Origin of the sequence: Empedobacter sp. UBA3239, from assembly GCF_002362875.1 — a bacterium.
Lineage (GTDB): Bacteria > Bacteroidota > Bacteroidia > Flavobacteriales > Weeksellaceae > Empedobacter > Empedobacter falsenii_B.
Map to the genome: position 1 here is coordinate 1 of NZ_DEVJ01000067.1, position 57,646 is coordinate 57,646.

57 protein-coding genes, 2 tRNA genes and 3 pseudogenes are annotated in these 57,646 nt (G+C 32.0%); 33 read left to right on the forward strand and 29 right to left on the reverse strand.

Going from position 1 to position 57,646, the window contains the following annotated elements; translation table 11 throughout:
* Positions 1-706: 706 nt before the first annotated feature.
* From B4G36_RS09940 to B4G36_RS09950, 3 genes are read left to right on the forward strand one after another with little or no spacing between them, the layout of a single operon-like run.
* Entirely contained in the window at positions 707-913 is a 207-nt protein-coding gene (locus B4G36_RS09940; RefSeq protein ID WP_114999434.1) for a helix-turn-helix transcriptional regulator, read from the forward strand.
* Positions 910-1,236: a HipA N-terminal domain-containing protein gene (locus tag B4G36_RS09945; RefSeq protein ID WP_291063738.1), complete on the forward strand. Its 327-nt coding sequence runs from the start codon at positions 910-912 to the stop codon at positions 1,234-1,236. Before B4G36_RS09940 ends, B4G36_RS09945 begins: the two co-directional genes overlap by 4 nt.
* Positions 1,233-2,180, forward strand: a complete 948-nt coding sequence (locus tag B4G36_RS09950) for a HipA domain-containing protein (protein ID WP_291063740.1) — start codon at positions 1,233-1,235, stop codon at positions 2,178-2,180. Before B4G36_RS09945 ends, B4G36_RS09950 begins: the two co-directional genes overlap by 4 nt.
* Positions 2,181-2,791: 611 nt before the next feature.
* Here B4G36_RS09950 and B4G36_RS09955 read toward each other — a convergent pair.
* Positions 2,792-2,865: transfer RNA gene (locus tag B4G36_RS09955), tRNA-Ile, on the reverse strand.
* 179 nt (positions 2,866-3,044) lie between these two features.
* Positions 3,045-3,155, reverse strand: a pseudogene (locus B4G36_RS14025) (hypothetical protein); the annotation flags it as partial.
* A 244-nt stretch (positions 3,156-3,399) separates the two neighbouring features.
* On the opposite strand from B4G36_RS14025, the gene B4G36_RS09960 reads away from it, so the two are divergent.
* Positions 3,400-4,500, forward strand: coding sequence for a Fic family protein (locus B4G36_RS09960; RefSeq protein WP_291063741.1), 1,101 nt, complete (start codon positions 3,400-3,402; stop codon positions 4,498-4,500).
* Between the two features lie 143 nt (positions 4,501-4,643).
* Here B4G36_RS09960 and B4G36_RS09965 read toward each other — a convergent pair.
* A tRNA-Ile gene (locus B4G36_RS09965) sits at positions 4,644-4,717 on the reverse strand.
* A 76-nt stretch (positions 4,718-4,793) separates the two neighbouring features.
* Positions 4,794-5,192, reverse strand: a complete 399-nt coding sequence (gene mce, locus B4G36_RS09970; protein ID WP_219034454.1) for a methylmalonyl-CoA epimerase — start codon at positions 5,190-5,192, stop codon at positions 4,794-4,796.
* A 78-nt stretch (positions 5,193-5,270) separates the two neighbouring features.
* Here mce and B4G36_RS09975 point away from each other — a divergent pair, with 78 nt between their 5' ends.
* Together B4G36_RS09975 and B4G36_RS09980 are read left to right on the forward strand one after the other, a co-directional pair.
* On the forward strand, positions 5,271-6,023 hold the full coding sequence (locus B4G36_RS09975) for a tetratricopeptide repeat protein (protein WP_038337013.1): 753 nt from the start codon (positions 5,271-5,273) through the stop codon (positions 6,021-6,023).
* 115 nt (positions 6,024-6,138) lie between these two features.
* Entirely contained in the window at positions 6,139-6,477 is a 339-nt protein-coding gene (locus B4G36_RS09980; RefSeq protein WP_291063743.1) for a hypothetical protein, read from the forward strand.
* Positions 6,478-6,525: 48 nt separating this feature from the next.
* Here B4G36_RS09980 and B4G36_RS09985 read toward each other — a convergent pair whose 3' ends face one another.
* The 5 genes from B4G36_RS09985 to B4G36_RS10005 all read right to left on the reverse strand — a co-directional run bounded on the left by B4G36_RS09985 (position 6,526) and on the right by B4G36_RS10005 (position 10,781).
* Positions 6,526-6,906, reverse strand: a complete 381-nt coding sequence (locus tag B4G36_RS09985) for a hypothetical protein (RefSeq protein ID WP_280038239.1) — start codon at positions 6,904-6,906, stop codon at positions 6,526-6,528.
* Between the two features lie 253 nt (positions 6,907-7,159).
* On the reverse strand, positions 7,160-8,032 hold the full coding sequence (locus B4G36_RS09990) for a tetratricopeptide repeat protein (protein WP_291063745.1): 873 nt from the start codon (positions 8,030-8,032) through the stop codon (positions 7,160-7,162).
* Positions 8,033-8,108: 76 nt separating this feature from the next.
* Positions 8,109-9,131 (reverse strand): AMP-binding protein, encoded by a 1,023-nt coding sequence (locus tag B4G36_RS09995; protein WP_291063747.1) that lies wholly within the window; start codon positions 9,129-9,131, stop codon positions 8,109-8,111.
* 1 nt (position 9,132) lies between these two features.
* Complete coding sequence (locus B4G36_RS10000) at positions 9,133-9,744, reverse strand: DUF1684 domain-containing protein (protein WP_291063749.1); 612 nt, start codon at positions 9,742-9,744, stop codon at positions 9,133-9,135.
* A complete protein-coding gene (locus B4G36_RS10005; protein ID WP_291063751.1) occupies positions 9,741-10,781 on the reverse strand; it encodes an o-succinylbenzoate synthase in 1,041 nt (346 codons plus the stop codon). The genes B4G36_RS10000 and B4G36_RS10005 overlap by 4 nt, the downstream gene beginning before the upstream one ends.
* Positions 10,782-11,022: 241 nt before the next feature.
* Between B4G36_RS10005 and B4G36_RS10010 the strand changes: the two genes are divergently transcribed.
* The 12 genes and pseudogenes from B4G36_RS10010 (at position 11,023) to B4G36_RS10065 (ending at position 22,224) form a co-directional block, all read left to right on the forward strand.
* Positions 11,023-11,238, forward strand: a complete 216-nt coding sequence (locus B4G36_RS10010; RefSeq protein ID WP_260509589.1) for a hypothetical protein — start codon at positions 11,023-11,025, stop codon at positions 11,236-11,238.
* Positions 11,239-11,376: 138 nt separating this feature from the next.
* Complete coding sequence (locus B4G36_RS10015; protein ID WP_038337008.1) at positions 11,377-11,829, forward strand: hemerythrin domain-containing protein; 453 nt, start codon at positions 11,377-11,379, stop codon at positions 11,827-11,829.
* A gap of 73 nt (positions 11,830-11,902) precedes the next feature.
* A complete protein-coding gene (locus B4G36_RS10020) occupies positions 11,903-12,301 on the forward strand; it encodes an RrF2 family transcriptional regulator (protein ID WP_291063753.1) in 399 nt (132 codons plus the stop codon).
* A 98-nt stretch (positions 12,302-12,399) separates the two neighbouring features.
* Positions 12,400-12,852, forward strand: coding sequence for a hypothetical protein (locus tag B4G36_RS10025; RefSeq protein WP_280049700.1), 453 nt, complete (start codon positions 12,400-12,402; stop codon positions 12,850-12,852).
* On the forward strand, positions 12,833-13,612 hold the full coding sequence (locus tag B4G36_RS10030) for a methyltransferase domain-containing protein (protein ID WP_280051305.1): 780 nt from the start codon (positions 12,833-12,835) through the stop codon (positions 13,610-13,612). The genes B4G36_RS10025 and B4G36_RS10030 overlap by 20 nt, the downstream gene beginning before the upstream one ends.
* 12 nt (positions 13,613-13,624) lie before the next feature.
* Positions 13,625-14,644: pseudogene (gene nirK / locus B4G36_RS10035) on the forward strand (copper-containing nitrite reductase); the annotation flags it as partial.
* 35 nt (positions 14,645-14,679) lie between these two features.
* Positions 14,680-15,495: a formylglycine-generating enzyme family protein gene (locus B4G36_RS10040; protein WP_280049703.1), complete on the forward strand. Its 816-nt coding sequence runs from the start codon at positions 14,680-14,682 to the stop codon at positions 15,493-15,495.
* A gap of 18 nt (positions 15,496-15,513) precedes the next feature.
* Positions 15,514-16,080 (forward strand): SCO family protein, encoded by a 567-nt coding sequence (locus B4G36_RS10045; protein WP_280049704.1) that lies wholly within the window; start codon positions 15,514-15,516, stop codon positions 16,078-16,080.
* Between the two features lie 20 nt (positions 16,081-16,100).
* Positions 16,101-16,511 carry a c-type cytochrome gene (locus tag B4G36_RS10050; RefSeq protein WP_280049705.1) on the forward strand — a complete coding sequence of 137 codons (411 nt, stop codon included), beginning with the start codon at positions 16,101-16,103 and terminating at the stop codon, positions 16,509-16,511.
* A gap of 78 nt (positions 16,512-16,589) precedes the next feature.
* Entirely contained in the window at positions 16,590-17,309 is a 720-nt protein-coding gene (gene ric, locus B4G36_RS10055) for an iron-sulfur cluster repair di-iron protein (RefSeq protein WP_291063756.1), read from the forward strand.
* A gap of 21 nt (positions 17,310-17,330) precedes the next feature.
* Positions 17,331-19,574 (forward strand): nitric-oxide reductase large subunit, encoded by a 2,244-nt coding sequence (locus B4G36_RS10060; RefSeq protein ID WP_291063757.1) that lies wholly within the window; start codon positions 17,331-17,333, stop codon positions 19,572-19,574.
* 268 nt (positions 19,575-19,842) lie between these two features.
* Positions 19,843-22,224 carry an outer membrane beta-barrel family protein gene (locus B4G36_RS10065; protein ID WP_291063759.1) on the forward strand — a complete coding sequence of 794 codons (2,382 nt, stop codon included), beginning with the start codon at positions 19,843-19,845 and terminating at the stop codon, positions 22,222-22,224.
* 71 nt (positions 22,225-22,295) lie between these two features.
* On the opposite strand, the gene B4G36_RS10070 is transcribed toward B4G36_RS10065, so the two are convergent.
* The 7 genes from B4G36_RS10070 to B4G36_RS10100 form a co-directional block, all read right to left on the reverse strand.
* Entirely contained in the window at positions 22,296-22,955 is a 660-nt protein-coding gene (locus B4G36_RS10070; protein ID WP_291063761.1) for a YggS family pyridoxal phosphate-dependent enzyme, read from the reverse strand.
* A 3-nt stretch (positions 22,956-22,958) separates the two neighbouring features.
* Positions 22,959-24,206 carry a DUF1015 domain-containing protein gene (locus tag B4G36_RS10075; protein ID WP_114999388.1) on the reverse strand — a complete coding sequence of 416 codons (1,248 nt, stop codon included), beginning with the start codon at positions 24,204-24,206 and terminating at the stop codon, positions 22,959-22,961.
* Positions 24,207-24,239: 33 nt separating this feature from the next.
* Positions 24,240-25,190 (reverse strand): D-2-hydroxyacid dehydrogenase, encoded by a 951-nt coding sequence (locus B4G36_RS10080; RefSeq protein WP_114999386.1) that lies wholly within the window; start codon positions 25,188-25,190, stop codon positions 24,240-24,242.
* Positions 25,191-25,277: 87 nt separating this feature from the next.
* On the reverse strand, positions 25,278-26,348 hold the full coding sequence (serC, locus tag B4G36_RS10085) for a 3-phosphoserine/phosphohydroxythreonine transaminase (RefSeq protein WP_038337000.1): 1,071 nt from the start codon (positions 26,346-26,348) through the stop codon (positions 25,278-25,280).
* A gap of 162 nt (positions 26,349-26,510) precedes the next feature.
* Complete coding sequence (locus B4G36_RS10090; RefSeq protein ID WP_291063762.1) at positions 26,511-27,770, reverse strand: aminotransferase class I/II-fold pyridoxal phosphate-dependent enzyme; 1,260 nt, start codon at positions 27,768-27,770, stop codon at positions 26,511-26,513.
* 93 nt (positions 27,771-27,863) lie between these two features.
* Positions 27,864-28,901: a PLP-dependent cysteine synthase family protein gene (locus B4G36_RS10095; protein ID WP_291063764.1), complete on the reverse strand. Its 1,038-nt coding sequence runs from the start codon at positions 28,899-28,901 to the stop codon at positions 27,864-27,866.
* 129 nt (positions 28,902-29,030) lie between these two features.
* Entirely contained in the window at positions 29,031-30,185 is a 1,155-nt protein-coding gene (locus B4G36_RS10100; RefSeq protein ID WP_291063766.1) for a GlmU family protein, read from the reverse strand.
* Positions 30,186-30,346: 161 nt separating this feature from the next.
* Between B4G36_RS10100 and aroB the strand changes: the two genes are divergently transcribed.
* From aroB to B4G36_RS10120, 4 genes are all read left to right on the forward strand, one after another.
* Positions 30,347-31,399 (forward strand): 3-dehydroquinate synthase, encoded by a 1,053-nt coding sequence (gene aroB / locus B4G36_RS10105; RefSeq protein WP_114999381.1) that lies wholly within the window; start codon positions 30,347-30,349, stop codon positions 31,397-31,399.
* Positions 31,387-31,923, forward strand: coding sequence for a peptide-methionine (R)-S-oxide reductase MsrB (gene msrB, locus B4G36_RS10110; protein ID WP_409410639.1), 537 nt, complete (start codon positions 31,387-31,389; stop codon positions 31,921-31,923). The genes aroB and msrB overlap by 13 nt, the downstream gene beginning before the upstream one ends.
* 121 nt (positions 31,924-32,044) lie before the next feature.
* Positions 32,045-32,356 carry a hypothetical protein gene (locus B4G36_RS10115; protein ID WP_291063768.1) on the forward strand — a complete coding sequence of 104 codons (312 nt, stop codon included), beginning with the start codon at positions 32,045-32,047 and terminating at the stop codon, positions 32,354-32,356.
* A gap of 9 nt (positions 32,357-32,365) precedes the next feature.
* Positions 32,366-33,697, forward strand: a complete 1,332-nt coding sequence (locus tag B4G36_RS10120) for an MATE family efflux transporter (RefSeq protein ID WP_286496071.1) — start codon at positions 32,366-32,368, stop codon at positions 33,695-33,697.
* 128 nt (positions 33,698-33,825) lie between these two features.
* On the opposite strand, the gene B4G36_RS10125 is transcribed toward B4G36_RS10120, so the two are convergent.
* The 4 genes from B4G36_RS10125 to B4G36_RS10140 form a co-directional block, all read right to left on the reverse strand.
* The gene (locus B4G36_RS10125; protein WP_291063770.1) at positions 33,826-34,650 is read right to left on the reverse strand and encodes a GLPGLI family protein; all 825 of its coding nucleotides are present in this window, start codon (positions 34,648-34,650) and stop codon (positions 33,826-33,828) included.
* 77 nt (positions 34,651-34,727) lie between these two features.
* A complete protein-coding gene (locus B4G36_RS10130; RefSeq protein ID WP_291063772.1) occupies positions 34,728-35,417 on the reverse strand; it encodes an SDR family NAD(P)-dependent oxidoreductase in 690 nt (229 codons plus the stop codon).
* On the reverse strand, positions 35,386-36,375 hold the full coding sequence (locus B4G36_RS10135; protein ID WP_291063774.1) for an ABC transporter ATP-binding protein: 990 nt from the start codon (positions 36,373-36,375) through the stop codon (positions 35,386-35,388). The genes B4G36_RS10130 and B4G36_RS10135 overlap by 32 nt, the downstream gene beginning before the upstream one ends.
* The gene (locus B4G36_RS10140) at positions 36,372-37,376 is read right to left on the reverse strand and encodes a FecCD family ABC transporter permease (RefSeq protein WP_291063775.1); all 1,005 of its coding nucleotides are present in this window, start codon (positions 37,374-37,376) and stop codon (positions 36,372-36,374) included. The genes B4G36_RS10135 and B4G36_RS10140 overlap by 4 nt, the downstream gene beginning before the upstream one ends.
* Positions 37,377-37,461: 85 nt before the next feature.
* Here B4G36_RS10140 and B4G36_RS10145 point away from each other — a divergent pair, with 85 nt between their 5' ends.
* From B4G36_RS10145 to B4G36_RS10155, 3 genes are read left to right on the forward strand one after another with little or no spacing between them, the layout of a single operon-like run.
* Entirely contained in the window at positions 37,462-37,824 is a 363-nt protein-coding gene (locus B4G36_RS10145) for a hypothetical protein (RefSeq protein ID WP_291063776.1), read from the forward strand.
* Between the two features lie 51 nt (positions 37,825-37,875).
* Positions 37,876-38,850 carry a TQO small subunit DoxD gene (locus tag B4G36_RS10150; RefSeq protein WP_291063778.1) on the forward strand — a complete coding sequence of 325 codons (975 nt, stop codon included), beginning with the start codon at positions 37,876-37,878 and terminating at the stop codon, positions 38,848-38,850.
* Between the two features lie 2 nt (positions 38,851-38,852).
* On the forward strand, positions 38,853-39,431 hold the full coding sequence (locus tag B4G36_RS10155; protein WP_291063780.1) for a TlpA family protein disulfide reductase: 579 nt from the start codon (positions 38,853-38,855) through the stop codon (positions 39,429-39,431).
* Between the two features lie 77 nt (positions 39,432-39,508).
* Here the strand turns inward: B4G36_RS10155 and B4G36_RS10160 are convergent, their stop codons facing one another.
* Genes B4G36_RS10160 through B4G36_RS10180 form a run of 5 tightly spaced genes read right to left on the reverse strand, consistent with a single transcriptional unit; the run spans position 39,509 to position 46,342 of the window.
* Complete coding sequence (locus B4G36_RS10160; protein WP_291063782.1) at positions 39,509-41,758, reverse strand: multicopper oxidase domain-containing protein; 2,250 nt, start codon at positions 41,756-41,758, stop codon at positions 39,509-39,511.
* Between the two features lie 12 nt (positions 41,759-41,770).
* Positions 41,771-42,217, reverse strand: coding sequence for a hypothetical protein (locus B4G36_RS10165; protein ID WP_291063784.1), 447 nt, complete (start codon positions 42,215-42,217; stop codon positions 41,771-41,773).
* Between the two features lie 45 nt (positions 42,218-42,262).
* A complete protein-coding gene (locus B4G36_RS10170) occupies positions 42,263-44,914 on the reverse strand; it encodes a copper-transporting P-type ATPase (RefSeq protein WP_291063786.1) in 2,652 nt (883 codons plus the stop codon).
* 23 nt (positions 44,915-44,937) lie between these two features.
* Positions 44,938-45,759 carry a DUF3347 domain-containing protein gene (locus tag B4G36_RS10175; protein WP_291063788.1) on the reverse strand — a complete coding sequence of 274 codons (822 nt, stop codon included), beginning with the start codon at positions 45,757-45,759 and terminating at the stop codon, positions 44,938-44,940.
* A 10-nt stretch (positions 45,760-45,769) separates the two neighbouring features.
* On the reverse strand, positions 45,770-46,342 hold the full coding sequence (locus B4G36_RS10180) for a helix-turn-helix domain-containing protein (RefSeq protein WP_291063790.1): 573 nt from the start codon (positions 46,340-46,342) through the stop codon (positions 45,770-45,772).
* 227 nt (positions 46,343-46,569) lie between these two features.
* On the opposite strand from B4G36_RS10180, the gene B4G36_RS10185 reads away from it, so the two are divergent.
* On the forward strand, positions 46,570-47,166 hold the full coding sequence (locus B4G36_RS10185) for a DUF4256 domain-containing protein (RefSeq protein WP_291063792.1): 597 nt from the start codon (positions 46,570-46,572) through the stop codon (positions 47,164-47,166).
* Here the strand turns inward: B4G36_RS10185 and B4G36_RS10190 are convergent.
* The 4 genes from B4G36_RS10190 to B4G36_RS10205 form a co-directional block, all read right to left on the reverse strand.
* Positions 47,119-48,495, reverse strand: a complete 1,377-nt coding sequence (locus tag B4G36_RS10190) for an HmuY family protein (RefSeq protein WP_291063794.1) — start codon at positions 48,493-48,495, stop codon at positions 47,119-47,121. The two genes, B4G36_RS10185 and B4G36_RS10190, sit on opposite strands and share 48 nt — an antisense overlap.
* A gap of 10 nt (positions 48,496-48,505) precedes the next feature.
* Positions 48,506-50,500 (reverse strand): TonB-dependent receptor plug domain-containing protein, encoded by a 1,995-nt coding sequence (locus B4G36_RS10195; protein WP_291063832.1) that lies wholly within the window; start codon positions 50,498-50,500, stop codon positions 48,506-48,508.
* 377 nt (positions 50,501-50,877) lie between these two features.
* Positions 50,878-51,195, reverse strand: a complete 318-nt coding sequence (locus B4G36_RS10200) for a helix-turn-helix domain-containing protein (protein ID WP_291063796.1) — start codon at positions 51,193-51,195, stop codon at positions 50,878-50,880.
* 78 nt (positions 51,196-51,273) lie between these two features.
* Positions 51,274-51,645, reverse strand: a complete 372-nt coding sequence (locus B4G36_RS10205; RefSeq protein WP_291063798.1) for an AraC family ligand binding domain-containing protein — start codon at positions 51,643-51,645, stop codon at positions 51,274-51,276.
* A 90-nt stretch (positions 51,646-51,735) separates the two neighbouring features.
* Between B4G36_RS10205 and B4G36_RS10210 the strand changes: the two genes are divergently transcribed.
* The 7 genes and pseudogenes from B4G36_RS10210 to B4G36_RS10240 all read left to right on the forward strand — a co-directional run bounded on the left by B4G36_RS10210 (position 51,736) and on the right by B4G36_RS10240 (position 57,615).
* Positions 51,736-52,920, forward strand: a complete 1,185-nt coding sequence (locus tag B4G36_RS10210; protein WP_291063800.1) for a CynX/NimT family MFS transporter — start codon at positions 51,736-51,738, stop codon at positions 52,918-52,920.
* Positions 52,921-53,344: 424 nt separating this feature from the next.
* A complete protein-coding gene (locus tag B4G36_RS10215) occupies positions 53,345-53,818 on the forward strand; it encodes a helix-turn-helix domain-containing protein (RefSeq protein ID WP_291063802.1) in 474 nt (157 codons plus the stop codon).
* Between the two features lie 66 nt (positions 53,819-53,884).
* On the forward strand, positions 53,885-54,532 hold the full coding sequence (locus B4G36_RS10220; protein ID WP_291063804.1) for a carboxypeptidase-like regulatory domain-containing protein: 648 nt from the start codon (positions 53,885-53,887) through the stop codon (positions 54,530-54,532).
* Between the two features lie 336 nt (positions 54,533-54,868).
* Entirely contained in the window at positions 54,869-54,997 is a 129-nt protein-coding gene (locus B4G36_RS10225) for a hypothetical protein (protein WP_291063806.1), read from the forward strand.
* A pseudogene (locus B4G36_RS10230) lies at positions 54,981-56,251 on the forward strand (outer membrane beta-barrel family protein). Before B4G36_RS10225 ends, B4G36_RS10230 begins: the two are co-directional and overlap by 17 nt.
* 220 nt (positions 56,252-56,471) lie before the next feature.
* A complete protein-coding gene (locus tag B4G36_RS10235; protein ID WP_291063808.1) occupies positions 56,472-56,834 on the forward strand; it encodes a hypothetical protein in 363 nt (120 codons plus the stop codon).
* A gap of 229 nt (positions 56,835-57,063) precedes the next feature.
* Entirely contained in the window at positions 57,064-57,615 is a 552-nt protein-coding gene (locus B4G36_RS10240) for a ferritin (protein WP_291063810.1), read from the forward strand.
* The last annotated feature ends 31 nt before the right edge of the window (positions 57,616-57,646 follow it).

Sequence of the window (57,646 nt, forward strand, 5' to 3'; positions counted from 1 at the left end):
CTCTTATTCACGTAATTATGTTCAGAACCTCAACTCGTTGTTAATTTGAAGTATCGAGAAATCTATTACTTTCATTTTTTATTCATTACTTTTCTATTTTAATTATCGGTATTTATATGCCCTTCGGGGAATAGTCAAAAAAACTAACGAAAAAAGACTTGGCTGTAAAACTCTCTACTAAATATGTTCTCATTTCTCTAAAGATTTTAAAAACCCTACGGGCTAATACCTTTTTAAGTTTCATTCAAACATTTTCTTAACGTGTGTGTTTTAATACCGTTTTCGTCATTCTTTTCCAATATTCAAATTCGCTTTTAGTACGGTCACTGAGGTTTTAGAAGGAAAAAATCAAACATGCGAAGGGAATAGATCATAAAAATGTGGCTTCGTGAACCTCAGCCACCAAGAAAAACCTGTTCCTAGGCTCTCGAAGGGAAAAGATCAAACTCTCGAAAGAAAAAAATCTTAAAAATGTGACTTCGAGGACCTCAGCCACCAAGAAAAACTGATCGTTCCCTGAGGCACTCGAAGGGAAAAGATCAAACTCTCGAAAGGAAAATATCGTAAAAGTGTGACTTCGAGAACCTCAGCCACCAAGAAATAATCGTACCCTAAAAGGTATAATTATTACGTTTATATAAATTTTATACCTTTTTGGGTATAAAACAAAAATTATGATTATATTTATACCTCAAAGGGTATAAGTATGAATCAATCAATTGCAGAATTTATAAAACAAAAAAGAAAAAGATTAAAACTTACACAACCTGAATTAGCTGAAAGAGCTGGAGTTGGTTTGAGGTTTATTCGTGAACTTGAACAAGGAAAGCCGTCAGTAAGATTAGATAAAGTTAATCAAGTTTTAGCTTTATTTGGTTCTGAAGTTGGTGTAATTGATAAAATTGAGCAATGAGAAAAGGTTTAGTCTATTATAAAAATAAATTTGCAGGAACAATTTCTGAAAATGAAAATGGATATATTTTTCAATACGATCAAGAGTATTTGAATAATTTAGAGTCGAAGCCAATTAGTTTGACACTTCCTATGCAACAAGATTCTTATGAAAGTAAAATTTTGTTTCCTTTTTTTGATGGATTAATTCCTGAAGGTTGGCTTTTGAATATTGCTGTTAAAAATTGGAAATTAAATTCTAAAGATCGTTTTGGCTTACTATTAACCCTTTGTAGAGATTGTATTGGAGCTGTTTCTATCGTTTCAAATAATGAAGAATTATGAAAAAGTGCCTAAGTTGTTACAAAGAATTAGCAGAAAATGAAACTGATTTTCATTCTAAATGTTCTAAAAAAATATTTGGTTCAACTACTCCTCCACTAATTGAATTTGATAGTAAACAATTAGAAGAATTAGCTAAAAAACTAATTGTAAAAAGTGTTGCAGTTACAGGTGTACAGCCAAAATTATCTTTAAATCTTATAAGTGATATAAATAAGCAATCAAGATTTACAATTGTTGATCTAGAAGGAAATTATATTTTAAAACCAGCATCAAAAGAATATATCGACTTACCTGAAAATGAAGATTTAACCATGCATTTGGCTGAATTGGTAAAAATAAAAACAGCAAAACATACACTTATTCGGCTTAAATCAGGAGAATTAGCTTATTTAACAAAACGATTTGACAGAAAAAATGAAGATAAAATTGCAGTTGAAGACTTTTGTCAATTGACAGAAAATTTAACGGAACACAAATATCGAGGTTCAATAGAAAAAATCGGAAAATTAATTTATCAATTGACTAAAAATAGTGGTTTTGAAGCTCAAAAATTATTTGAAATTGTTTTATTTAATTACTTAACAGCAAATGCGGATATGCATCTAAAAAACTATTCATTAATCGAAAATGATTTCAATGAATACGAATTATCTCCAGCTTACGATTTATTGAATACGCTGTTATTAATTCCCGACGATAAGGAGGAGTCTGCATTAACAATTAATGGTAAAAAAAATAGATTAAAAGTTGAAGATTTCAACCAATTAGCTAAATCCCTTAAAATCCCTGATAAATCAGTGGAATCTATTTACAAAAGATTCATCAAAATTAAACTAAAATGGATCGATTTTGTGGAGATTAGTTTCTTAAATAAGGATACTAAACAAGCGTATATTGAAACATTGAACACTAGATTTAATAAATTGTTTAGTTCTAATAATTAGAGCAAGTACGACTTCAAGAACCTCAGCCACCAAGAAAACCCGTTCCATGAGGCACTCGAAGGGAAAAGAGTAAACACTCGAAAGGAAAAGATCGTAAAATGTGACTTCGAAAACCTCAGCCACCAAGAAATCGTTCCCTGAGCATTCTAAATGCAGTATCTTTCTATCACTTTTTTATTCATAGCTTAATCTATTTTAATTATAGATATTCATTTGAAACAATTAATAACTCATGAATAAAAAATGAATGAATATAGTTTTTCAAAATCCTTTTTCTAATTCAAATTCGTTGTCACTTTTAACAACAAATTTTGTCATTCTGAACTCGTTTCAGAACCGCATACTTAGTCTTAGTCTCATTCACATCGTAAAATACATATATCTGAAACCTCAAAAACTACTAATCGGCTCATAATTCATACTTTTTTGAGCCAATTAATCAAAATAATCGGCTCATCGTTAAATGAAATAAAAAAATAAATTGGGATTACCTTATTGAAGAAAGTCTTTCAAGCTTACTAAAAAAAACATAAAAACTTTATTTACAATAAATTATAAATAAAATTAAAAATTATAGACATAAAAAAAGCACCTTTAAAAAGGTGCTTTTGTGGTCCCACTTGGGCTCGAACCAAGGACTTGCTGATTATGAGTCAGCTACTCTAACCAACTGAGTTATAGGACCAAAAATAAAAAGAATAATACCTTTTATTTTGAATGCAAATATATAAAATCTAAAACATAAAAAACAAGTTAAAAATAAAAGAATTTTAATGTTTTTCACAACAAATTCAATTACAATATAATAGTGTTGTATTTTTATTATAATATTTATAATCCTTAATTTGATTAAAATGAAATAAATTATGGTTTATTAACATTATACTTTATTAAACATAATTGACCTATCGAAAAATATGTTCTCTTTCCATTCTGATAACAGCAAATCTGAATTAATGATTCTTCATTTTTATTGAGTTTATTCTTTCAATTATAGACCAACAAAATCTGTATTTGACTCATAATTATACGTTTTAAAAGTCAAATCTATTTTATAAGAATGATGATTTTCTTATTTAGAATTGGGCTAAGAAAGATGAAGTAAAATAGTGAATTTAAAATGTTTAATTGATGTTAATGAACTTAATGAGCTAAATAAATTTATTAATCGGCTCATATTTTTATTATATTTGAGCCAATTAGATTAAATAATCGGCTCATGAAATACAATTGGCAATATAAAAATTGGGCAAATTTTGAATATGACTCATCTGTAATTGACCAAATAGTTATAAAATTTGCTTTAGAAACAGGCGAATTAAAAGGAATGATTGATACCCTGCCCGAAGATATCAAGCAAGAAACGATTATTCAATTTATGATTGATGAAGCAATTAAAACTTCTGAGATTGAAGGCGAATTTTATAGCCGTCAAGATGTAATGTCATCCATTAAAAATAAAATTGGGATTCATTCTTCTATTAGCCATATAAAAGATAAAAATGCACGTGGAATAGGTGAATTAATGGTCGATGTTCGTAATAAGTTTAAAACTGAACTAACAGAAGATTTAGTAAAAGAATGGCATAAAATCTTATTCGAAAATTCTACTTCTATTAATGCAGGAAATTATAGAATCGGTGAAGAGCCAATGGTTATTGTTTCGGGAGCATATGGACGTGAAAAAATACATTATCAAGCTCCTCCTTCAGAATTAGTTTCAACAGAAATGCAAAAATTTGTCAATTGGTATAATGAAATCAAAGTTGAACCAATCGATATTAAAAATGCATTAATTAAAGCATCTATTGCACATTTATATTTTGAATCAATCCATCCGTTTGAAGATGGAAATGGACGAATTGGACGTGCTATTGCAGAAAAATGTTTAGCAGAAAGTTTTAATCGTCCGTTAATCATGAGTTTATCAAGTACGATTGAAAAGGATAAAAAGAATTATTACGAAGCATTGAAAGATGCTCAGCAAACATTAGAAATTACAGATTGGATTTTGTATTTTTCTACAACTATTCTTGATGCACAAATCCAAGCAAAGAAAATAACCAATTTTACTTTAAATAAAACGAAGTTTTTAGATCAAACAAAACCTCTTTTAAACGAACGTCAGCTAAAAGTCGTTATCAAAATGTTGGATCAAGGAGCAGAAGGATTTGAAGGCGGAATGTCAGCAAAGAAATATATTTCGATAACAAAAACATCAAAAGCTACGGCTACACGTGATTTACAAGATTTAGTTGAAAAAAAAGTATTGATTACTGAAGGTGCAGGACGTTCAGTGAGATATGAGTTGAATATGTAATTTATTCGATTAAATAAAAATGGGTATCAAACGGGTATCAAAACAATGGTAAAAAATGGTGATTTTAAAATGTAGTAAAAATGCTAAATGATTAAAAATCAGCATTATTAAATAAAAAAAGCACCTTTAAAAAGGTGCTTTTGTGGTCCCACTTGGGCTCGAACCAAGGACTTGCTGATTATGAGTCAGCTACTCTAACCAACTGAGTTATAGGACCAGAGAATTAAGCAATAAAAAGGAAGCTATCACCTAATTCGTTTGCAATATTAAAGCTATTTTTTTGAACTTCAAAATTATTTTACATCTTCGCAAAGCTCTACCAATACGCCATTTGTTGTTTTAGGGTGTAAAAAAACAATACGTTTATTATCTGCTCCCAATTTTGGCGTTTCGTTAATAAAAGTAAACCCTTGATTTTTAAGACGCTCTATTTCGAGTTCGATATCATCTACTCCAAAAGCAATATGGTGAATTCCTTCGCGATTTTTTTCTAAATATTTTTCAATAGCACTATCATTTTTTTCAGAACCGACCAATTCGATCTTCGATTCGCCTACTTCAAAAAAAGAGGTTCTCACACCTTCCGACTCCACTGCTTCTTCTTTGTAAGGTGCTTTTCCTAATAATTTTTCGAACAATTCATTCGATAATCCCAAATCTTTTACGGCAATCCCTAAATGTTCTATTTTCATGTGTGTTGTTTTGTGTAAAGATAAACTTTTCTAAAATTTTTTATTTAAAATTTAAAGAGTTTGTTGTAATATTGAACTATGAGTTTTTATGAAGATGGGAGTCAATATCTCCGCAAAGGTCAGTATAGAAAAGCGATTGATTATTTTACATTATCGATTAAGCGTCAAATAGAAGTGGCAAATTCATATTTCGGTCGTGGATTGAGCCAATATTATATGAAACAAAATACAGATGCAATCAAGGATTTTGATAAAGCAATTGAATTAGATGATAAAAATCCAAACTTCTATTTCTACAGAGGAATGGCAAATTTCAATCAATATAATCCAACAAAAGCAGCTGAGAATTTTGATAAAGTGATCGAGATTGATCCGGCAAGTTTTGTAGCTTATCATCAAAAAGGTTATGTATTGATGAATTTGAACAAATACGATGAGGCGATCGAATGTTTCAATAAAGCTTTAGAAATTAATCCAGATTACGAATCATGTTACCACAATCGTGCATTTTGTTACGATCAATTGCAACAATTGGATAAAGCAATCGAAGATTATTCGAAAGTAATTGAAATGAAGCCACATTTCTTGTCGTATTACAACAGAGGAAATACTTATTTTGTATTGAATGATTTAGAAAATGCATTAAACGATTTTAATCAATCAATCGAGTTAAATCCAAATCATTTCTTATCATACTACAACAAAGGCGCAATCCTAGAAAAATTTGAGAAACAAGCCGAAGCTGTAGAGGAATACAAAAAAGCATTGCAGTTGAATCCTGAATTTTATTTAGCTGCCGAAAGATTAGCACAATTAGAAAATCAACAATAAAACATAGAAATCGTTTCGAATTGGAACGATTTTTTTTTATGTCTTTTTATTTCTTATCGTAAATCAATGTTAGACCATGCGTTATGTTGTTACTTTGCCTTAAAATTAATCTAATATGCAAGTACAAATCGCCGTTTATGGTAAAAACAAAGAAATTGTAGACACGTTAGAACGCGTGATTAACAAAAATGAAAACTGGAAAGCATTTTGTACCTGCTCACAAGAAGAATTGAAAGGATACGTATCAACAAACAACATCCAAATAATATTATACAGTAGTGGAATTGGTGCTTCGGAGGTAGAGAAAATGGAGGAATGGATAAGCACTTATTTCCCTACTATAAAGCAAATCCATCATTATGGTGGAGGAAGTGGTTTGTTGAAGTGCGAAATTGATGGTGCTTTGACTGGAATAAAACCTATTAGCAAAGCAAAAATCAATGTTATCCTTTAACATTTTAAGAAAAAAGAGCTTTTCACTTGTAGATGAAAAGCTCTTTTTTTACATATCTTTTATAATCCAATAGTCTCGGGAAATCCCAACATCATTGCGATTAACTTCTATTTCGTCGCAAAAATCTAAAAATAATTCGTCCAAAGTTTTATCAATTTTTGGCGTAGAACCGAACAATTTCGTTAGAATAGGATTGGTTTCGTGCTCTAATAGCTTACCTGTAAACTGCTGAATGTTATTTTCTTTAATGCCAATAAATGTACTTGGCGCAAAAACCATCACCTCATCCGCATCAATCACCAAAAATGTTTTCGATTTTTTGATTAACTGAATCGATTTCTTTTTTTCTTCATCCGTTCCAACTTCTAGACTTTCTAAAAACAACTCGACGTTATCAAAAACTTCTTCCTTATCTTGAACAAATTCCATCTTATAAATTTTAGCAAAATTAAAGTTTTTTTTCTGATTGTCCACTTTTATTCATGTTACCTATTTATCATTTCAATAGAAAAGTCTTCATCTATTTATGCAAAACTGAAATAAACTCAACTTGACATTATTGTCATTCTAAACCTGTCGAAGAATCTCAGATTATTCTAAACTACTTCAGTCATCTTCAACTCGTTTCAGAAATCACATCAAAACAAAATATCCCCTTGAGGGGATTATAGGGTGTTAAAAACTAATCTTCTTTCAATAGAATTTCGACTTCTAAATATTCGTGGTAATTTTTGACAAAATCATGGTCAAAATCAATGTCTTCTAAGCGCATTTGAATCCCTTTTTTATCAACATCAATATAATCTAAAATCGTTTGAACATTATAAATTTCAAGATTATGAAACGTCGGATACAACGTAATTTGCTTCAAGGTAAGTGCCATTATAAAGCAATTGATTCCATTAAAATTAACCCCGATATCAGCGAAATTCTTATAAAAAGCAATCAAATTTGTTTTGAGCTGAAGATTATAATTAAAACTTCTCAACTTGAAATTTTTTAAGACCAATCGATTTGTCGTTTTCAAGACAATTTCTTCAGTAATCTGAAGGTTTTTACTCAATAATTCTAAAACTTGTTTATCCTCAACCAATTGATACAAAATATTCAAATATCGTTTAGCTTCATCAAATTCAAACAATTCTAAACTCACTAAAATCGATAAGAAAAGAAAACGTTGATTGGTAGGATACACAATTTCAATTTCTTTCAAATACTTTTGCGCTTCATCAAATTTCAATTTATGAATATAATATTCGGCAATGTAGAAATTCGCAGCATACAAGTAATAATCTTCCTTTTTTGCTTCTAAAAGATACAAAATCGATTCTTCGTTGAAGTTTAAATTGCGCTGAACAACTCCTTTCAGAAAAAGTGCTTTTTTATCTTTTGGATATTCGTGAAGCAACTGATTTAATAAATCTTGTGCCTTAATTAATTGCTGGATCGGATTGTGAATAAACGAAAAACTTTTCCAAATTGGATATTGATTTTCATCCATTTCATCATCAAAAATCAAGAAAAAAATATCATTAAAAAGTCGATTGTAATCCACAGTATAAGTTTTAGTAGTGCTAAAATTAAGCTATTTTAGGTAAAATACACGAACAAAATAAAAAAATAGGTCGATCCTAAAACTGTTGTCGTTTTATTTTACCACTTTCCGTTCGAGGAAATTTAGGTATGAAAACAATCTCTTTCGGAACTTGGTATTTGGTTAAATCTGCCAAAGAAAAATCCAAGCTCCTCTCCTCTCCTTCTACCACTAAAATTAATTTCTGACCTAATAATTCATCTGCTTTTGAGGTAATATAAAAATCAGAATGAATAAACGATTTCAGCTTATTTTCTATTTGTTCTGGAAATAATTTTATTCCACCCGAATTAATCACATTATCCGCTCTACCAATCCAGTTAAATTTTCGTGTATCAATCAATTCAACCACATCATTCGTTACAACTTGCAATCCATCATAAGGCGTATCAATCACCAAACAACCTCGCTCATCTTGTGAAATCGTTACCTCATCAAACGCTTCAAAAACTTGTTCTGCATTAGGATATTTTTGATTCGCAACTTGTTTAAACGCAATATGTGTAATCGTCTCCGTCATTGCATATGTTTCGTAGACTTCGTTCTCAAAAGCAAACAATTCTTGTTTCACTTTCTCCGAAAGAGGCGCTCCTCCGATAATTAACTTTTGACATCTTGAAACAAAATCTAACGAATTTTCAACTTGCATAGGCGTTAACGCAACAAAATCAATCGAGGTAAAATTTTGCGAAATTCCACTATTAATTTCATTCAAAGAAATATGAGAAGTTGGTTGCATACAAATCAATTTCAATCCGATTTCTACTGCACGAACCAACATCAATTTTCCAGCAATATAAGTAACAGGCATCACCAATAAAGCCGAATTTCCTTTCTCTAAATGCAAATATTTTCCCGTCATATTCGCACTTTTTCGCATATTCTCTTTAGTCAAAATAATCTCTTTCGGAGTTCCAGTAGACCCCGAAGTATGCGCAATCATCACCTCAGAATCAGAAAACCATTCAACCAAAAAATCTTTTATGGATTGTTCAAATTCATTGGTAACTTCAATAGCGTTGACATCATAGTTAGGTTGAGAAAAATCTAAATACAACATTCTATTTATGATAACTTACACCTGCATTAATTTCGATATCCAACACATTATTCGCTGGCGGAATGGGACAATTGTAATGTTTGCTATATGCACAATATGGATTATACACTTGATTAAAATCCAACGTAATTTCATTGGCTTTTGTACCTAAATCCTTTGTACTCAAATCCAAATAACGTCCACCTCCATAAGACGTCACGCCGTTTGTTTCGTCCATAAAAGGTAAAAACAAACTGTCTGCATATTTCTCCATAATCGGCGAAGATTGATAAACCGTCAGCGTTTGTTCAACATTATCCAATATAAATGTCACCGTTCCGTATTCTTTGTAATTTTTGATTTTCTTTGCAGAAGTAGGAAACGGAATCACCTTTCCATCTTTGATTGGAGTAAATTTCGCTTTCACAATATATTTTTCGCTGATCGGAAAAAATGTAATGCCTTTGAAATTCGTTTTTTCTTCGTCTACCAATGGCGTCGTTTTAGGATCAGTATAAAAAGTCGCCAATTCGGTTTGATATTTTTGAATTGCAACTAAATCAATTGTTTTTTTTGTCGTTTGACAACTCATTAAAATGATTGTTGCAAAAAATGCGATAATTACTTTATTCATGCTAATTTGTTTCGAAATAAATATTCTCCTCTTAATTCTAATCGACTTGGGAAATTGTTTGTAAACAAACCTCCTGTTCCCAATCCTTGTGACATTTCTGGGTATAAAATCGCCGTCCATTGTGCAATAGCATTTAAGCCGATATTACTTTCCAAAGCAGACGTTATCCAAAACGGGATTTCGTAAGTATCTGCCGCATTAATCCATTCCAACGAACCTCTAATTCCACCAACTAAACTTGGTTTTAAAATAATATATTGCGGTTTGATTTGTTCTAATAATTTGAATTTATCTTCTTGATGAACAATTCCTATTAACTCTTCGTCCAAAGCGATTGGTGTTGGTGTAGCAGCGCATAACTCTGCCATCAACTCTACTTGTCCAGCTTTGATAGGTTGTTCAATCGAATGTATTTTTAAATCAGCCAATTGTTGCAACACCACTTTTGCTTCCTCAAACGTAAAACCTCCGTTCGCGTCTACTCTTAATTCTAATTGATCTGCAGAAAAATCTTGTCTTAATTGTTGAATAACCTTATGCTCATTTTCCCAATCAACACCGATTTTCAACTTGATACAGTTGAAACCAATCGCTAATTTTTCTTTGATTTGTTCGCGCATAAAATCAATCGAACCCATCCAAATTAAACCATTAGTTTGAATACCTTTATCACCTGTCGAAAAAGCGGACTCATATAAATCAGGATTCAATTTATCTGTATAATTTTCGTTGTAACGATTCGCAAACATACTCTGAAAAGCCTGCTCTACTCCAAACTGAATCGAAGGCCATTCGCGCAATTCACGCCACAATTCATCAACTCCTAAGTCAATATTGTCACAAACCCATTGCAATTTTTCTTCATAATCAGGACGATCATCAAAGCTCAATCCTTTAAACAATCCACATTCACCAACATATTCTTTCCCATCTTCTTCTAATGTAAAAAGATAGGTCAATTTCTCTGTCAAAACACCACGCGAAGTACCGCTTGGATTTTTGAATTTCAAAATATAAGGTTCAAAACTTGCTTTCATACTTCAAATTTAAACAATGCTTTTTAGAAAAATATTGATTTAAATTAATTTTTCATTAAATCCAAACTCAATCGTTCACAATTTATCAATTAAACTATTTTTTTTGAATCTCATTTTTATTTTATTACTTTATTTCTCAAAGTGATTTCAATAAATAGTTAGTATGAATACAAAAATGCACCATAAACAATCTTTAATTTTTGGAATAATTGGTCTAATAATAACAATTCCACTAATTGCTATGCAATTTACAAATGAAGTCAACTGGAGTTTATTTGATTTTATTATTGCATTTATTTTACTTTCGGTTATTGGATTAACGATAAACTACATTCTACAACTGACTAACCGTTTACAAAATAAAATCTTTTTCTGCATAATGGTTTTACTCATTGGTTTATTAATATGGACTGAATTAGCTGTCGGAGTTTTCGGTAGTCCAATAGCAGGAAATTAGAATGATTTTTTTATTGAATACTTTTCCATTTATGTCAACCTAAAAAAGATCTGAAATACGTCTAAATTTTAAAATAGAATACTAAAAAGAATTTTATTGAAAAATTGTCATAACTTTAATTCACAAAAACAGTTAATTATGAAAAGAAGTGAACACATTGTTGTTTTATCAAAGGATCATCATTTTGGATTGCTTTGTAGTTGGAAAATTGAACAAGGTTTCTTTAAAAATATTGCATTAGAACGAATTGCATCTTATGTTGAATATTTTTGGAACAATCATCTTTCTGAGCACTTTAAACATGAAGAAACGATTATTTTTCCCTATTCAAACGAAACATACAACCAACAAATTAAAACCGAACATCAAGAATTAAAGGTTTTAGCACAAAAGATTGCTCAACATCCAGAGAAATCAATAGTAGAAAAATTTGCTCATTTATTAAAAAATCATATTCGATTCGAGGAACGTGAATGGTTTCCTTACTTACAAGAAAATCTTGATGAAAGTGATTTGAAACAAATAGGTAAAAGATTAGAAAACTCGCACACAAAACCATTTGATAATTTTGAAGACGAATTTTGGAAATAATTAGAATTAATAAAACACCTTTTACTCTTTTATTGAAGAAATGATGTATATTTGTAGTGTAAAAGAATTGTAAATGTTATCAAAAACTTGTGAATACGCCGTTAGAGCAGTAATTTATATCGCACAGCAAACCAAAGACGGAAATCGAGTTGGAATAAAAGATGTAGCGAAAGGAATTGATTCTCCTGAATATTTTATTGCAAAAATTTTGCAAGAAATGACCAGAAAAGATTTATTGCAATCGACAAAAGGACCAACAGGCGGTTTTCATTTAAATGAAACCAATTTGAATAATTCATTGGCGAATATTGTAAAAGAATTTGACGGAGATAAAATTTTTAACGGTTGTGCATTAGGTTTAAAACAATGCTCGGAAACAAGTCCTTGTCCATTACACGATCAATTTAAAGGAATAAGAAACAATTTAAAACAATTATTAGAATCGACAACTATTCGAGATTTAGTTGAATAATTGGAAACAAAAAATGTTTTTTTAAGACTGAATTTTGAATAAAAAAATTTAATTTTAAATCGGATAAATAAGTCTTTTATAAATTTAAAACCGAACTAATGAAAATAAAACATCCTTTTATATTTGCGCTTCTTTTCTTATGGATAGGAATTTTTATCAGCATAAGTTTTATTGAAACGCCTTTAAAATTTCAAGTCACTGGAATGACTTTACCGATTGCATTAGAATTAGGAAAAATCACATTTGGAATTTCAACAATTATTCAATTTGTACTTTTAGGAATTATCCTTCTCCTATTTTTTATCAACCGAAAAGAAATCAACTATCCAATGAAAATTTGTGTCATTATTCTAACGATTATTTTATGTCTTGAAAAATTTTGGATGTTACCTGTTTTGGATGCTCGAGCAGACATTTTAATGACAGGAAAAGGCTTACCTCCTACTCCTTTACACGACTATTTCATTTATGCAGAAAGTTTAAAATTGCTAATGTTAATTGTCTTTTGTGTCACATTAATTACAAAAAAAAATGAGCAAAGATTCTATTGAAAAAATGTCAGGACATTGGGTTTTGGCTAAAGTCGGAAAAAAAGTATTACGCCCTGGAGGGAAACAAATGACCGATAAAATGATCAAATTATTGGATATTAATTCAACGGATCATGTGGTAGAATTTGCGCCAGGATTAGGTTATACAGCAAATATTACACTTCAAAAAAATCCGAAAACCTATATAGGTATTGATTTAGAAGAAGCTATTGTAAAAGACTTAAATCTTAAATTCGGAAATGAGAAAACAACGTTCAAATTAGCTAACGCAGCTCAGACGGAATTGGACAATGAAAGTCAGACAAAAGTTTATGGAGAAGCTATGTTGACAATGCATGCTGATCACCGAAAAAGTGAAATCATACAAGAAGCCTTTCGTATTTTAAAAAATCAAGGCATCTATGCCATTCATGAGTTAGCATTAAAACCAGATCTGATTTCAGAAGAAATCAAAAAAGAGATTCAACGAGAATTGGCTGAAACCATGAAAGTAAATGCACGACCATTAACCATAGAAGAATGGAAAAATAGGTTAATAAATGAAGGATTTGAAATTATCACAATAGAAACTGCAGAAATGCACTTACTAGAACCGTCTCGATTAATCGACGATGAAGGATTTAATGGTTTCATGACTATTGTCAAAAACATTGCAACTCAACCTGAAATTAGAGAGCGTGTAATTAAAATGAAAAAAATATTTAAAAAATACGAAGAGCATCTTTGCGCTACAGTAATTATGGCTAAAAAAACAACTTAACAGATCAAGCACATGAAAAAATTTGTAATCCCTTTTGCAATGGTTTGTTTAGCTTTCGGAATGACAGCTTGTAAACAAACAACAAAATCTACTCAAACTACTGACACTGAAACAATCGCTATTTCGAATGAGGCAGCTGAAGAAGCAAAATTAACTTCTCCACCATTAGTTCCTGAACCAATCGGAGATAGAGCGGCTAAAAAATTAATTGTCCGTTTAGAAACAATCGAAAAAACAGGAGAATTAGCAGATGGTACGCAATATAATTTTTGGACTTTCGGAGGTACAGTTCCTGGTAGTTTTATTCGAGCACGAATTGGGGATGAGATTGAATTTCACCTAAAAAATAATGAAAACAGTGTATTTCCACACAATATTGACCTTCACGCAGTGAATGGTCCTGGAGGTGGAGCTGAAGCATCATTTGTTGCACCAGGTAAAGAAGCTGTATTCAATTTTAAAGCATTAAATCCTGGTTTATATGTTTACCACTGTGCTACTGCTCCAGTTGGAATGCATATCGCAAACGGGATGTATGGTTTAATCCTTATCGAACCAGAAGGTGGTTTACCAAAAGTTGACAAAGAATTCTACATTATGCAAGGAGATTTCTATGTAAAAGGAAACTTTGGCGACAAAGGAATGCAAGAATTTGACATGAATAAAGCTATTGCTGAAACACCTGATTATGTTGTATTCAACGGAAATACTGGAGGATTATTAGGCGACAATGAATTGCAAGCTAATGTTGGCGAAACCGTTCGTTTCTTTGTTGGAAATGGAGGTCCTAACTTAACTTCATCTTTCCACTTAATTGGAGAAATTTTCGATCGCGTATATCCTGAAGGTGGAAGTTTAGTAAACGAAAATGTTCAAACAACACTTATTCCTGCTGGTGGAGCTGCTATTGTAGAGTTCAAAGCTACTGTTCCAGGTGAATATGTAATTGTGGATCATGCTATTTTCAGAGCATTTAATAAAGGTGCTTTAGGAAAAATAAAAGTCAATGGAAATGACAATCCAAAAGTATTTAAGTCAAATAAATAATTAATCTCAGTTCAATTAATATGTACCGTTTAATCGTTATATTAACCGTATTTATTTCACTTTTATCTTGTTCTAAAACGACAACAACAGAACAAAAAAATGAAACCACCACTTTAGCTTTTATCCAAGATGATAAAAAAATGGTGAAAGTTGATGGTGGTTTCTATAAACCGTTTGTTGGAAATCAAGATAGTTTAGTTGAAGTGCAATCGTTTTATATCGATGAAACGGCTGTCACAAATCGCGAGTATATCAAATTTCTAAAGGCAAATCCGCAATGGACAAAAGACCAAGTAAAACGAATTTATGCCGATAGTACTTATTTGAAACATTGGACATCCAATTATGAGATTCCAAAAGGAGTAAGCTTAGATGCGCCTGTCACAAATGTTTCGTGGTTTGCTGCAAAAGCTTATGCCAAAAGTGTAGGAAAACGTTTACCAACAATCGATGAATGGGAATATACTGCACGTGCAGACGAACAAATGAAAGACGCAACAGAAGATCCGGCTTTTACCCAACGTATTCTTCAATTGTATCAAAACAAAATGAGTTATACGAAACCTGTCAAACAGTTTTCACCAAATGCTTGGGGTGTTTATGACCTTTATGGTTTAATTTGGGAATGGACAGATGATTTTAATTCGGTTATGCTTTCTGGTGAATCTAGAAAAGACAATACCGTAAATGAAACGCTTTTTTGTGCTGGTGCTTCGGTTACCTCATCAGATTTGAAAAATTATGCTGCCTTTATTCGTTTCGCTTTAAGAGGTAGTATTGAAGCTAATTACACGGTCAACAATTTAGGATTCCGTTGTGCAAAAGATATTAATTAACCTATAAAATAGAATAAGATGAAAAAAATTCTATTCCTTATGCTTCCACTAATTGTGTTGTTTTCTTGTCAATCAAAAACGGAAACAACCGTAACTGATTCTGAATCGATTTTCAATTTGCAATCCGAATGGCAAACACAAAATGGAAATGAAATCAAATTGGAAGAATTAAAAGGAAAAGTTTTGACTGTAGTGATGATTTATACTTCATGCAAAACGGCTTGTCCGCGATTGACATTGGACATGAAAGACATCGCAACAAAAGTCAATTACAAAGGAAAAGACTTGACTTATGTTTTGGTTTCTATTGATCCTAAAACAGATACACCAGAAAAAATGACCGATTTTCTAAAAAATAATAAAATAGATAATAAACAATGGTTATTTTTGAGAAGCTCTGAAGATAATACACGTGAATTTGCAAATAGCTTGGCAATGAAATACAAACAAATTTCTCCAATCGATTTCTCTCATTCAAACATTATCAGCGTTTTTTCGAAAGAAGGTATTTTAGTTCACCAAAAAGAAGGCTTAGCTATTGACATTGATGAAACGGTGGATGCTATAAAAAAACAACTAAATTAAGAACAATAAAAAATTACGAAATGAAAAAATTAACTTTTATGATGGCCGCTCTTGTTGCGGTGTCGTTCTATTCTTGCAACAAAGCAGAAGACAAAAAATCGACAGATAGCGAAATTGATTATTCAACTGTTGATGTTGGAAAACCAGCTGAAGCACCTCAAGCAGCAGAATTAACAAGTGCTGAAAAAGGAAAAAACTTAGTTGAAAAAGCAGACTGTTTATCTTGTCACACAGTTGACACAAAATTGATTGGACCATCTTATCAAGATGTTGCAGCAAAATATACAGAAGCTGATCGTGATATGTTGGCATCAAAAATTATTGAAGGAGGAAAAGGAAATTGGGGCGATATTCCAATGACACCTCACTCTACAGTAACAAAAGATGAAGCTGGTCAAATGATCGATTATGTTTTATCATTGAAAAAATAATCCCTATAACTCCCCGACATAGGTTGGGGAGTTTTTCAAAAAAATTTAAATTAATAAAGGATATAAAAGTATTTTATTATGAACACTAGAACAGACTTAATAGGAGAAATGGTTGCAGAAGATTTTAGAACTGCTGCAGTTTTCAAAAAATATGGAATTGATTTTTGTTGCCGTGGAGGAAGAACAATCGAAGATGCGTGTAAAGACAAAACTGTCGATGCCGAAACGATTTACAACGAATTAGAAAATATTCCAAATCAATCGAATAATAACATCGATTTCAAATCTTGGCCATTGGATTTATTGGTAGAATATGTGGAAAAAACTCACCATGCTTATGTGGAAGAAAAAACTCCAATTCTATTAGCATTCTTAGACAAATTATGCAAAGTACATGGTGAAAGACATCCTGAACTTTTCGAAATCAATAAATTGTTCAATGAAACTGCACAAGAATTGAGTGCTCATTTGAAAAAAGAAGAATTAATTCTTTTCCCTTTTATCAAAAAAATGGCAAATGCAAAAAGAAAAGGTTCTACGATTGAAGCTCCTGCATTTGGAACAATTGAAAATCCTGTTCACATGATGGAACATGAACATACAACAGAAGGTGATCGAGTAGCAAAAATTTCTGCTTTATCAAATCAATATACACCACCTGCTGATGGATGTAATACTTACAAAGTAGCTTATGCAATGTTGCAAGAATTCGAAAATGATTTGCATACGCATATTCATATCGAAAATAATATTCTTTTCCCTAAATCAATCGAATTAGAAAAAGAATTTAACTCATAAAATAAGCTAAAACTTAAGCACATGACACCTAAAAAATTATGGAGCTGGCTGGCTTTTGTCATTATAGCATCATTCTCAGTTTTGATCTATTATGGAGTGGATATTTACCGAAAAATCCCTCCAATTCCTGACAAAGTCGTTACAACAGATGGACAAGTCATTTATACTGCACAAGAAGTAAAAGATGGACAAAATGTTTGGCAATCTATCGGAGGGCAAACCGTTGGAAGTATCTGGGGACACGGTGCGTATATCGCACCCGATTGGACGGCAGATTATCTTCACCGAGAAGCTTTACTCTTATTAGACGAATTAGCTAAAAAGGACGGAAAAGTTTATAAAAATTTACCAGACGAAGAACAAGCAAAATATACAGTTTTATTGCAAAAAGAACTTCGTACAAATACGTTAAATGAAGCCAACAATACAATAGTTATTTCTCCAGAAAGAGCTAAAGTTCAAGAAGAATTAGCTGCTTATTATACTAAATTGTTTATGGGCGATCCTTCAATGGATAAATTACGTGATTCTTATGCTATTCCAAAAAATACGATTAAGGAACAAGAGCGTATGGATAAAATGAATGCATTCTTTGCTTGGAGTACTTGGGTTTGTATTACTAATCGTCCAAACGATGATGTAACTTATACTAACAACTGGCCTCACGATGGCTTAGTTGGAAACACTCCACCAAGTTCATTGCATTTATGGTCTGGTTTCAGTGTATTGGTTTTATTAGCTGGTTTAGCTTTATTGGTTTTATATCATGCCAAAAATAAAGAGAGTGAAATCACTGAAGAATTACCTTTAGATGATCCTTTACGGAGCATGAAACCAACAGCTTCTATGAAAGCTACCTTAAAATACATTTGGATTGTTGCTTTGCTTATTTTGGTTCAAATGTTAGCAGGTGTCGTTACTGCGCATTACGGGGTTGAAGGAAGTGCCTTTTATGGTATTCCATTAGACCAAATTTTACCACAATCTGTTTCTCGTAGTTGGCACGTACAATTGGCTATTTTCTGGATTGCAACTTCATGGTTAGCAACTGGGTTATATATTGCGCCAGCTGTATCTGGTCACGAACCTAAATATCAAACACTAGGAGTTAATGTGTTATTTGGCGCATTACTTATTGTAGTTTTTGGTTCTTTAGCGGGACAATGGCTTGGCGTTATGCAAAAATTGAATCTTATTGATAATTTCTATTGGGGCCATCAAGGCTATGAATACGTAGAACTAGGTAGAATTTGGCAAATCTTGCTGTTAGTCGGTTTAATTCTATGGTTAGTTCTTGTATTACGTGCCTTGTTGCCTGCCCTAAGAAAAAAAGATGAAAACAGACATATGTTAATTCTTTTCATCATTGCTTCAACTGCTATTGCGTTGTTTTATGGTGCAGGATTAATGTACGGTCGTCAAACACACATGGCAATTGCCGAATATTGGAGATGGTGGGTTGTACATTTATGGGTTGAAGGATTCTTCGAAGTTTTCGCAACTGTGGTTGCTGCATTCCTCTTCACTCGTTTAGGATTATTGAAAATTAAATCGGCTACAAATGCTGTCTTATTCTCAACAATTATTTTCTTAGCAGGAGGAATTCTTGGAACTTTTCACCATTTGTATTTTAGTGCTACACCAACAGCTGTTTTAGCTTTAGGAGCAACGTTCAGCGCATTAGAAATTGTGCCTTTGGTATTGATTGGATATGAAGCTTATCACAACTATCAAATCAGTAAATCTACCAAATGGATACAAGCATATAAATGGCCAATTTATTGTTTTATCGCTATGTGTTTTTGGAATTTCCTTGGTGCTGGAATCTTCGGATTTGCTATTAATCCACCAATTGCCTTATACTACATTCAAGGACTAAACACAACTGCTGTTCATGGACACGCAGCCTTGTTTGGAGTTTATGGAATTTTAGGAATCGGATTAATGTTATTTGTTCTTCGAGGTTTATATCCAGATCGCCAATGGAACGATAAATTAATTGGCTGGGCTTTTTGGCTAACAAATATTGGTTTATTCGTGATGGTGACAATTAGCTTACTCCCAATCGGAATTATGCAAGCTGTCGCTTCTATTCAAGATGGATATTGGTATGCACGTTCAGCCGAATTTATGCAAACAGACATTATGCATTTCTTGAGATGGATGCGTGTTCCAGGTGATATTTTATTGGCATTAGGCGAATTATTATTAGTGATTTTTATTATCGGATTAAAAACTGGTTGGTCATTAAAAGGAAAAAGATAAAAAATTATTTCAAAATGAATAAAGTTTTCATTTCATTATAAACTCAGATTTTATTGATTCTAAAACCCGATGGATTTTCTATCGGGTTTTTATTTGCAAGCATCAATTACAAATTGACTGTAAAAACAAGAGAGGGAAAAATTTAAAAGAAATAACAGAATAATAAAAACCAAACACAGCCTCCAAACAATTTGAATACTTCATATAATTTTAAAAATACTCATGTAACTTTTTAATACTTTGTGCGTCCTATATGTAAATACCTAAAATGAAAAATTATTTTGTCCCTATTATATGTTGTCTTGCAGTACAAGCATTTGCACAACAAAGTACAAATGGAACTTTGCAGTATAGTAACCAAACCCCTGCTGCATTAGTCGATATTATTATTCTAAAAAATGAACAAATTATTGATGAAATATCTACTGACGAAAACGGGCATTTTTCCACAACATTAGCCAACGACACCTATACTTTTCACATCGAAGAAGCAGGAATAATTCTACATACTCAACAAGTCGTTATAAAAGATAATCAAGAAATTGGTATTATTATAATTCCGAAAAATGAAACCGAAGTCGCCCTTAACGAAGCTGTTGTTACTGGTCAAAAGAAAATTGTAGAAAAAAAGGTTGACCGTCTTGTCTTTAATGTTGACCAAGCAGAAGGTGCAAAAGGTGGAAATGCTTTAGACGCTTTAAAACTTGCACCACGTATCAAAGTGGACGAAAATACAGATGCAATCTCTATCGTCGGAAAAGGATCAATAAGCGTTATGATAGACGACCGTCTAATACAAATGACCAAAGACCAATTAACAGCCTATCTTAAAACCATCAGAGCTGAAGACATCGAAAAAATAGAGGTTATCACAAATCCTCCTGCTAAATATGATGCCGTTGGAAATAGTGGAATTATAAATATTGTACTAAAAAATGGAAAAAAAGAAAGCCTTAATGGTTCTATCTCCACAAACTACCAACAACAAAAATATGGCGGATACAATCTAAATGGTAATATCAATCTTAGAAAAGGAAAATGGACTGCAACAGCAAACCTTTATAACGGATATTGGTCGTGGTACAACGAATCAAAAGAAGCAACTTTCTACTCAGATGAAACATGGAACGGCAATGGGATTAATAAAAACTCCGGTGATTATGTTGGTGGGAAAATAAGCCTTGATTATGAAGTAAATCCAAAACTCATTACGGGTTTCAATCTTCAACTATCTCAAGGTACTGGAAAAAGCGAAGGTAACAATACAATAGTTATCAATAAGATAAACGAAAATCAACCTTATCGTTACATCACGACAGACAATAGAGGAACTGAATGGGATTGGAAATATGTTGGATTAAATTATCATATCATTAAAAAATTTGATACAGAAGGTAAAAAACTAACTTTCGATTTTGATTACTCCAACAATCCAAATCCAAGTACCAATAAAACAATCAGCAAAGAATATACTGCATCGTGGAATGAAATAGCCGAAAAATACCAAGATAATCTAACACACGAAGACCAAAAAAACAATCGTTACAATGTAAGTTTAGACATGGAACATCCAGTTAATTCTTGGAAAATGAACTATGGTACACGACTGCGTTGGGCAAATGACAATACAGATAACAACGGTAATTCAAAATCTTATATTGGAGAGTCTATTTATAAAAGTAAATTCAAATTTACCGAGAACATCTATGCACTTTATTATTCGGTAGAAAAAGCCTTCGCAGAAAAGTGGACAGCCAAAGCTGGTTTACGCTACGAATATGCAGAAGTAACAGGTAAAATGAAAGAAGAAAACATCGACTTTAAAAAAGATTTCAATGGCTTATATCCTACCGCATACATCATGTATCAAGCAAACGATAATCATTCATTTACATTTAATTATAGTCGTCGTGTAGAACGCCCTGATGCTTGGTTCCTTAATCCATTTATCACCAAAAACAATGAGTATAGTTTCTATACAGGAAACCCTTATTTAACACCTTCTAATTCAAATAATTTCGAATTAGAATACGCCTATAAAGATTTAACAATCACTAGTTTATATTATAGAAATACGGAAGATATTATTACTCAAATAAGTATATATGACCCTATTACAAAAATAAATACTACCAAACCTTACAATATAGGAAAGTCATATAGTTTTGGTATTAGTGAGAATTTAAATATAAAACCAACAAAATGGTGGAAATTAAATGCCACAGCTGATATCTATTATCGCAAAACAACTAGTGACCTCCCAGAAATGGAAGACTTAGATGGGTTGAATAGTGAGTTTAGAATAACAAACAATTTAGACTTAAATAAGAAGAAAACTTTATTTGCCAACTATACACTTAGCTATTATGGTAAAAGTTATCAAGATTTTCAAACCACAGAAGATTTTATCCGACACAGTATTGGTTTTCGTGCCATGATTTTTGATAAGAAATTACAGCTATCACTTAACATCAATAATTTATTCGAGAATAAGAATCCACGCTATACAACAATTTCCAACGAAATTAAAAATATACAAGACTATTCAGCCTATCGCGTATTCCGTTTTGGTATTACATATAATTTTGGAAAACAATTCAATATCGAACAATCAAAATCTAACCAAGAAAAAGGAGGTGGAAAAAACTAAATCTACTTTTCTAAAATAAAAAAAACCTGAACAAAAATGTTCAGGTTTTTCTTTTATTATATAAGAACAATTTAAATCGAATAATTACGGTGTCCAAAAATTGAACTTCCTACACGAACCATTGTACTCCCTTCTTCAATTGCCATTTGATAATCGCCCGACATTCCCATTGATAGAATGTGAATATCCTTGAAATTTTGTTTCAAGAAATCAAAATTTATTTTCAATACTTTGAATTCATTTCTAACTTGCGTTTGATCTTCTGTAAACGTTGCCATTCCCATCAAACCAACAACACGAATATTCGTTAAATGCTGAATTTCTTCTTGCATAATTTGACGAATTTCCATTTCATCTAATCCAAATTTTGTTTCTTCATCTGCAATAAATTGTTGCAACAAAACCTCAATAACACGATTATTTTTTTGCGCTTGTTTGTTGATTTCTTTCAGTAATTTCAAGCTATCAACACCATGTATCAAATGCACAAAAGGCGCCATATACTTCACTTTATTGGTTTGCACATGACCAATCATATGCCAACGTATATCCTTTGGAAGAACTTCGTATTTATCGCACATTTCTTGAATCTTGTTTTCACCAAAATCTCGCATTCCAGCCGCATAAGCTTCTTGCAAATCCTCCACAGGTTTTGTCTTAGAAACCGCTACCAATATCACATGAGCAGGAATTGTAGCTTCGATTGTTTTTAAATTTTCTTGAATACTCATTTTTTATTCTTTCAAATCAAATACAGCAAAACCGCTTAATGGTTTTGGTTCGATATATGTACTTTTTGGTGGCATTTTAAGCCCTAAATCCGCAATCAATTGCAAATCCTTCACATCCACTGGATAAAAAGCAAAAGCTGCAATATAATCGTGATGATCAACTTTATTTTTAAGCGCTTCTACTCCTTCTCTATTGCGCGTACCACATTCGTAATGAATGCGTTTATCCTTTTTAGAATCTTGAATATTTAGAATTGGTTTCATCACATTTTCTTCGAAAATATAAGTATCCAATTCGCTTAAACCTTCTGTCATTAATACATTATTTTTGACATATAAACTATAATATTGACCATCTAAATACATCACAATATGATGTTTTTTGGTTGGCACAACTAATTCATCACCTTTCGGAATAATTTCAAAATCAGCTTCTAAAGCAGTTAAAAACACTTCTGGAGTTAAGCCGTTTAAATCTTTAATTAATCGATTATAATCATTGATAATCAAATCTTCATTCGAAACTAAAAGTGCTAACGTATAATTAAACGCTTCATCACCATAGACTTCATCTTTCGAATTTTCAATCGCAAATTTTGTGTATCGCTCCGAACTTTCCATACGATGATGTCCATCTGCAATATACAATTCGTCTAATTTTTCGATTGAATCTTTTAATTGTTTTAAATTTAAACGATTATCAACTCTCCACAACAAATGTTGCGTTCCGTTTTCTTCTTCTATTTTCAGAATCGGCTTGCGTTTCATTTCCGTATCAATCAACAAATCTACACGTTGAGCAGGTTTATAGGTCAACAAAACAGGTTCCGCATGGAAATGAGATTCTTTCAAATAATCAGCAAATAATTCCACACGACGCTCCAAAGTTTCTTCGTGCTTTTTTATTTTATTTTGACGATAATCATCAATATTCACCAAGCCTAAAAGTCCTTTTGTTTCGCGTCCATCAGGCTGTATGACTTGATAAATATAAAAAGACGACTTGTCTTGCGTTAATATTTTTTTCGAAATAAAATCCTCAAAATTCTCACGAACTTTTCTGAATTTCTCTTTCGGATCTTGAATCGTTTCGTCCCAAGTTGGCAAAATAATATGCAAAAAAGAGTTTTCTCTGTTATTGATATAATAATCCAATTCTTCTTTCGAATATTGATTAACGGCAAGCGTCACAAATTCTTGAGAAGTTTCTTCTGTAGGTCGAATTCCTTTGAATGGTTTAAATTGAGGCATTTTGAATAGTTTTAGATAGAATGAAACTCAAAATTATTTTCCGTAAATCTCAACGATTTGCGAAGCTAATTCAGTTCCAATTCTGTCCTGCGCTTCATTCGTAGAACCTGCAATATGAGGAGATAATGACAAAGATTCGTTCATCAACAAGCCCATTTCTGGTGTTGGCTCATTCTCAAAAACATCTAAGGCTGCTCCAGCAACTTTTCCGTCTTCAATTGCATCAACCAAAGCACGCTCGTCAACTACTCCACCACGAGCCGTATTAATTACAATCACGCCATCTTTCATTTTTGCAAATTCTTTTTCACCCAAAATATATCCATCTTGTGCTGGAACATGCAGCGAAATGAAATCTGCTTTTGTAATGACTTCATCAAAATCAACAGAAGTGATGGTAAACGTTAATTTTTGACCATCAAAAAATTCTAATTCAATGTCACGTGTTGCTGGGAATTTATCATACACTAAAATATTCATTCCTAAACCAATCGCTTCACGAATCACTTCTACACCGATACGGCCAAAACCGATTACACCCATTGTTTTTCCTCTCAATTCGATTGCTTTTGCGTAAGCTTTTTTCAATCCATTGAAGTTAGAATCTCCTTCTAAAGGCATATTACGATTGGCTTGGTGTAAATTACGAACGATAGAAAACAAATGCGCAATTACAAATTCTGCTACAGATTGAGAAGAAGATGCTGGCGTATTAATCACCTGAATTCCTTTTTCGCGTGCATACGCAACATCGATATTGTCCATACCAACTCCTCCACGACCGATAATTTTAAGATTTGTCGCATCAATCAAAGGTTGACGAACTTTCGTCGCAGAACGCACTAAAAGTACTTCAACTCCATTTTCGTTGATATAATTTTCTAATTGTTCTTGTGCTACGTGAGCAGTTATTACTTCGAAACCTTTTGCTTCTAAAGCTTCTATTCCTGCCTTAGAAATTCCATCGTTTGCTAATATTTTCATGTTATTATTATAGAATTAAGATGTGAGATTTTAGATGTTAGATAATATATTTCTCAATACTAATATCTAGCATCTAATGTCTGCTGATTAACCAAATTTTTGTTCAAATTGTTTCATTACTTCTACCAAAACTTGAACAGATTCTAATGGTAAAGCATTGTACATAGACGCACGGTATCCACCAACATCACGGTGACCAGCCAAAGAAACAACTCCAGCTTCTTTTAACATTGCATCAAAATCAGCTTTGAAATCTTCGTTATTTAAGACAAAAGTGGCATTCATTTGAGAACGATCTTCTGTTGCAGCAGTTCCTGTAAATAATCCGTTACGATCAATTTCAGCATACATTGCATCTGCTTTTGCAGTATTAATTTTTGCAATCGCTTCTACTCCACCTTGCTCTTTTAACCATTGTAAATTTAACATGACACCGTAAATTGCAATTACTGGCCACGTATTAAACGATGATTCTTTTTTGATATGTGTTTCGTAGTTTAAATAATCGGGAATATTACGTCCCGTTTTACCTAATAAATCTTTTTGAACGATTGCAACAGCAGAACCTGCAGGTCCCATATTTTTTTGGGCTCCAGCATAGATTACACCAAATTTAGAAACATCAATTGTGCGAGATAAAATATCCGAAGACATATCACAAACTATTGGAACTGGAGAATTTGGAAACTCTTTCATTTGTGTTCCAAAAATGGTATTATTTGATGTGCAGTGGAAATAATCAACATCTGAAGGAACAGTATATCCTTTTGGAATATAACTATAATTTTGATCTTTTGAAGAAGCAATAACTTCGATTTCTCCGAAACGCTTCGCTTCTTTGATAGCATTTTCTGCCCATTTTCCTGTTTGTGTATAAGCTGCTTTTCCGCCTTCTTTCAATAAATTGTAAGCTACAGTAGGAAATTGCAATGAAGCTCCACCTTGCATAAAAACTACGTCATGTGTTTCTGGAACATTCATCAATTCTTTTACCAACGCTCTTGCTGTATCAATTACTTCTACCGCATCTTTGCGACGGTGAGAAATTTCTAAGATTGATGTTCCTGAATTGTTGAAATCTAAACAAGCTTGAGCCATTTTGTCGAAAACAACTTGTGGTAAAATGCATGGTCCTGCACTAAAATTGTGAATTTTCATAATTAAAATTGTTGTGTGTTTGTGTGTCTAATTTGTAAACAAATATAGTAAATCAAATATGGAAAAAAGTGAATAATTACTTAACTTTTGAACAGAATACAAACAAAAAACCCTAAACTAATTCAGTTTAGGGTTTTTCTATTATTTGATTGAATATTTATTTTAGTATTGAACAAAATCAACATTCAATTCTTCTGCTTTGCGTTTGTAATATCCGTCAGCTAATTTATCTTTAATCTCAGCAAATGAGTTTAACGTATATTCGATGTGTTCGTCTTCGTGAGCAGCAGTTGGAATAATACGGAAAATAATCATTCCTTTTGGAATAACTGGATAAACTACTACAGAAACGAAAATACCATATTCTTCGCGCATTTCTTTTGCCAATACAGTCGCTTCGATAGGAGAACCATTCAATACGATTGGCGTAACACATGTGTTAGAACCTCCAATATCAAATCCTCTTTCTTCTAATCCTTTCTGAATTTTTTCTACATTGTGCCATAACTTATCTTTAAGCTCAGGATGAGAACGTAACAATTCAAGACGTTTTAAACCTCCGATTACCATTGGCATTGTCAATGATTTAGCGAAAATTTGAGAACGTAAGTTATATTTTAAAATACGGATAATATCTTTGTTACCAGCGATAAATGCTCCAAAACCTGCCATAGATTTTGCGAAAGTTGAGAAATAGATATCAATTGCATCTTGACAACCTTGCTCCTCTCCAGCTCCAGCTCCTGTTTTTCCTAAAGTACCAAAACCGTGTGCATCGTCCACTAATAAACGGAATTTGTATTCGTCTTTGTAAGCCGCAATCTCTTTCAAGATCCCTTGTTTACCTGTCATTCCGAAAACACCTTCTGTAATCACTAAAATTCCACCGTCTTGTTTGTCAGCTAATTTACGTGCACGAGCAATTGTTTTTTCAAAACTTTCGATGTTGTTGTGTTGGTAAATAAAACGTTTACCAAAGTGTAAACGAACTCCATCAACAATACAAGCATGACATTCAGCATCATAAACGATTACATCATTTTTAGATACTAAAGCATCAATTGTAGATACCATACCTTGGTACCCGAAATTCATTAAATAAGCAGATTCTTTTTGAACGAAATCAGCTAATTCTTGCTCTAATTGAGCGTGATAATCTGTTTGACCAGACATTGCACGAGCTCCCATTGGATAAGCCATACCATATTGTGCCGCAGCATCAGCGTCCGCTTTACGAACTTCTGGGTGATTAGCTAAACCTAAGTAGTTATTGATTGACCAAGTAATTACTTTTTTACCTTGGAATTCCATTACTGGTCCAATTTCTCCTTTTAACTGCGGAAAAACGTAATAACCTTCACCATAATCAGCGAATTGACCTAATGGTCCAGGGTTCTGTTTTAAACGTTCAAAAATGTCCATTTTATTATAGTTTAATTTTTTATTAATTGAAAAAAAGTAGAAAGTGAACGAACACTACCTACTTTAAAAATTTAATTTTTACAAATATACGTATTATTTGATTCTTTCGACTGTTGCTCGAGCTTCTAAACCATTGAGTCTGCTATTTGTAAAGCCTTGATCTGCCATCCAATCATCACTAAAGACTTTTGTCATATAGCGAGATCCGTGGTCTGGATACAAAATTACAACTAAAGAATTTTCGTCAAATTCTCCGGTTTCAGCCAATTGTTTATATGCTTGTGTTGCAGCACCAGAAGTATATCCTGCCATAATTCCTTCTTTCAAAGCAATTTCTCTTGTACGATAAGCAGCTTCTTCGTCTGTCACTTTGATAAAAGAATCAACCATTTCAAAATCTAAAGCTCCAGGAACCAAATTTTTTCCCATTCCTTCGATTCTGTAAGGATAGATATCATTTTGATCAATTTTTCCAGTTTCGTGATAACCTTTCAAGATTGATCCATAGGCATCAACTCCGATGATTTTCACATCTGGGTTTTGCTCTTTTATATAACGTGCACTACCTGTCAAAGTTCCTCCTGTACCTGTACAACCGATTAGGTGAGTAATTTTACCCTCTGTTTGATTCCAGATTTCAGGACCTGTTGTTAAATAGTGAGCTTCTGTATTCCCTTGATTAAAATACTGATTAATATAAAGAGAATTTGGCGTTTCCGCAGCAATACGTTTTGCTACTTCGTAATATGATCTTGGATCATCAGCAGGTACGTTAGCAGGGCACAAAAATACTTTTGCTCCCATCGCTTTCAAGAATGAAATCTTTTCTGCCTTTGTTTTATCCGATACCGCTAAGATACATTTGTACCCTTTTACGATAGCCACCATAGCTACAGCAAATCCAGTGTTACCTGAAGTTGTTTCTACAATCGTAGCACCAGGTTTTAATAGACCATTTTTTTCAGCCTCTTCTATAATATGTAAAGCTATTCTGTCTTTTGTTGAATGTCCAGGATTGTAACATTCTAACTTTGCATAAACTTCGCCTGGAATGTCTTGGTTAATTCTGTTTAATTGAACTAATGGAGTATCTCCAATTAACTCTAAAACGTTTTTATATTTACCAGTCATTTCACAAATATTCTTTTCTAACAAAAAGCAAAATTAAGGATTTTTTAATTAATTGTTAAAAGATTAACACGTAAAATTAATCATATTACAATTTTAATCTAAAATTCTTATGATTTACTCGTTATTAAATTAGTTATTATTTAAATTAAAAATATGTTCTAAAATTCTTTTATCAGCAGGTGTAAAAGCAATTTTTCTTCTTTCCATCATTTTTTCTGCAGCTTCACAAGCTTTATCAAAATTAAAAACAGGAGCGTCTGATTGTCCACCCCAACTATAATGTTTAATCATATTTGGTGGAAAACCTGATTGAAAAACGTTCGCACAAACTCCAACAACTGTACCAGTATTAAATTGTGTATTGATTGCAGATTTAGCATAATCGCCCATTATTAAACCACAAAATTGCAAACCTGTTTTTACAAATCTTTTTTGGTTATAACTCCATAACTTTACTTCTGCATAATTATTTTTCAAGTTTGAGTTATTTGTATCCGCGCCTAAATTGCACCATTCTCCAATTACAGAATTCCCTAAAAACCCATCATGTCCTTTATTTGAATATGCTATTAAGATTGAATTATTTAATTCACCACCAACTTTACAAAAAGGACCAATCGTACAACCAGCGTATATTTTTGCACCCATATTTATTTTTGCATGCTCGCATAAAGCTAATCCGCCACGAATCATAGAACCTTCCATAATTTCGGCATCTTTTCCAATATAAATTGGACCTTCTGATGCATTCAAAATAGAAAATTCAACTTTCGCACCTTCTTCAATAAATATATTTTCGGGAGCTAAAACTTGGTTGGTTGCTGATATTGGTTGAGAAGTTCTACCTTTTGTAACCAAATCAAAATCAAATTCAATTGCTTGAAAATTGTATGTAAACATATCCCAAGAATGTTGTAGATGTATTACTTCATCTTCAAATTGAATAACGTCTGATGTGATTTTTGGAGTTTCTTCAGTTGATTTAACTGCTACAAGTTGATGGTCAAAAAGTAGGGTTTGGTTTGATTTTAAATTCTTTATCGCTTCAATTAATTTTTCATTCGGAAAAAAAGTTGGGTTGATAAATGTATTTTCTGTTTGAAGTTTAGCAGGAAATTTTTCTTGCAAATAAGATTTCGTTTGATAAGAAACCTCTGTATTTAGTATTTTTTCCCAACGTTCTGCAAAACTCAATATTCCCATTCTTAGGGCAGCTACAGGTCTTGTAAATGTTAGGGGCAAAAAATCTTCCCATTCTTCGCCATCAAAAAGAACTATGTTCATTGATCTATGAATTTGTGCAAATTTAAAAATAATTATTTTATAAGTCGATAATATCAATATAGATTCTATCGACAGCCCTCCTAAAATAAATCATTCAAAATATTTGGTTGATGTAAAAAGGTCGTCGTAATTTTAGGCACATTTTAAAAACATTTTTCATTTTGAAATCAGCTCCGATTCATTTTGGTTCAATCGCATATATTTTAGACGATTACCTTGCAAATAACACTTTTTCTTCTATCTTCTTTTTGGTAGATGAGAACACTCATGTGCATTGTTTACCGCTATTATTAGCCGATTTGGACAATATTTCTGCTTACGAAATCCTTGAAATTGACTCTGGAGAAGAAAATAAAAACATCGATACCGTAACTAATCTTTGGTTAGCATTAAGCGAATTGGGTGCAGATCGTCATTCATTAGTTATTAATGTTGGTGGTGGAGTTTTAACCGATATGGGAGGTTTTATGGCTTCTACTTTCAAGCGTGGAATCAAATTCATTAACATTCCAACTACGTTATTATCGCAGGTCGATGCTTCTGCTGGCGGAAAAAATGGAATTGATTTGGAAGGAATGAAAAACATGATTGGGACATTTACACAACCAGAAATGGTGTTAGTTGATCCTAAATTTTTGTTGACATTAGAGCAACGTCAAGTAAAATCTGGCTTAGCCGAAATGTTAAAACATGGTTTAATCAAGAACCGTGATCATTGGGATAATTTGGTTCAATTACCTTCGCACGATGCCGAATCTTTGGCACCATTTATCATGGATTCTATTCATATCAAAGAAAATGTGGTTGACAATGATCCATATGAAAAAGGTGAACGCAAAATTTTAAATTTTGGTCATACAATAGGTCATGCTATAGAAAGTGAATCCTTAGAAACTGATTTTCCGCTTTTACATGGAGAAGCAATTGTAATCGGAATGATTATTGAGACATTCCTTAGTTATGATCAAGAATTAATTTCTAAAGCTGATGTGGAGGAAGTTTGCGAAAGTTTTTCGTCAATGTATGCATTAAATACAATTGATATGAAAATTTTTCCGAACTTAATGGAATGGATGAAACACGACAAAAAAAATCAAAACAATTCAATCAACTTTAGTTTGATCAACAAGATTGGAAATTGTCGTTATGATGTAGTTTGTACTGAAGAAGAAATCAGACAAGCTTTTGAAAAATATAATCAATGGATTGCCTAAAAAAATATACTTCTTTTTTTGTTGTTGGATTAATATTGAGCCTTATGGTTTCTTGTACATCTCAACAAAAGAAAGAAGATGCTAAAGTAGAACAACCTTCAAACACCGTTACGATGAACGAAAAACCTCAATTCAATATCAATAAATCAGACGAAGAATGGAAAAAAGAACTTTCTTCTGAAGAGTATTATGTTTTAAGAGAAGCTGGAACAGAACGTCCTTTTACAGGAAAATTTAACATGCATTTCGAGAACGGAATTTATACATGTAATGCGTGTGGAGAAGAATTGTTTTCTTCTTCTTCTAAGTTTGATGGACATTGTGGTTGGCCAAGTTTTGACAAAGAAATAAAAGAAGGTAAAATTGTAGAACGCGTAGACACTTCGCACGGAATGAAGAGAACAGAAATTCTTTGCGGAAATTGTGGAAGCCATTTAGGACACGTTTTTGATGACGGACCTACAGAAACTGGTTTACGTTATTGTGTGAATTCGCTTTCGTTAGATTTCAAACCTGTAAAATAAAATCAAAAAGCTGTTTCGACAGCTTTTTTTAATGCAAAAATACTTTATGAAAATACTTCGTATAATTATCGTTCTTATCTTATTGTTATTAATTTATAACGGTGTTTACAATTACAATTTAATGGTGAATATAAGAACAACCGATCGTCCGATTAATCCATTGCGCTACATCTTTTTCGGTTTTTATTTCTTCTTAATTCTATTGAATTTGATTGAATATATTCGAGGAAAATTTACATACGGATCATTCAAAAAAGTAATCTATTATTTGATTTTCGCTGGATATTTAGCGTGTATTTTCATGTTCAAATACAACGATTATCATATTCCAGGCTTACCACTTTTGGGTTATTTCACATTGGTGGGAACTACCTTATTTATGTTGAGTCAAATCATCAAAAACAAACCACCATACAAACGCGTAAAAAAATAATTGTTCGAAATGAGTTTGGTTTCGGATAGAATTATGTTCAAACAAATTAATCAATTAGCGATTCCTGCGATTTTTTCAGGGATTGCCGAATCTCTTATTACCTTAACCGATATTGCTATGGTAGGTAATGTAAAAGAATATTCGGTCGAAGCACTTGCTGCGACTGGTTTAGTTGGTTCTTTTCTTTCAGGAATTATTTGGATAGTTGCCCAAACCAAAACTTCTATTTCGTCTTTGGTTTCGCAAAGTTTTGGAGCAAATAAATTGGATAGTCTCAAAACTTTAGTTCCGCAAGCGTTGTATTTCAATCTATTTTTGAGTTTACTTATCTTTATACCAACGTATTTTTTTGCACAAAATCTATTCGAACTATACAATGCAAAAGATTTAGTTCTTCAATTTTCGGTCGATTATTACAAAATCAGAGCATTTGGTTTTCCATTAACACTTATTTCATTGACACTTTTTGGTGCTTTTAGAGGAATGCAAAACACTATTTGGGCAATGAAATGTAGTTTAACAGCTGCTTTTGTTCATGTGTTTTTAGACTATATTTTAATTTTTGGAGTAAATGGAATAATTCCTGCTTATCATATCAAAGGCGCTGCCTATGCAAGTCTTATTGCACAATTGATAATGGTAATTATGGCGTTTTACTACTATTTCACGAAAACTTCATTTGGGTTAAATCCAGGAAAAACCATTCATCCACTTTTTAAGAAATATGTCAACTTAAGTTTCAATTTTATTTTACGAACAGCTTCGCTTAATGTTGCATTTTTTCTTGCCAATTCTTACGCCACCGATTATGGAAAAGATTATATCGCCGCGCAAAGTATTTTGATGAATATTTGGTTATTCTTTTCATTTTTTATTGATGGTTATGCAGGTGCAGGAAATGCTATGGCAGGACGATTACAAGGCGAACGAAATTATCCTAAACTTTGGATTTTAAGCAAAGATATTTCCAAATATTCTGTTTTAATTGCGTGTATTTTAATTACTATTTGTTTCATTTTTTACAATCAAATTGGGCAAATTTTCAATCAAGACCCGAATGTTTTGACTATTTTCAACTCTGTATTTTGGATGGTTTTATTAATGCAACCAATCAACACATTGGCTTATATTTTTGATGGTTTTTTCAAAGGAATGGGCGATGCAAAACTCTTGCGAAACAACTTAATTGTCGCAACATTTCTTGGTTTTCTACCAACCATTTATCTTGCAGATTACTTTGGTTTAAGTATTTATGGAATTTGGATTGCATTTGGCATTTGGATGTTTTTACGCAGTTTTCCGTTGATATATATTTTTAGAAAACGAGTTTTGAATCAATAAAAAAAGTCGCACAAGAGCGACTTTTACAATTTATCTAAATTCTATTTTTCTTAAGGTGTAGAAATAGAAGCTTGTTGAATTTTTCTGTTGAAATAAATTTTAGAAAAACGAGTTCTATCAAGCTAAAATTATTTAATATTAAACTGTAAATCTCTCTCGATAGAGTTATTAAGTTTCTTTAATTCTTCTTTCTTTTTAAGATTTTTTTCTTGATCAATCTTTGTATTTTCTCCCGTTTTTGCAGTGATAACTTCTGGGTTATCTTTATAATCTTTGATATATTTTACAAATTCAGATTTTTGCGAATTAATCTTATTAAAATCCTTATAAATCGGATATTCAACATCATCTTCGTTTTCTTTTATACTAATTGGCTCAAAATGAAAGTAACCTTCAGAATCTTTTATATCCAAAATTAAACCTGGTAATCCATGAAATTTGTAAGGCCCATAAGAAACAGGAATATCTTCTGTATACCAAACTTCCCAAGTTCTACCAAATAAATTTGTTGTAGCTTTTTTTACTTTATAATTATTGATTTTCTTTTCTTCATTTAATAATTTCCATGAAATTTCTGGTACATTATCTTCAAAACTATAATTTAGACGATTAACCGAAGATTTGATATAATAAAGATTAGAATCATTTCTAAAATATAATCTCAAATCATTATTTGGAGACGTTTTCATCTGCAAAAGATCATTTATACTAATCTTATTATTTTTAATTAAATCTGTAATATTTCCATCTGTTGTATCAGCAGTAAATAAATCATTAGATAAAAATGTATAGCCCAACTTATTTGTATGGAGAATCATTTCATCAACTTTTATATCTGACTTATTTAAAGAATCTGGAATAAAATTGAAATTATATTTGACTAAATAATTAGAAGGTTTTTTGCAGCTAAAAACCGTAGCTATTAAAGCTATCATCGCGATTAAATATCTCATAAAATGTTAATTTATTACAAGATATAAAAAAAGTCGCACAAGAGCGACTTTTACAATTTATCTAAAGTCTATTTTTCTTAAGGTGTAGAAATAGAAGCTTGTTGAATTTTTCCGTTGAAATATTTCCAACCATTCAATCCAAAATCTACCAAATATTCGGCCATTTCATCTGGTTGTAAAGGCGCAATATATCCCGGAAACGCTTCTTCTAACATTTCTGTTTGTACCGCTCCCAAAGCTACTGCATTTATTCTTGGTCCAAGTTCATTCAACTCCTCTGCTAACAATTCAGTCAAATTAACCGTTGCAGATTTTGAAGACGAATAAACAGACAAACCAGGAAATTTCACTGAACCTTGTACAGCTCCCATTGTCGAAATATTAACTACATGAGAAGATGTATCAAATTTTGGCATCAAAACTTGTATCAAGCGATAAGGTGCCATAAAATTAATCTGCCAAGAAGTTAACAAATCTTCTTGTTGAATTTCTATAAATGGTTTGTTTATACAAACTCCTGCATTATTGTACAAAACATCTACTTTATTCCAGGATTCCACAGCTTTCAAAACTTCTGCAATCTCATCAAAATTAGACAAATCAACACCAATAAACTGATATTGATTTTCTTTTGCAAAAGATGTTAATTCCTTCAATTTATCTACATTTCGAGAGACTGTCAACACTCGGTTTCCTAATTCCAAATGTTGTTTTGCTAATTCAAAACCAATTCCTCTACTCGCTCCCGTTACAATTATATTTTTCATAGTGTTGTACAAAATTTACAATTCCTTCTATCGTTTCAAACTTTATTCCTTCAAAGATGATGTTATTTTCTGTGATTTCAATATGATTTTCCGCATTATTTTCGACAGAAATTCCATTTCGAATTAAGGCATTTTTTACCCAAAAAGCCAATTCCGAATTTCCTTTTACACCAATCGTTTTAGAAAATGATTTTTGTGTTGAAAAACGATTATTTTTTTCATCATATATCAGATTTTGATTGGATAATTTTTGAATAATTTGATGTTCAAAAGCCATTTGTTCTGGAATATTTTCGAAAAGATTTCCATTTTCAATCCACCAAATTTTATCCGCTTTTTCTAATGCAAAATCAACTTCATGCGTAATCATCAAAAATGATTTATTCGTTTTCAATTTTAATTCATTGAGTAAATTAAAAATTCGATATTGATTCGCTAAATCTAAATTTGATGTCGGTTCATCCAAAATCACCAATTTCGCATCTTGACACAACGCACGCGCAATCATCACCAATTGCAATTGACCTTCGCTGATTTCATTCGCAAATTGATTTGCTAAATTCGAAATTCCAACCAATTCCAAAACCTCATCAATTAAGTTTTGTTCTTCCTCTGAAATCTTTTTCAAAACCTTGTGATAAGGCAAACGTCCCATCGCAACCAATTCCGAAACTTTAATTTTTGGAACAATCGACAAACGTGGTAAAACAACCGTTATTTGCTGCGCAATTTCATGAGAAGATAATTTTTTGATTGAATTATTTTCTAAATAAATTTGTCCATTCAACGTTTTCTGAAAACCTAAAATCGAATTAATCAACGTTGATTTTCCTGCACCATTTTTACCTAAAACAGCAATCAATTCATTCGAATTTATAGTCGCATTTATAGCTAAAACAATTTCTTTTGAACCATATCCAACTGACACATTTTCTAATTTCAAAATGGTATTTTTCATCGCACTTCGTTTTTGTTATTCAACAAAATACTAATGACAATCGGCGCTCCAAACAACGCTGTGATAATATTAATTGGTAATGTTCCGAAGGGAAAAACTTCTGTCAAAATCGAAAATAATAACATGAAAAATATTCCTGAAACGAAAATCCATCGGTACAAAATTTTCATATCACCTGTTCGTAACAATGTTCTACAAATATGTGGAACTGTCAATCCAATAAAACTAATTGGACCTGCGAAAGCCGTTGCTGAAGCCGTTAATAAAGCTGTTGAAATTAAAATCGTAAAACGTAATTTTTTGATATTAATCCCTAAAGATTGTGCATATTTTTCTCCTAATAATAAGGCTGTAATTCCTCTTAAAGTAAATAATGAAACGATGATTCCACTCAAAACAAATAAAGCGAAAACGCCTAATTGTTGCCACGATAAACCACTCAACGAACCGAATCCCCAAACTAAATAGGCTTTAATTTTATCGGAAGGAGCAAAATATTGCATCATGCCAATTAATGCGCCCGCTAAACCTGCAATCATAAATCCTATAATCACTAAAGAAGCGGATGATTTGACACGAAATGATAACGAAATCACTAAAAACAAGGCGACAATTGCACCTAAAAATGAAGCAATAATTGTAATCCAAGGATTATTGAGAAATTCTTCTAAACCAATCATCGAAAAAAGAAAAATAACAATCGCAACGCCTAAACTTGCCATCGAAGTTATTCCTAAAACAGAAGGTTCTGCTAATGGATTCTTGAATAATTCTTGCATTAAAAAACCTGAAATCGGCAACGAAACACCAACCAATAAAGCGGTTAATGATTTTGGTAAACGAAAATTGAGCACAAGATTATGCAACATTTCATCTGAGTGACCAGAAAATACATTAAAAATTTCGGTGAAAGAAATCGAGACTTTTCCAACGCTTAAACTCAAAACAAAAAGTAAAAGCGTCAGAATTATTAAAACAAAAAATAGTGGTTTTTCTTTCATCAAGACAAAGATAGAAATTCTAATAATTTCTTAAAGTTTAATTGTGAATTGGTTTTTATTGAAAATTAATGATTAGTTTCGTTTCATGAATTTTAGAAGTTTCGTTTTAATTATCTCTTCGATTTTTGTGCTATTTACACCATGTAGCATCAAAGCTTCTATTCATACGATTTTGGACGTAGAAAATGTTCATCAAACAAAAACTTCTCAAGTCAAAATCAATCAAAATCATTCGAATTCATGTTCGGTTGTTAAATTTGAAACGATTAAAAAATCAACAAAGAATCTTGATGTTCCGAATTTTGATTTACTCGATTCATCTATTCATTTCATTGGGTTAGCACGTTCTTCATTAATTGAAGAAGATATAGATTCGAATGAAATTCAATCACCAAAAATACCTTTTTATCTGTTGTATAAGCAATTGAAGTATTCGTTGATATCTTAATTTTCCTTAATTAATTTAGACAACAATATTCCATCACTTATATAAAAATTCATGCAAAATAAATCTGTTTTATCAATGGGTAATGCTGTATTGGCGTTACGTTTAGTCATTGGTTGGACGTACTTTTCTGCCTTTTGGAGGCGTTTAATTTTAGAAAATAAACTCGATCCAGAAGCTGCAGGTTATATTGGTGAAAAATTCAATCATTTTTTACCAAATGCCCTTTTCATCAAACCACTTATTCAATATTTAGTCGAAAATCCTGAAGCGTTGCTTTGGAACATGTGGATCTTCACCATCGTAGAAGGCGTTGTGGGTTTACTCTTAATGCTTGGTTACAAAACACGAATCATGAGTATTGCCGTTTTCTTTTTGGCAATGGGAATTTTACTTGGTTCGGGCTGGATTGGTACAACTTGTTTGGACGAATGGCAAATTGGCGTTTTAGGATTAGCTGGAGGTTTTACGCTATTTCAGGTTGGTTCTGGAAAAATTTCGTTGGATTATTTTTTCAATAAAAATCAATTTATTCAACAAGAAAATAATTGGAATTCAATTTCAATCAAAAAGTATAGACCTTATTTTGTAGGTTTTAGTTTTTTTATTTTATTCGTTACTTTGTTTACAAATCAGGTTTTTCATGGTGGAGTTTATGGGACTTTGCACAATAAATCTGTCAAACCAAAAGTAGAAATCTCAAATTTGAAACAACATCAAAACAAGGTTTCGTTTGATGTAATGCGAATAGAAGGCGCTGATGTTTATGGCTCTTTTTTAATCCAAATTGATTTTCATAATCATCAAAATGAAATAATTGAAAGTTTGGATATGCAAGAGTTATCTAATTTGGACAAACAACAAATTTCGAATTATTATGTAGCAAAAGTTACACCGCACAAACACAGTTTGGTGTTACCTTTGGGAGCGAAAGCAAATCTGAATTTTGATATTTCAGAAAAAATTCACAAAGTAGTTTTAACCGATATAAGCGGATTACAATGGGAACAAACAATAACAAATTTATAGCAATGTTAAAAAGAAATTATTCAACAATTATCATAGGTGCGCTGGCTTTGGTCTTACTTTTTGTGCCAGAAGCAAAAGCAATGATGCAACAAGGTTTAATGAAATTAGGCTTATTTGAACCGAAATTAGAAAAAGTTAAACCGACAACTCAACCAAAATCTAAAGCAAATTATACATTCGAAATGGTGTATGCTGACGGAAAAGCAATCAATATGGAAGATTTGAAAGGTAAAGTTGTATTCATGAATTTTTGGGCAACTTGGTGTCCGCCTTGTATCGCGGAAATGCCGTCTATTCAGAAATTATATGATAAAGTAAAAGATAATAACGAAATCATTATTTTGACGGTTGAAGTAGAAGGAAAACGTGATAAAGTAGCAAAATTTATGGAACGTAAAAATTTATCGTTGCCTGTAGTTTATCCAAATTCATCTATTCCAACTGAGTTTTTTAATGGTTCGTTACCAACAACAGTTATTTTAGACAAGAAAGGAAATATTGCACATACAACAATAGGAATGGCGGATTATTCCGGACAAGATATTGTTGATTTCTTAAATGAACTGAAAGCGATGAATTAATCATTCAACATCATCTAAAAACAAAAAGCTTCGAGAAAATTCTCGAAGCTTTTTATGTTTTATACTATTTTATATTTCTAATAAACTAACCTCAATCCTACACCGAATCCCATATCGCTATCGTAATGAGTTCTGATGTGCATATTTCTGTTTAAGATATAGCTCAACTCGCCCATATACTCTTTATCTGTATTCCACATAAAACCTGCGCGAACTCGTTTTGAAATTGGAATATCCTCTCTCATCAATTGCAAACGAACTTTTCCTGTGTGATAAATTTCAGTCTGGAAATCAATTAACATTGGTAATTTATACACAAAACCAGCACTGAATAAGCCCTTGTTTCGATTAGTTTTTTGACCAAAAATATTCTTCTCTACATTTCCGTGTTCGGCTAACATTTTGTGTTGATTCCAATCAAATCCTACAAAAACTTGAAACCATTGATTTCGATCGATAAAACGTCCCAAATGTGTTTCTACTTCATAACCATGTTCTGGTTTGTAACCAATTCCCCACTCCGAAGTCAAAGCCCAACGCGCATCTTGCACCATCAACATACCATCTAACCCATTTGTTGCGAAATCATTTTCTACCATAACATGCTTCATGTTACTTTCCATTTGTAACATTTTATACGCATGTTTTTTGTTTGGTAAATTTGGATTTTGATAATCTCCAACTTCAAAAACGCGATTCATTCCGCCCATCATATGGTACAAAATATGACAATGAAAAAACCAATCGCCTTCTGTATTTGCCTCAAATTCGATGACATTTGTTTCCATCGGCATAATATCCAACACGTTTTTCAGCGGAGAATATTCACCATTTTTATTGATAACACGGAAATCGAAACCATGTAAATGCATCGGATGGCGCATCATCGAATTATTATATAAGGTAATACGTAGAATTTCGCCTTTTTTGACTGGAATTTTATCCGATTCCGAAAATACTTTGTTATCCATACTCCACACATAGCGATTCATATTTCCTGTTAATTCGAAACGCATTTCTTTTATTGGAGCATCTTTCGGAAGTGTTGTGTTTTCAGGTGATTTTAACATTCCGTAATTTAAAGTGGTAATGTTTGAGGATGTATTTCCATGCGAAGAATGATCCATTCCACTCATTTCTGAATGGTTTTCAGCAGTATCTTTCTTTGATTTTTTGGATTTCATTTTCGATTCGCCGGTAATTTCAGGATACATCACGGTATTCATATCCATTTGCTGCAAACTCATTTTCATGCCCATATTGTTCATTGTTCCGTCCATATTCATCATGTCATTCATCATTTTCATACCTTCAAAATATTTCAATTTTGGAAGTGGTTCCATCAATTGTTTCTTTCCTTCACCAATGAACAACGAAGCCGAACCCGTTCTATCCTCAGAAGTTGCTTGAAATTCGTACGATAAACCACCTTCAGGAACTGTAACTACAACATCGTAGGTTTCGGAAACGCCAATAATCAAACGATCAACCTCCAAAGGTTCTACGTCGTTTCCATCATTTGCTACAACCGTAATTTTTCCGCCCGCATAACGCAACCAAAAATAAGTCGACGCACCACCATTCGAAATACGTAAACGAACTTTATCACCTGCTTTGAATTGTTTCAGTTGACTTTCATTCTGCGCATTTATCAAGAATTTTTCGTAATAAACATCGCTCACATCCATTGCCAACATACGTTTCCATTCGTTGGTCAATTTTGTTTTGAAATGCCCTTCTCGAATTGCTTCAGCATAACTTTGCGTTGAACCTTTTTTGATTCCCGCCCAATCGTTTGCATTGTGCAACATTCGCTGAATATTTTTTGGATTAAGATCTGTCCATTCACTCAACATTACAGGAATTGTTGGTAAATCATCAATCCCTTTTCGGAAAGTAGGATCGTTTTCGCGTTTCTTCAAAATCATCGAACCATACATTCCGATTTGTTCTTGATACCCCGAATGACTGTGATACCAATGCGTCCCGTTCTGAATAATCGGAAACGAATACGTATACGTTTCACCAGGTTTAATACCCATTTGCGTCAACATCGGAACCCCATCTTCCTTATTCGGCAACCATACACCATGCCAATGCAACGAAGTATCTTCTTTTAGTTTATTATGCACACGAATTACTGCCGTATCGCCTTCCGTAAATTCTAAAGTTGGCATCGGAATTTGACCATTTACCGAAATAGCCCTTTTATCCTTACCAGAAAAATTAACAATAGTATCACGTACATATAAATCATATTCTACACGTTTTTGAGCCTGTAAAGCAATCGCCGAAGGAACAAAAAGTAAAAAAAGTAATTTCCTCATGTGAATGATTTATTATAACTGACTAAACTTCTTATAATTCTCCTCGTTTTCGAAATAATCAACATTTCCTTGTTGATCTTTCAAAACGATATACGCATTGGCTTTATCAATCTCTTTTCCTGTAAAAGGATCTTTTGCTTTACGTGCCGTTTCATCATTCGGAATTCTTTCTACACACATATTACAACATCCATAATACGTTTTTCCGTCATACGGAACTTCGAACTGATCTTTGCCCATATACGCATTGTTCACCATACAGACTTGCTTATTTGGAACTTTATCTCCCACATTGTAAGCCAAGTTTTCTGTATTTGGAGACATTTGCATATTCATATTTTCTTGATGCTCTACATGAGTAGTTTCTGGCGATGATTTTTCTTCATCTTTCTTTGAACAAGACACTAAAAAAAATGTTGCTAAAACAGAAATTCCAACAATCGATTTTATATTTTTCATTATTTCAATTTTTATTTTTTATCAATTTTCACTTTTATATTAAACCTAAATTTTTGCTCTATTTAATCGAGCAGCATTTAAAATGACAGAGACAGAGCTCAAACTCATCGCAGCTGCAGCCACCATTGGTGATAATAGAATTCCGAAAAATGGATACAATAATCCTGCTGCAACTGGAATCCCTAATACATTATAGATAAAAGCAAAAACTAAATTTTCTTTAATATTTCGCATCATTTTATGACTCAATACAATACTTTTATACACGCCAATCAAATCACCTTTCAATAAAGTAATATCCGCACTTTCAATAGCCACATCGGTTCCTGTTCCCATGGCAATCGAAACATCAGCTTGTGCCAATGCAGGAGCATCGTTTATTCCATCGCCCGCCATCGCAACCACTTGTTGTTTGTCTTGCAAATCTTTGATCGTATTCAGTTTTTCTTGAGGTAAAACTTTCGCTTTAAAATGCTCAATACCGACTTCTTTAGCTACTTTCAGAGCTGTTTGCTCATTATCGCCCGTCAGCATCATTACATCTACTTTTTGCGCTTTTATTTTATGAATTGCTTCTTTCGATGATACTTTTATTTCGTCAGAAATTTCAAATGCAGCCAACACTTTTCCGTTTACACCCAAGAAAGATAGAGTGTTCGTACTATCCACTTTTGGTACTTGAAGCCCTGCAAATGTCATCAATCCTTCGTTACCCAAATACACTTCTTTTCCGTCTACCAAACCTTTTACTCCTTTACCTGCTAAATCTTCAAAATTCTGAATCGAATGCAAGTTCAAGCTTTCTTTTTCAGCCGCATGAACAAAAGATTGCGCCAATGGATGTCCACTATTTTGGTTCATACTTGCTGCTAAAAGCAATACTTCATTTTTATTTGCTCCTTCAAACGGAATGATATTCACCACTGCAGGTTTTCCCTCAGTAATCGTACCTGTTTTGTCAATCGTTAAAGTTGTTACTTTGTTCAAGCGCTCTAAAGCTTCGGCATTTTTTACCAAAACACCATTTTTTGCACCTTTACCAACTGCAACCATCACCGACATTGGCGTAGCCAAACCAAGGGCGCATGGACAAGCCACTATCAACACCGCTAAAGCATTAGCAATGGCAAATGCCACACGATTTTCATTGCCAAAAATCCACCATGCAAAGAAGGTTACTAAAGCAATAACCATAACAGTAGGTACAAATATTTTGGAGATTTTATCAACGACTTTTTGAATCGGAGCTTGACTTCTACTTGCTTGATTCACCATATCAATGATTTGGGCCAATAAAGTTTCTCCACCTACTTTGGTTGCTTTCATCAAAAAGGTTTTACTTCCATTTATTGTTCCCGCAACCACTTCATCGTCAACCGTTTTTGAAACAGGAATTGGTTCACCCGAAATCATACTTTCATCAATATCTGCAAAACCTTCGGTTATAATTCCATCAACAGGAACTTTATCCCCTGGTTTTACACGCAGAATATCATCTAATTGAATTTGATCAATACTTACCTTTTCTTCTTTTCCATTAACAATTCTAAAGGCTTCATTCGGTGATAATTTAATCAACTCTTTTAAGGCTGAATTGGTTTTAGAATGTGCTTTTGCCTCCAACATTTGTCCCAACATTACCAATGTTAAAATCACTGCTACCGACTCAAAATATAACGCTACTTGACCGTGATGCGTTTTGAACTCCGAAGGGAATAAATGTGGAAAAAATAAGCCCACTACCGAATACAAAAATCCAGCACCAGCACCCAAACCGATTAAACTGAACATATTGAGATTCCATGTTTTGAAAGAAACCCAAGCTCGTTGGAAAAATGACCAACATGTATAAAAAATGATGGGTAAACACAGTGCAAACTGAATATAAGCTGATATTTGAGGACTCACAATTTTGCCAATTGGGTTACCTGGTAGCATTTCGCCCATTGCTAAAATGAAAATAGGAACGGTTAGCACCATAGAAATCCAAAACATTTTTCGGGTATGATGATAGGCATCATCAGTCGAATCAGTTTGTACCATAGGAATTAGATCCATTCCACAAATCGGACAAAAACCAGGTTGATCTTTGATGATTTCGGGGTGCATCGGACAGGTATATTCGTTTGATAAGTTCAACTTTTCTTCTTTTATCAAATGCATTCCACAAACCGGACAATTACCAGGTTTGTCGTAAGTTTTATCACCTTCGCAATGCATCGGACAATAATATTCGTCGCCAGAATTTGCTTTTTTAGGAGCTATTGCAGATGTAACTTCATTTGTATTGTGTTGGGCATGTGAGCAATTCGCGTGATCGTGCTTTATTGTTTCTGTTACTTCTTGTTTTTTATGTGAACAAGAAGCCTCATCGACAGTCGAATTAATTTCTAAATTTTCCTTTTTCATCAAATGCATTCCACAAACCGGACAATCTCCAGGTTTGTCGTAAGTTTTATCACCTTCGCAATGCATCGGACAATAATATTCGTCTACAACAATTTCCGCTTTTTTGTGTGAACACGAATCCGAAATTGATTTAGACTCGTTAGATAAGGTTTCGGTAGTTGCATTTTCGGATATTTCTACCAAAAACATCCCGCATTTCGAGCATTTATCTCCTTGATTACCGATCACTTCTGGATGCATTGGACAAGCATAACCTGGCGATTTTTTGTGCATTTGATGATTTTCCATTTAAATGTTTTTTTTAAATTGGTTTACAATTTATCAACTGTGCTTCCACATGTCAACATCATATTTCCGTAAAATGGATTTTTAATATCCGAATCTTTACTCAACCAATTCGAACCTCCATTAAACATTGGACAATTTTGATAATAAAGTGTATATCCAAGATTTGCTTTTTGAGCTAATTTGAACATTGGTTGTGATAATTTCGCAAAAGTTGTACGCTGTTTCTCAATGTTTTTTTCTTGCGATAATTGTTTCGAAGTTGTTTCTAAATCTTTCAAAACTTCCATCCAAACCATATGCGATTCATGCGAAAGTTTTCCCATTTCTACAGTAGAAATTGATTTCGAAAAAGCAGTTATTTGTTTCGATATTTCGTTTTCATTTGCTTTTACAAAAGCATCTTTCAACAAAAAGTAAGCATCAAATACTTGAGATAATTGATTATGTTGTTGAGAAGTTTTGGTTTGATTATGAGTAGAATGATCCATTTCTTGATGATTCATCGTCATTTTTTTATCACGCGTATATTGACAATCTTTTCCTAATTTCGCATAAGCTTCATCTGGCGCCATATATTCGGCATTATCAAAACCTGCTATCGCAATATTTTTCAAAATTTCGTTCGAATTTGTTTTTACTTTATTGTACGAAATCGTAGCTATTTGAGTCGTCGCATCAAAATCTACTTTCGAAATTCGAGGTTGATTTCCTGCTTTTTCAATTAATTGTTTCGCATTTGTACAATTTCCTTTCACTTGAAATTGTTTTGTTTCTTGATTTTTAAACTGTGCATTTGTCGTAAAAGCAAGAAAACTTCCGATAACTAAAAAACTATATTTTTTCATGATGTTTGATTTAGATTTTATCAATTGGTCGACGCGTATGTTTGCTCAATTGCTTGAAAACAGATGGTGTCAAACCAGTTACTTTTTTGAATTGTGCGCTAAGATGTGCTACACTCGAATAATTTAATTGAAACGCAATTTCACTCAACGATAATTCGTCATAAATCATTAATTCTTTGACTTTTTCAATCTTTTGTTGAATAAAATATTTCTCAATTGTTTGCCCTTCCATTTCCGAAAAAAGATTCGAAATATATTTATAATCTAACTTCGTTTGTTCGCTCAAATAATCAGATAAATTGACTTTCAGCTCGTTATTTTCTTGATGAACAACTTGAATAATCAAGGTTTTTATTTGTTCAATCAACTTGCTTCGTTTATCATCAATCAACTCAAAACCAACCTCTTCCAATTCATTTCGAATCAAATTTAATTGTTCAGTATCAATCGAATTTTTCAATTCAACTTCTCCTAATTCGATATGATTTGCTTCGATGTTATTCATCTTCAAAATTCGTCCAACGACTACTTTACAGCGATGACAAACCATATTTTTTATAAATAATTTACTTGTACTTTCCATATTAAATTCTTCGAATTTGAGCGATTTATTTCACTTAAATTTACAAAATCTTATGTTACAAATTTCGTACAACTTCAGCTCAAAAGATTATACAATTTGCGAGATGATGTATATAATTTTCAGATTAATCATTTATCATTAACCTATTCTTGATAAATGAATTACCAAAATCATCTGTTTTTTGAATATATTTGGTTAGAAATTAATTTCTCAAAACAATAAATTCTATGACAAAAAAAGAACTAACTCCAGCAGAACAAAATAACTGCATTCAGATTTTGAAAGAACGTTTTGAGAAAAATATGCATCGACATCAAGATTTAGATTGGCAAAAAATAGAAGAAAGTATCATTAATCAACCTGAAAAAATTTGGTGTTTGCATCAAATGGAAATTACTGGTGGTGAACCTGATGTTATTTTTTATGATGATAAAACAGACGAGTATCATATTGTAGATTGTTCGGCAGAAAGTCCGAAAGATCGTAGAAGTTTAGCGTATGATTACGAAGGACAGACGTCTCGTAAAGAACATCAACCAAAAAATAATGCGATTGATGTCGCAAAAAGTATGAAAATTGAGTTGCTTACCGAAGAAGAATATCATTTGTTGCAAGCTGTAGAAATTGTCGATCAAAAAAACTCAAGTTGGTTAAAAACACCAGAAAAAATTAGAGAATTAGGCAGCGCTATATTTGGCGATTATCGTTACGGAACTGTTTTTATTTATCGTAACGGCGCGCAATCTTATTATGCATCTCGTGGTTTTAGAGTAATTTTAAAATTTTGGATAACCTCTCACACCAGAAGCATTCAGAAAAGCTAACATTTTAATTTTGTAATAATTATTTTCTGCATCTTTGATGATATAAAATCGATCCGAGAATAATTTTTGAGGAGCAGTAACTTGTCGCCAAGAATCACCAATTGCACGCTGATCGTCCAAAAATTTTGTTTCATCAATCATCGTTTCATTAAATTTTTCGTAGGTAATTTCATTGGTTACATCTACACGATAGGCTTTTGCACCTGCTTTCAGATTATTGACCACATAATCCGAATATCCATACGAACCATTTCCTGTAATAAGATTAGTGAAAACTGTAAAATTCAAATCCCATTCTAATTTTGGAGGTTCAACATTTACAATATCATTCGTCGTAAAACTAAAGTGAACAAAATTGTGCGTCGTCGTTTTTGCAATGACTTTTTCTTTGTAAGTCGTATCATCCAAATCGGCATATTGCATCACATATTGCTCGTCTTTTTTGATGAATTTCACTTTTTTCCAACCGCGCGAATTCCCAGCAACAGCAGCCGAACCAACCGCAGGCGTTGAAGTTCCCACTTCGTAACCCAAATTCAGTAAATAAACTGGATTATCCGATTCTTTAATTTCCGCAATCGCCGTTTTCATAATATCACCAGCAGGATCGTCAACATATTCTTTGTTCGAATCTGTAAATGTACCTACCGCAACTTCGTTGATTAATTTCCCAACCGATGCTTTTGTTACTTTCGACAAATCGGTTTCGTCCAACGCTTTTACCGCCATATAAATAGAAGTATTTAACATCACGCGGAAATTTGTTCCATTATAAAACCCTAAATCCCAAGAATCTCTTTTTACCTTTGTTTGCGTTCCTTTACTTAAGTCTACATAAACTTGATATTGCTCATTTGGTCCGCCGATTTCCACATCCATTGTTCCTCCAATCGAATTTTCGAAAGAGATTTTTGTTGACGAATATCCTTGAATAATAGCTGATGGATAATCAATTTTTGTAATTTCAAACTGAATCGTTTTATCAGAACGATCAAATGGATAAATCAAATTCCTGAACGTAAAACTTGTCGACGTTTCACCTTTTTTTATTGGAATAATAATTTCTTGATTTGTAACTGCAACAGAAGTTGAATAATCGACATCGTAAGTTGCCTTATCTTCGGTTACTTTAATATGAATTTCTCCATCTTGCTCTGCTACTTTAGAATAAATTAAATTTATTGTTTTCTCATTATCAATCTTACTAAAATCGATACTTGCATCCTTAAAAGCAACAACAAAATCTTGTCCAATTGGATTGTTTTCATCATTACACGACCACCAAAAAGAAAGACTAAACAATAGGGTATATATAAATATTTTTTTCATGATTTTTTGATTAATTAATTCCTAAATTGAAGGTAAGTTTAGCGAAATACGAACGTCCATATCCATACAAAATACTCGTAGAACCTTGACTGTGAGCACCATCATTTCCAGATGAACTGTTCAAATACTTAACATCAAAAAGATTTCTTGCACCAATTGTTAAACTAAGTTTTTTGTTCCAAAAACTTTGTCTTATTGACGCATCCATCCAGTTAAAAGCTTCTTGTTTGCCTTTTACTAAAATTTGTTCACTTGTATTTGACGGATTATTTTTCAAGACAAATTGTTCTTGAGCTCCATTGTATTTATAGAAAAATGAGAAAATTGTATTGGTTTTTGACAAGGTGTACGAAACATTTGCATTGATTTGCGTTGAATAGAAATATTTATTTTTAACTGAATTTACAGCAACTGCTTCATCAATATCTTGCTTGATTCCTGTCAACGTAAAACCAACTCCTCCCGAAAATTGATGGACTTTGAATTGATTCAAATACGTAATACCTTGTACATCATAATTATCAATATTACGATATTGATATTTCAATGGAGATTCTTCGACAACAATCAAATCAATCTTATCTTTCAGATTAATTTTCCACAACGATACTTTTTGCTCTAATGAATTATTTTCTCCGATATTCCAATTCTTTTTTAAGTGAACAAAAGCAGAAACTCCTTTTTCTGGATTCAGATTTTCGTTTCCTTGCACATTATGATTGACGTCTACGAAATACGAATACATTTCCTCATAATTTGGCAAACGCGGCGAAGTCCCAACAATCGCACGTAATTCCCACTGTTTTCCAAGTAGATATTTCGCACTCAAACTCATTACATATTGCGTATCAAATTGCTCCGAAAACATCACGCGAGCGCCTGGACGAAACGAAAGTTTATCATTTAGATTAATTTCAGAAGAAGCAAAAAAATCATACGTTCCTAATTTTCTTTCTATAGGTTTTTGAAAAAATTCTCCTGCCGAAGTTGAAGCAAAACCTTTTGTTTGATCGATTTCATAACCAAATTGAAAATCGAAATAATCATTTTTATTGATAAAATTGCTGAACATCCCTTTAGAATAATACACTTTTCGACTTTCATATTCGAATTTGTTTACATCATGTTCAACACCTTCAAGAATTTCATAATTGTACGATTTCAATTTTCTTTTTTGTTCTTGATACGAAAACGAAACATCATAATTAATTGCTTTTCTAAATCGTCCAGAAGCGTTTAAGTGATTATAAATAAGATCTGTTGTGTACACTCTATCTTTTCCAAAATAATCAACCGTTGCAGTTGTCGCATTCGTTGAAGCAATTGGATTAGGATCGTAATACTTGGTTTCTTCGTTGAAATATTCGAATTTATAAAACAAACGATAATTGTCTTTTTTATATTGAACAAATGCTTTTGCTGCATTTTGTTCTTTTGCCAACCATTCGTATCCTCTCAATCCGTCATTATTAGGATAATTCTTTCCTTTTTTATCATCAAAAAATCCTTGAAAATCATTACGTGAAAAACTTAAATTAGCGTAGATTTTGTCTGAAAATTTATACCCAATTTTCAAGGATTGTATATGTCTTCCCTTATTTTTCCAATTGTATTCGTCACCAATTGTTTCCTCTTGCAAAGTCGCAGAAATATCAAATTTATTCTTCCCTCCTTTTTTGGTAATAATATTGATTACTCCCGCAATAGAATTCGCTCCGTATTCAACTCCCATCGCACCTTCTACGATTTCTATTTGCTGAATATCATCTAAATTAATTTGCGTTAAATCGGTATTATTTCCTAAACCTTCGTCGTTAACTAATGGAATATTATCCACCAAAATTTTGAAATATTGCGCATCCAAACCAAACATTTGCACCGTCGATTTTCCTGTAGAAGAACTAGGAATAATATTCATATTCAATGTTTGATTTAAAACATCTGCCAATGTATTTCCTGCTTGTCGCTCGATCATTTCTTGCGAAATCACTTTTACTTCGTAAATAGATTTCTTAACCGACTGTGCATTATATTATCCAGAAATCACGGTTTGTTCCAAATTAATCGTCGAATCTTTTGGAACCGAATTAATTTCTTGAGCCTGTAGAATTATTGTTGTAAGTAAGCTTAGTAGAAAAAAGCGCCTCTTCATTTGTCCTTAATTTTATTATTTAGAATTAGTCTAATAATTAATAAAGCAAATGTAAACGAATTTCTTGAATTTATTTTTATTTATTCTAAATTAATTTATTGAATAATGATAAAAATCGAGTTTCGTCTTCTAATTCTCATAAAAGAATGAGATGTTAAAATATTATAAATCAATTCAATTTGTTAAAGAATTAAATAAGGAAATTAAAAATTGAACGAAATTAAAACGAATTATTTCCGTTTAGGTTTTGTTTTTGTAACAGAAAAATAAGATGCTGTAAAAGCAGACAAACTTTTGTAACCGACTTTATAAGCGATTTCGCTCAATGTAAAATTATTAGTATCAATCAATTCGATACTCTTTAAAATTCGGACAAGTTGCATATATTTCTGAAGTGTAATTCCTGTTTCTTGTTTGAAAATTCGTTGCAAATTTCGTGCTGACATATTCGCTTTTTCTGCTAATTCATTTAGATTAAAATTTGTGGTATAATGAGAATGAATATACTCACTCACAGGAATTAAACGTCTATCAACAAGAACTGGCAATTCTAGATTATGGTTTTCATCGCAAAAATGAGGCAAACTATACAACATCGAATTTAAGAAAATCTTTTGCTCTTCATCTTATACCAAAAATTTATTCCATTTTGAAGCGTATAACATCATTTCCTTTAGAATCGGCGGTGCAACAAAAACATGGATATCGTTGTAAAAATCTTCCCTAAAAACTTCTTTAAATAAAATCAACATTGGATTGACGGTTTTCGCCTCAGAAGTCGTACGATGTAGCTTATTTGCCGGAATCCAAATCACATGATTTTGAGGAACTAAATAAATCTTTTGTTCGATATGAAAATATTGGTAACCTTCTTCAACATAATTCAATTGGAAATAGTCATGCGAATGAACCTCATCTGCATTTTTACGATTCTTCTCGTACCAAACGTATGTATTGGTTGTCATATGATCCGAATATTCTCCAATAATTTGTTGCATTAATTTATTTGTCGTTTTAAATATAATATATGGCAAAATTAATAAAAACGACATGATTAATTTTGTAACTGAATTAGAAATATCAAGTCAATGGAAAAAAATAAAAATATTTGGATTGGAATTGCAGTTGTCATTTTAGTTTCAACTAACCTAAGAGCACCAAATACCGCTGTTAGTCCAATTTTAGATGAAATGAAATCTGTCTTAAAAATAGACAATTTTCAGGCAAGTTTATTGACTTCAATTCCACTTTTCGTGTTCGCATTTTGTTCAATTTTGGTGAGTAAAGCCACTGCAAAAATTAACATTCGACATGGATTAATTTATTCCTTAATCATTCTAATTATCGGGATTTACGCTCGTATTTACGGCAATATTTCAATGTTATATATCGGTTCGTTACTAATTGGATTGGGAATTTGTATTGGAAATGTTTTGACACCAGCCTATATAAAAAATACGTTTCCAACAAAAATTGGAATTATGACAGGTATTTTTTCGGTTTCGATGAGTTTAATCGCCGCATTAGCTTCTGGATTGAGTATTGCAATTGGAAACTGGACAAATTTAGGTTGGAAAGGTTCTCTTGGAGTTTGGATTATAGCGGCTATAGCTGCACTTATAATTGTCTGTATTGATTCCTTAAAAAATAAATCAACGACTCAACAAAAAACTGTTCAATCAGAGGATGTAAAATTCAATATTTTCAAATCGAAACAAGCATGGAACATTAGTATTTTTATGGGATTACAATCGTTGATTTATTATTGTTTAGTTGCATTATTACCTACTTTACTCATTGATTTTGGCATGACAAAAACCAATGCAGGTTGGGTATTTTCGGTTTTACAACTTGCCATGTTACCCGCCATGTTAATCAGTCCAGTTTTAGCCTCACGCATGAAAAATCCAAAAATTATGATTTACATAACTTCCATTTTATATTTTATTGGAATCATAACATTGTTAATTTTCAAAGCAAAATTCAGTTATTTGAGTGCGATTTTAATTGGAATTGCAGGAGGATTTGTCTTTAGTCTTTCTATTTTATTCTTCTCATTGAGAACAAAAACAATGGTCGGAACTATTAAAATTTCGGGAATGGCACAATCTGTTGGTTATTTAATTGCAGCATTTGGACCTCCTATTTTCGGAAAATTATATGATATCGATTCTACTTGGAGCTATTCATTATACTTTTTAATGTTCTGCATGATGATCCTAACATTTTTTGGAACAAAAGCTTCTCAACCCAAATTTGTGGAGGAAAATTAAAAATAATTCAAACTTACAAGTAACATATATCAAACAAAAACGTCTATAGAATAGAACACGTTATCAACGTGTTATTCGCACAAATTGATTATATTACATGTACGTTTATGAAAACCAAAATTATACAACCTCATCATCCTGAATTAAAAAATATTGTTCAATCTTTCCTAATACTAATCTTTGTCTTTCCATTTACAAGCAGAATAAAATCATTCTCGAAAAAAATAAAACTAACAAACATCTTTTTACCTTAAAAGGAAATGTTACGTACAAAAGTTATTTATCAGGATTTCACGAATCTAATCTTAATGTAAGCATTAATGCTGCTTTAGATGAAGTTTGTATTATTTTTCATCCAGCTGCGTTACGTTTATTTACAAATATTTCGTACGATGAATTAATTAAAATTGATGAAGTTTTCGAAATGATTTTCCCAAAATTTGCAACAGATTTTACAGAACAATTATTTGAGGAAAAGAATTCGTTAAAAAGAATTTTAATGCTCGAAAATATACTATTGAAAAGTTTAAATCAAGATTATTTAAATACTAAAACCAAAGAAATCTTATACCTTATTCAACAAAAAGATGAATTAAAAGTTGGTCCTTTAGCCAAACAACTTTCTATGAACGAATCTACTTTATATCGGCTGTTTATGAATCAAATTGGGCAAAGTCCGAAATCTTTTTTGAAAACAGTTCGATTTAGAAAAGCGCTAGATTCTGTTCTTCATTTCGAAAAAGAAAAACTTACGCATATCGCTTACCAAAATAATTATACAGATCAATATCATTTTATCCGCGATTTTAAAGAAATTACGGGACAATCGCCCAATCAATTAAGAAATAAAACAAGCATTCAACAAGAACAATTGGCTTGGATTTATGCGCAACATTAAGCTGCACGATTTTTTCAATTTTATCTTTCTTCGATACTTTTTCTTTGTTATAAATTAATATAACATATGAAAAATCTTATTTTGATTAGCTGCTATTTGATTGCCTTTAGCTTTTGTTCATCAGCATTTGGGCAACAATTCACAATAAAAGGAAAAGTGATCAATCAACATGATAAAGCACTTGAATTTGCTGATATTCTTCTTTTCGAAAATGATAGTTTACTTATCAACCAAGCGTATACAGATAGTCTGGGATTATTTTCTATGAAAATAGATGCTGGAACTTATTTACCTAAAATAGAACAATTTGGCGTAGAATTTTATTCTCAAGAAATAGAAATCAAGCAAGATAAAGACTTAGGGCTTGTCAAAATTCAAGATGCTACAACTTTAGAAGGCACAACGATTACAGCAAAAAAGAAATTGATTGAACAGAAAGTAGATCGTCTTGTTTACAATATCGAAAATTCTATTGCTTCGCAAGGAATGTCTGCTTTGGACGCTTTACGAAACACACCAATGGTGAATGTCATTAATGATAATATTTCGATTGTCGGAAAAAGAAATGTTGCTGTAATGGTAAATGACAGAATGCTTAATTTATCAGGAAGCAAACTAACGAATTATCTACAATCGCTGCACTCCGACGATATTGCGAAAATCGAAATCATTACAACTCCTCCTTCAAAATATGATGCGCAAGGAAATAATTGAATTATTAATATTATTTTAAAGAAAAATCCCAATCTTGGCTGGAGCGGGAGTGTAAATTCTTCGTATCAACGAGATTCGCACAATGGTTTCAGAACGGGCGGAACGCTTAATTATCAATCGAATAAAATAAGTAGTTCACTAAAAATAAATCAAGGTGATATTAATTACAAATTACACAGTAGTCGAAATCTTATTGGGAAAGAAACCGCAATTTATACAAACGAAGAAAGGCATGATAATCCAAAGATTTTTAGTGTTAATTATAACTTAGATGTCAAAATCAATAAAAATCAAAATACAGGATTTATTTACAGTTATAGCAAGTTGAATTATGATATGGATACAAAAGGAATCAGCCGATATCAAACACATTCTATTATCGATTCTACTTTGTATACCAATCAAAAAGAACATTGGTCAACACATACACATACCTTGAATGCCTATTATGACAAAATTAGATAGCATTGGAAAAAAGCTAAATTTTACCGCGAATTTTCTAAATAATTCACCCAAAAAATTCAATGATTTTAATACACAAAATGAGTTGAATAACAACGAAACTTTAATTCAGAACAATAGTAAAATGAAATATTCGATCTTTTCGATGCAAGCTGATTTTACTTTGCCTTACAAATGGTCGAACATAGAAACTGGAGCAAAATATACATTATTGGATAACAAATCGGATGTGGAATATTATGAATTTGATGGAATAGATTTTATTTTGAATCCTTCTAATAGTAATGTTTTTCAGTACAAAGAAAATAATTATGCGGCTTATGTGAGTTTCCAAAAAGACTTCAATCAAAAATGGTCTGCAAAAGCAGGTTTACGATACGAATACACTTCGCTAGAAGGTTTTACACCAAATGACGAAAACAGCAGTCTGAAAAAGATCTACGGAAAATTCTTTCCTACAGCTTATATAAGTTATAGACCAAATACAAATCATTCGTTCAGTATCGATTATTCCAAAAGAATAAATCGTCCCAATTTTCAATCTTTAAATACATTCCGTTGGTACACGAATCCGTATATGTATTACACAGGAATTCCTAAATTACAACCATCATTTAATGATAATATTGAACTAAATTAATCTACAAAGGAAAATTTACATTTGGACTATACTATCAATTTAGCCAAAATAATTTGGCTAATATTGCACATTTTTCAGATGGAATTTACAGCAATGTAGTAGAAAATAGTTACGATCAAAACAGAACGGGATTCAATATTGGATATTACAACACCTTTTTCAAAATTTGGGAAACTTCAGTTAATGCGAATGCATCTTATACAACCACAAAACCGACTATTTCTGAACTGGAAAAGTTAAAAGTTTATTCGATGTCGTATTCTTTTTATAATACCATCACATTAAATAAAGACAAAACATGGTTTTTGATGCTTAATTTTTGGCATACACTTCCATTCACTTATGCCAATATAAAACTGCAAGATCAACTAGAGTTTTCGCCAGGCATTAAAGCTTCGTTTTTCGATAAAAAATTACAAGCCAATTTTGTGATAAATGATGTATTCAAAACGATTAAAAACAAAGGGTATTCGTATAATGGCGATTATCGTTCAGAATTTAATCAATACAATGATTACCGAGGTTTTAAACTTAGTTTAACATACAATTTTGGAAATAACAAAGTGAAAGAAAACAACAAAAAAGTGAATTTCGAGGAACAAAATAGAGCAAATTAAACTTCATACAACTCTCAAGAACATCAACTTAATTGTTGGTATTTAAATTTCGATACTATTTTCAAAAAATATAAAAATAGTTATGGTGCATTCCGATGAATATGAGATATTTATTTGATTTAACACATCAATATAAATTAACAAGAACTAAAATTAATGAAGAAAGCATTAGAAAATTATTCAATTTATTAAAGAAATTATTCCTGTTACCGTAGGTATTTTGATTGCGCTGTTTATTGACAATTGGAACACAAATAGAAAAGACAAAGTTTATATTTATCAAGTATTTTCAACAATAAAAAGTGAATTGAATGAAACAACAGAAGAAATAAAATACAATATTCCATTGCAAAATTCTTATGTCGATTCGCTGGAATACTGTGCTGATAACGAAAGTGTTAACATTTTGGATGTCACAATGAAATGTAAAGGTGTTTTTATTCCTCAAATTAAAACAAGCGCTTGGAAATCAGTTTCTACTTCCAAAATTGACTTGATAAATTATGATAAAATCACTTCTTTATCTAATATTGAAGAACAAAACAGAATTTTTCATGAATTTCTTATACTCCAACTTTTATGAAACAGAAAAGAACAAAAAAGAGACCATCAAAATTCTAATATTAGACATTATTCAAACCGAAAAAACAATTCAACGACAAATTGATTTTTATAATAAGAAGTAAGGTTTAAGGTTATCAAAATATTTGAAACAAATCTAAATATCAATATTTTAGAAAGTATTAACAATTAAAAAAAGGGTTTGGCGCGAAAATTACATTCAATATTTTCAAAATAAATTCTACTTAAAAATGAATACAACAAGAATTTCTAAAACATTACAAAAAGCACTAAATGATCAAATTACATTAGAAGCTTTTTCTGCACAAATTTATCTTATGCTTGCATGTTGGGCAGATGAAAATCAATTGGACGGAGTCAAAAATTTTATGATGAAACACTCTCAGGAAGAACGCGTACATATGGCTAAAATTATAGAATATGTGCAAGAACGTGGTGGTATTGTAAAAATTGAAGCAATTAAAAAACCTGGACCTGAACCTAAAAATGTATTAGAGTGTTTTCAAGCTGTTTTAAAACAAGAAATCGAAAATACCGAATCCATCTACAAAATTGTAAAAATGAGTATGGAGGAAGAAGATTGGGCAACATCGAATTTCTTACAATGGTTGGTTGCTGAACAACGTGAAGAAGAAAAATTAGCACTCGATTTATTAGACAAAGTAAAATTAGCGGGTGGGGCTAATATGTCTGATGCTGCAAAATTTGATTTAAACAAAACGATCGGTAATACAGGACAAGATTTTCCGACAGCAGATCAAATTAATCCATTAGCAGAATAATTTATTCATCATTCATCTCAAAGGGCTAATT

Coding starts and splice junctions, on each gene's coding strand:
- B4G36_RS09940 (WP_114999434.1), top strand. CDS start 707: ATGAATCAATCAATTGCAGAATTTATAAAACAAAAAAGAAAAAGATTA.
- B4G36_RS09945 (WP_291063738.1), top strand. CDS start 910: ATGAGAAAAGGTTTAGTCTATTATAAAAATAAATTTGCAGGAACAATT.
- B4G36_RS09950 (WP_291063740.1), top strand. CDS start 1,233: ATGAAAAAGTGCCTAAGTTGTTACAAAGAATTAGCAGAAAATGAAACT.
- B4G36_RS09960 (WP_291063741.1), top strand. CDS start 3,400: ATGAAATACAATTGGCAATATAAAAATTGGGCAAATTTTGAATATGAC.
- mce (WP_219034454.1), bottom strand. CDS start 5,192: ATGAAAATAGAACATTTAGGGATTGCCGTAAAAGATTTGGGATTATCG.
- B4G36_RS09975 (WP_038337013.1), top strand. CDS start 5,271: ATGAGTTTTTATGAAGATGGGAGTCAATATCTCCGCAAAGGTCAGTAT.
- B4G36_RS09980 (WP_291063743.1), top strand. CDS start 6,139: ATGCAAGTACAAATCGCCGTTTATGGTAAAAACAAAGAAATTGTAGAC.
- B4G36_RS09985 (WP_280038239.1), bottom strand. CDS start 6,906: ATGGAATTTGTTCAAGATAAGGAAGAAGTTTTTGATAACGTCGAGTTG.
- B4G36_RS09995 (WP_291063747.1), bottom strand. CDS start 9,131: ATGTTGTATTTAGATTTTTCTCAACCTAACTATGATGTCAACGCTATT.
- B4G36_RS10000 (WP_291063749.1), bottom strand. CDS start 9,744: ATGAATAAAGTAATTATCGCATTTTTTGCAACAATCATTTTAATGAGT.
- B4G36_RS10005 (WP_291063751.1), bottom strand. CDS start 10,781: ATGAAAGCAAGTTTTGAACCTTATATTTTGAAATTCAAAAATCCAAGC.
- B4G36_RS10010 (WP_260509589.1), top strand. CDS start 11,023: ATGCAATTTACAAATGAAGTCAACTGGAGTTTATTTGATTTTATTATT.
- B4G36_RS10015 (WP_038337008.1), top strand. CDS start 11,377: ATGAAAAGAAGTGAACACATTGTTGTTTTATCAAAGGATCATCATTTT.
- B4G36_RS10020 (WP_291063753.1), top strand. CDS start 11,903: ATGTTATCAAAAACTTGTGAATACGCCGTTAGAGCAGTAATTTATATC.
- B4G36_RS10025 (WP_280049700.1), top strand. CDS start 12,400: ATGAAAATAAAACATCCTTTTATATTTGCGCTTCTTTTCTTATGGATA.
- B4G36_RS10030 (WP_280051305.1), top strand. CDS start 12,833: ATGAGCAAAGATTCTATTGAAAAAATGTCAGGACATTGGGTTTTGGCT.
- B4G36_RS10040 (WP_280049703.1), top strand. CDS start 14,680: ATGTACCGTTTAATCGTTATATTAACCGTATTTATTTCACTTTTATCT.
- B4G36_RS10045 (WP_280049704.1), top strand. CDS start 15,514: ATGAAAAAAATTCTATTCCTTATGCTTCCACTAATTGTGTTGTTTTCT.
- B4G36_RS10050 (WP_280049705.1), top strand. CDS start 16,101: ATGAAAAAATTAACTTTTATGATGGCCGCTCTTGTTGCGGTGTCGTTC.
- ric (WP_291063756.1), top strand. CDS start 16,590: ATGAACACTAGAACAGACTTAATAGGAGAAATGGTTGCAGAAGATTTT.
- B4G36_RS10060 (WP_291063757.1), top strand. CDS start 17,331: ATGACACCTAAAAAATTATGGAGCTGGCTGGCTTTTGTCATTATAGCA.
- B4G36_RS10065 (WP_291063759.1), top strand. CDS start 19,843: ATGAAAAATTATTTTGTCCCTATTATATGTTGTCTTGCAGTACAAGCA.
- B4G36_RS10070 (WP_291063761.1), bottom strand. CDS start 22,955: ATGAGTATTCAAGAAAATTTAAAAACAATCGAAGCTACAATTCCTGCT.
- B4G36_RS10075 (WP_114999388.1), bottom strand. CDS start 24,206: ATGCCTCAATTTAAACCATTCAAAGGAATTCGACCTACAGAAGAAACT.
- B4G36_RS10080 (WP_114999386.1), bottom strand. CDS start 25,190: ATGAAAATATTAGCAAACGATGGAATTTCTAAGGCAGGAATAGAAGCT.
- serC (WP_038337000.1), bottom strand. CDS start 26,348: ATGAAAATTCACAATTTTAGTGCAGGACCATGCATTTTACCACAAGTT.
- B4G36_RS10090 (WP_291063762.1), bottom strand. CDS start 27,770: ATGGACATTTTTGAACGTTTAAAACAGAACCCTGGACCATTAGGTCAA.
- B4G36_RS10095 (WP_291063764.1), bottom strand. CDS start 28,901: ATGACTGGTAAATATAAAAACGTTTTAGAGTTAATTGGAGATACTCCA.
- B4G36_RS10100 (WP_291063766.1), bottom strand. CDS start 30,185: ATGAACATAGTTCTTTTTGATGGCGAAGAATGGGAAGATTTTTTGCCC.
- msrB (WP_409410639.1), top strand. CDS start 31,387: ATGGATTGCCTAAAAAAATATACTTCTTTTTTTGTTGTTGGATTAATA.
- B4G36_RS10115 (WP_291063768.1), top strand. CDS start 32,045: ATGGTGAATATAAGAACAACCGATCGTCCGATTAATCCATTGCGCTAC.
- B4G36_RS10120 (WP_286496071.1), top strand. CDS start 32,366: ATGAGTTTGGTTTCGGATAGAATTATGTTCAAACAAATTAATCAATTA.
- B4G36_RS10125 (WP_291063770.1), bottom strand. CDS start 34,650: ATGAGATATTTAATCGCGATGATAGCTTTAATAGCTACGGTTTTTAGC.
- B4G36_RS10130 (WP_291063772.1), bottom strand. CDS start 35,417: ATGAAAAATATAATTGTAACGGGAGCGAGTAGAGGAATTGGTTTTGAA.
- B4G36_RS10135 (WP_291063774.1), bottom strand. CDS start 36,375: ATGAAAAATACCATTTTGAAATTAGAAAATGTGTCAGTTGGATATGGT.
- B4G36_RS10140 (WP_291063775.1), bottom strand. CDS start 37,376: ATGAAAGAAAAACCACTATTTTTTGTTTTAATAATTCTGACGCTTTTA.
- B4G36_RS10145 (WP_291063776.1), top strand. CDS start 37,462: ATGAATTTTAGAAGTTTCGTTTTAATTATCTCTTCGATTTTTGTGCTA.
- B4G36_RS10150 (WP_291063778.1), top strand. CDS start 37,876: ATGCAAAATAAATCTGTTTTATCAATGGGTAATGCTGTATTGGCGTTA.
- B4G36_RS10155 (WP_291063780.1), top strand. CDS start 38,853: ATGTTAAAAAGAAATTATTCAACAATTATCATAGGTGCGCTGGCTTTG.
- B4G36_RS10160 (WP_291063782.1), bottom strand. CDS start 41,758: ATGAGGAAATTACTTTTTTTACTTTTTGTTCCTTCGGCGATTGCTTTA.
- B4G36_RS10165 (WP_291063784.1), bottom strand. CDS start 42,217: ATGAAAAATATAAAATCGATTGTTGGAATTTCTGTTTTAGCAACATTT.
- B4G36_RS10170 (WP_291063786.1), bottom strand. CDS start 44,914: ATGGAAAATCATCAAATGCACAAAAAATCGCCAGGTTATGCTTGTCCA.
- B4G36_RS10175 (WP_291063788.1), bottom strand. CDS start 45,759: ATGAAAAAATATAGTTTTTTAGTTATCGGAAGTTTTCTTGCTTTTACG.
- B4G36_RS10180 (WP_291063790.1), bottom strand. CDS start 46,342: ATGGAAAGTACAAGTAAATTATTTATAAAAAATATGGTTTGTCATCGC.
- B4G36_RS10185 (WP_291063792.1), top strand. CDS start 46,570: ATGACAAAAAAAGAACTAACTCCAGCAGAACAAAATAACTGCATTCAG.
- B4G36_RS10190 (WP_291063794.1), bottom strand. CDS start 48,495: ATGAAAAAAATATTTATATATACCCTATTGTTTAGTCTTTCTTTTTGG.
- B4G36_RS10205 (WP_291063798.1), bottom strand. CDS start 51,645: ATGCAACAAATTATTGGAGAATATTCGGATCATATGACAACCAATACA.
- B4G36_RS10210 (WP_291063800.1), top strand. CDS start 51,736: ATGGAAAAAAATAAAAATATTTGGATTGGAATTGCAGTTGTCATTTTA.
- B4G36_RS10215 (WP_291063802.1), top strand. CDS start 53,345: ATGATTTTCCCAAAATTTGCAACAGATTTTACAGAACAATTATTTGAG.
- B4G36_RS10220 (WP_291063804.1), top strand. CDS start 53,885: ATGAAAAATCTTATTTTGATTAGCTGCTATTTGATTGCCTTTAGCTTT.
- B4G36_RS10225 (WP_291063806.1), top strand. CDS start 54,869: ATGGATACAAAAGGAATCAGCCGATATCAAACACATTCTATTATCGAT.
- B4G36_RS10240 (WP_291063810.1), top strand. CDS start 57,064: ATGAATACAACAAGAATTTCTAAAACATTACAAAAAGCACTAAATGAT.